The sequence below is a fragment of the Butyrivibrio sp. FCS006 genome, from assembly GCF_000424525.1.
GTDB lineage: Bacteria > Bacillota > Clostridia > Lachnospirales > Lachnospiraceae > Butyrivibrio.
The window spans coordinates 636059-693729 of sequence record NZ_KE384204.1 but is presented as its reverse complement, the minus strand read 5'-3'; the positions used below and the strand labels follow the sequence as shown (position 1 = coordinate 693729).

Here is a 57671-nt window from a genome sequence, read left to right as displayed (position 1 = left end):
CTTATATTATAAATCAATATATCGTGCAAATGCACTATTAATTGACATATTTTCCCTATTCTATTAGACTTATTTTATAAATAATTAATAAGAAGGTAGGGGAAATAGTGAAAGACTTAAAACATCTGATTTTCTTCGAGAATCTGCTCCTTGAGGCAAACAATGAGCTGGTTCAAAAAGCACAGGCAGATGGCAATATTTGTGTTGCCTACGCCTGCGAAAACACTCCCGAGCCGCTACTAAATCTTCCGGGGTGTTTTTCCGCACGTCTCCGTGCACCAAGGACAGGATCCTTGGACATCTCCACTTACTACATGACAAGTTTTCTATGCGAATACAGCCGTGCTCTTTTAGAGCGTGCTATTGAAGGAGGCTATAATTTTGCTGACGCAATAATCACTCCCGACGGCTGCTCTATGATGAACCGCTGCATAGAGAATATGGAACTTTTAAATACTCTTGGCAAGGGTAAGGACAAGTTCTTTTTCGAGTATATGGAGATTCCCATGAAGGCCGACGACAACGGTCTTAATCTCTATGTAGTTCAGTGCAGAAACCATATTTTAAAGCCGCTTAGCGAGAAATACGGCATCGATATTTCCGATGAGGCTATCAGGAAAGCCGTAGCAGATCACAACCGCGTATGCGAGCTGATCCGCGCAATCGGTGATTTCAGGAAGGAAGAAAATCCACGTATCACCGGCTATGAATTTAATGTGATCACTCTGGCAACCTATGTTGCTCCTAAATATCTTTTACTGGATAAGCTCGAAGAGACTTTAGAGGAATTAAAGACCCGCGAGCCTGATGAGAAGAATGCTTTCAGGGCAAGGGTACTTGTTGTAGGCTCTGAAGTTGACGACACAGACTTTGTTAAGCTCATTGAGGACGCCGGCGCCTATGTATGTGCCGACCGCTTCTGCTACGGCTCTCTTCCGGGCAGAAATCCTATCATTTTAAACGATGAGGAAGATCCTCTTACTCAGATCTGCAGAGCTTATATGAACAGAGGTGAATGCCCTCGCTACATGAACACTGACAAAATGGATCACCGCAGGATCTACGTGGATGAGCTTGCCAAAGAATACAAAGCCGACGGCATTATCTACCAGCAGATGAAATTCTGCGACCCATGGGCTTATGAAAAGATGATGGGTTCAACTATCCTCAGAAATAAGTACGGCTATCCTGTTCTTTCGGTTGACAGACCTTACAGCATTGGTGTATCCGGACAGATGACCACCAGAGTACAGGCCTTCGTCGAGAGCATAGAGATTAAAAAGATTCAGCGAGGTGATGCAAATGGCTAAAGAGATTGGCGCCGACAGGCTCGGTGATTTTTATAAAGAGGGGTCCCTGGTCAGGAAAAGACGTGAATGGCGCGGACTTGCGGACACAATGTACGACTATTCAAGATGGCTTAAAATCATGATGACTCTTGGTAAGTTCGTCATGAAGCCAAGAAATGTAAAGGCCATGTTCAGATATCGCTGGATGGCCAACTATCTGGCTGTTCCCATGATGGTAGACAGACATACACAGGGTCTTAGAGGTGAGTACCTGCGTATCTGTCACGAGGAGCAGGACCTTGTTATCGACGACGTAGCCAAGCTCCTTGACTCACTCTTTAGGGGTGATCGCAGGATCGGCAATGACAAGAAGTTTTCAGATAAGGTGGTTCTTGTTGACGAAAACGAGATGACAGCTGTAATGATGGGCTTCCCCACTCTTAAATGTCTCTCAAGAGAAACTCCTTCCACCTATGTATCGGTTCTCCTTAATCAGTACGCTGCCTGCCACTACATTGATGTGGCTCAGGAATACGGTCTTGCCGGAGACGTATGCCCCATGCCCGAGGCTGAGGCAGGTGTTTCCATAGACGATGATGCTCCGATCCTTGGTGCATGCGCTATCCAATGCAACACAACCTGCGACGGTTCACTTCTTGGTAACGGTGTAATCTCCCAGCGTCTTGAGAAGGAGAATGGAATCCCTGTATTCCAGCTTGCTGCTCCTCTTCGTCACAGAGAGGATGACGTTCAGGAATATGCTGCTCAGGAGATCAGAAACGCCATCGCCTTCATCGAGAAGCACACCGGCGTTAAATGGGACTGGAAGGCATACTTTGAGTGTGCAAAGCGTGTTAACTACGCAACCGAGTGCCGTCAGGAGTGGCTTGAAATGAACCGTACTCCTTACCCTCAGGTATTTGGTTCAAACCTTGCTCTCTACACAGAGACCAACTACATGGCCATCTGCGGAAGAGTTGCAGCCTTCGAGAAGGCAGATAAAAAGATAACCAAACTTGCTCGTCAGGCTTATGCAAAAAAGAAAATGGCAGCCAAGGAATACAGACACCGTGCTATCGTTTGGGGCGTTCAGTCCCACTACTACATGGACTTCCTGGTATGGCTCCTTAACTGCTGGGGTATTGTTCCTCTTACAGATATGCTTTCAATGGTATCCACCAAGAAGCTTGTCACCGAGGACACTCCCGAGAACAGAGAACAGGCCATCTACGATATGGCATGGCTTACTGAGAACATGATCATGAGAAACAGAACCCACGGCGGTTACAAGGTTCTTCTTGATGAGCTCTGGGAGTTTGTTGAGATGTTCAACGCAGACATGGTTATCCTCTGGGAGCACATGAGCTGCAAGGCCCTCGATGGAATGCATGGTCTCTTCGAAGAAAAGGCCCGTGAAAAGGGTATCCCTCTTGTCTGGGTATCCCACGACCTCTTCGATCCACGTATCATCTCCCGCCAGGGCGTTCGTGATCAGATCAACTCCTTCATGAGGACAGTATTTAACGAGGAGCCGATTGATCCATCACTTGAAGTTCTTCCGGATGAAAAGAGCTGGTAATGGAATTTCACTTAAATCTATAACACAAGGAGAAAAAGAAATGGCAACATTTTTGCATGTTATAAAAGTAATAGTGATCGTTATCGCTGCTCTCTTCGCCCTGACCTTCACTGTCTATATCTTCAACCTTGATATGAAGCTCACAGCAGCTATCTATCCATGGCTCAACAAGCAGTACGATAAGGTTAAGAGAGATCAGCACCTTTAATATTGATCGTATATGAAAAGAAGCCTGCCACGCAATCTGCATGGCAGGCTTAATTTTTGTTGAATTACTTAATTGTCTGATCTCCGCGAGGCTCAGCATACTTACTTCCTATATTTCCATGAAGTTCTTCTGTTATGTATGCCATAACTGCCTCGTCAAGAGGAATACCTGTGTCAAACTTCTCTGTTGCCTGTGAGAAACCATAATAGGTATCTCCACCATCAGAGATGAAGTTGTTTGTAACTACAGCATATGTATCTGTCTTAGAGAAAGGCTGATCATTAATACTCTCAATTGTTACCCTGTTAATGCTTGCAGGCTTATGATAAGTTGATGCAGGATATGCCGGGCCTGCTGCATATGACTTGCCGGTATTGATGGTAAATTTAATTCCTGTTGTCTGAGGGTAGCCACCAACGGGATCCGGTGTACAGAAGGTTGAAGCCTCAAGAGCCTCAAGAAGCTGCTCACCTGTTACATATACAACAGTAACTGTATTGCCGAAAGGAAGAACCGTGTTGACGTCTTTCTTGGTAACATCTCCGGCCTTAATTGGCGCTCTAAGTCCACCACCGTTTGTAATTGCTACCGCATGGGAAGGGTCAACAGATATTGAGCCTGCATCCTTTGTAACTGTCCAGAGCATTGCCTCTGATACAAGGTCGCCCATGTTGGTCTCCTGAGTTCTGTTTCCGGGTGCTTTCTCACCGTTAAGATTAACCTCGCTCTTAGCAAATACAACATCATACTCAGCGTTTATTCTTTTGATAATGTTTGTTGTGATCGCATCTGCTACTACTTCCTTCTGAAGTCCGTCAAGACTAAGGACATAGCTGTTTTCAATCTTCTTTGTAGCATCATCGATAACAAGAACGCCGATGGTCTCAAGCTTAGTTCCTGTAGATTCCATCTGTTCCTTGCCTTCAGCACTCATAACTGTGTGTGAATGTCCATCAAAAAGAAAATCTATACCCTTTACATGATCATAGAAGATATCGCTGCTGATACCTTCTCTTGCAGCTTCTTTATCAACTCCAAGGTGAGCAAGGCAGATAACAAGATCAGCACCCTGTGCCTTGAGCTCATCTACCTGCTTCTGTCCACAGGCATACAGATCGCCCTTTGAAAGGAATGTAAGTCCCTTAATAAATACAGGATTGGACTTAGTCTGTGTCTCGGGTGTATTTACACCAAAGAATCCAAGCTTAAGACCTGACTTTGTTGTATACATGGTATTGGGATCAAAAATAGGATTGCCATTTGCATCAAGAATGTTAGCGCAGACTGTCTTAAACTTACCCACTGCAATATTTGCGCGCAGCTGAGTCTGGCCGTAGTCAAATTCATGATTACCGATAGTAATTATGTCATATCCCGCTGCATTCATTGAAGTAACAGCATCAGCTCCCTTTGACTGAGCTACATAAGAAGTTCCCTGAGAGAAGTCTCCGGAATCAACCAGAATAACTTCAGCTCCCCTCTTCTGGAAGTTCTGCTTAACAGATGCTATATAAGCATAACGTCCGATAGCTCCGTGAACATCATTGGAATGAAGAATGATTGTCTTGCCGGAAAGATCGGCAGGAACATCGGCAATTGTCTTGACCTCTGCTACAGGATTGTAAGCAAAAGCTGTCAAAGCTGTAGCTCTTGTGGCTAATACCATTGCCAATGCAAGTAGAACTGATAATACACTTTTTAAAACCCTTTGTCTTTTCATACACTTTCCTCCTAAGAAATATTTAGAGTACATCAATCATTATATAATTCACGGGCTACAATTCATACAGTATTCTGACAAATTAAAATTGGTCAAAATTGTGCAGTTTCACCATAAAAAAGAGACATCTCTTTTATGGGGCCCAGAAGGTCCTCCGGCAGGAATAATTTGCCCATTCCCGTCCCCAGATCAATCTTTGGTTTATTGGCTCCATGGAAGTCAGAGCCTCCGCTCACAGCAAGGTTGTACTTAGCTGCCAGTTCTTTTATCTGCCTCTCTTCTGAGGGACTGTAGGTTGAGTAGATGGCCTCTATTCCCTTAAGCCCGGCGTCTTTTAGCCTTGACACCAGAGCATCAAGTTTTCTGTCGCTCATATGATACAGTATGGGGTGTGCCAGAATAGGTACTCCACCGGCTTCAAGCACATAGCCAATGGCTTCCTCCGGTGATATCTTTTCTCTTTCAACGTAGTATGGGCAGTTATCTCCTATGTATTTATCAAATACCTCGTTTCTGTTCCTGGCATATCCCCTGTCCACCATGAATTTGGCATAATGGGCTCTTGTGAGAACAGCACCGGGAAAAGAGCTGACAAGCTCCTCGTAGGATATTGGAATGCCGGCCTCCTCAGATAGCTTTTTGCACATCTTCTTGTTTCTCTCTGTTCTTGAGTCAATGAATTGCTGCAGCTTACCGGTAAATTCAGTGTTGTGATGATCTATATAGAGTCCGACAATATGAACGTCTTTCCCCTCTTCCACAGTAGAAAACTCAATTCCCGGGACAAACTCCATATCAGGATAATTCTCTTTTACATATAAAGCTCCCTCATCAAGGCCATCAACCGTGTCATGGTCGGTAAGGGCAATGGCGGAAAGGTTCTTCTCATGGGCATAGTCCATAAGCTCTTTTACCGAAAAGGTTCCATCTGAACAGTTTGAATGTGTATGTAAGTCTATTCCTCGCATTTTAAACCTCCAACATCCCCTATTTTATCACAAAAAAGAGAACCACCCGTATTGGATGGTTCTCTAAAGATCATTTAATGATCAATTATTTGTTTCTAGCCTCTTTGTAAGCCTTAACTGCAGCATCAACGCCTGCCTTAAGACCCTCAAGACCAGCCTTGGCAACCTCAGCTGACTGCTCAGCGAGCTCCTTAGCGATCTCCTCAGCCTTCTTTGCAGCCTCTTCAAGCTTAGCCTTTGTCTCGTCATCTACGAAAGACTTTGTGTCTGCACCACACTTGTCGCACTTCTTCTCAGCCTTCTCAGCGATAGCAGCCTGAGCAGCAGCAAGTCTTGCAACAGGAACACGGAAAGGTGAGCATGATACATAGTCAAGTCCGATCTTGTGGCAGAACTCAACTGATGAAGGATCTCCACCGTGCTCTCCGCAGATACCTACATGAAGTGAAGGATTTACAGGCTTACCGAGCTTGAGTGACATCTCCATGAGCTTACCAACACCTGTCTGGTCAAGCTTAGCAAATGGATCGTTCTCAAAGATCTTGGTGTCATAGTATGCATTGAGGAACTTACCAGCGTCATCACGTGAGAATCCGAATGTCATCTGTGTAAGGTCGTTTGTACCGAAGCAGAAGAAATCAGCTTCCTTAGCGATCTCATCAGCTGTAAGAGCAGCTCTTGGGATCTCGATCATTGTACCAACTTCGTAGTCAAGCTTAGCACCTGCAGCAGCGATCTCAGCATCAGCTGTCTCTACTACTATCTGCTTAACATACTTAAGCTCCTTAACTTCGCATACAAGAGGGATCATTATCTCAGGCTTAACGTTCCAGTCTGAGTGAGCCTTCTGTACTTCAAGAGCAGCACGGATAACAGCCTTTGTCTGCATCTTAGCGATCTCAGGATATGTAACTGCAAGACGACATCCTCTGTGACCCATCATAGGGTTGAACTCGTGAAGAGAATTGATGATAGCCTTGATTTCGTCTACGCTCTTGCCCTTAGCGTCAGCAAGCTTCTTGATCTCGTCCTCAGTTGTAGGAACGAACTCGTGAAGAGGTGGATCAAGGAATCTGATTGTAACAGGGCATCCCTCAAGAGCCTCATAGAGCTGCTTGAAGTCGTTCTGCTGATAAGGAAGGATCTTCTCAAGAGCAGCTTCTCTCTCTTCTACTGTATCTGAGCAGATCATCTCACGGAATGCAGCAATTCTGTCTTCCTCGAAGAACATGTGCTCTGTACGGCAAAGACCGATACCCTCAGCACCAAGCTCTCTAGCCTTCTTAGCATCAGCAGGTGTATCAGCGTTTGTACGAACCTTAAGTCTTCTGAACTCATCAGCCCATGCCATGATACGTCCGAACTCGCCGGCGATCTTAGCATCAACTGTTGCGATCTGACCATCGTAAATGTTACCTGTTGTACCATCGATTGAGATGTAATCTCCCTCGTGGAACTCTTTTCCTGCAAGAGTGAACTTCTTGTTCTCCTCGTCCATGTTGATGTCGCCACAACCTGATACGCAGCACTCACCCATACCACGAGCAACTACGGCAGCGTGTGATGTCATACCACCACGAACTGTAAGGATACCCTGAGCAGCCTTCATACCTGTGATGTCCTCAGGTGATGTCTCAAGACGAACAAGAACAACCTTCTCGCCTCTCTCAGCCCAAGCTACAGCGTCATCAGCTGTGAATACAACCTTACCGCAAGCAGCTCCGGGTGATGCGCCAAGACCCTTTCCAAGAGGAGTAGCAGCCTTAAGTGCAGCAGCGTCGAACTGAGGGTGAAGAAGTGTATCAAGGTTACGAGGATCGATCATTGCAACTGCCTCTTCAGGAGTCTTGTGTCCCTCGTCAACAAGGTCGCAAGCGATCTTAAGAGCAGCAGGAGCTGTTCTCTTACCGTTACGGCACTGAAGCATGTAGAGCTTCTTGTTCTCTACTGTGAACTCCATATCCTGCATGTCATGGTAGTGATTCTCTAAAGTCTCACAAACCTTGATGAACTCTGCATAAGCCTCAGGGAATTCCTGCTCCATCTGAGCGATTGGCATAGGTGTACGAACACCTGCAACTACGTCCTCACCCTGAGCGTTGATAAGGAACTCACCCATGAGCTTGTTCTCACCAGTAGCAGGGTCACGTGTGAATGCAACACCTGTACCTGACTCATTGTTAAGGTTACCGAATACCATAGGCATTACGTTAACAGCTGTTCCCCATGAGTAAGGGATGTCGTTGTCACGACGATATACGTTAGCACGAGGGTTATCCCATGAACGGAATACAGCCTCGATAGCAAGCTTAAGCTGCTCTACAGGATCTGAAGGGAAGTCCTTACCAAGCTGGTTCTTGTACTCGGCCTTGAACTGCTCAGCAAGCTCTTTAAGATCTGCTGCTGTAAGGTCAACGTCAAACTTAACGCCCTTCTTCTCTTTCATCTGGTCGATAAGCTGCTCGAAGTACTTCTTACCAACCTCCATAACTACATCAGAGAACATCTGAATGAAACGACGATATGAATCATATACGAAACGCTCGAAAGCAGGATCAGGATTGCCCTTGATCATAGCTGCTACAACTTCGTCATTAAGACCAAGGTTAAGGATTGTATCCATCATACCAGGCATAGATGCACGAGCACCTGAACGAACGGAAACAAGGAGAGGATTCTGAAGATCACCAAACTTCTTGCCGTTGATCTCTTCCATCTTCTTAACGCCTTCCATAGCCTGAGCCATGATCTCGTCGTTAATCTTACGACCATCCTCGTAATACTGTGTACAAGCCTCAGTTGTGATTGTGAAGCCCTGTGGTACCGGAAGGCCAATGCTTGTCATCTCAGCAAGGTTAGCACCCTTACCACCGAGGAGGTTACGCATTGTCATGTCACCTTCACTAAACATATAAACCCATTTGTTCGCCATGTTTTTACCTTTCTTACCGGAATACAATCCGGTAACCTTTCATATATACATTTTTTATAACTACTGTGTGATTAATACACAGGAATTACCTTATGATGGTATAAAGCTGTCAAAAATATAAATGTCAAAGTCCTCTTTAGCTGCTTCAAGCTGCTCCTGATCCTTGATAGTCCAGGCAGCGGTAACACATTTGTACAAATGTCTGCAAAGCTGCATTGAAAGACTCTTTGGATATTTGCGGTTAAACGCAATAAAATCCGGTTTTGCCAAAAAATTGAAAAACAGATTGGTGAGTATAAAATACAGTGCTCCTTTAAATTCCTCGGGCTTATCCCTGTGGAACTGATCTGAAAGCTGACCCCTGAAAATCTCGGGGCGATGTCTTCTGTACCAGATTATCCCCAACGGATTAAAAGATTCAATACAGTACACACCTTTGTAGTTTCTAAGAAGCGTATCTACCTTAGGACATACGGACAAATCTCCTCGCTCGATCTTAAGCTCAATGATAAGCGGAACCTTTCCGTCTACAAGCTTAAGAAAATCTTCAAACCTCGGTATCTTTTCTTCAGAATTTAGAATATGAAACTTCTGAAGTTCCTCAAAGGTATAATCGATAACCTTACCGGCTACGCCTATGCTGCCATCTTCGTTTCTGACTGCATCTTCCGGTATCTCACTGCCTGAGTATCTTGCTACTCTTGCCAGTGTGAAATCATGGAAAATTACCGGAACACCATCCCTGGTCAGCTGAACATCGCACTCTATTCCATATCCTGCCATAACAGCCTTGCCAAAAGCAGCCATTGTGTTCTCCGGGGCATCGGTATTGTTATCATGAAGTCCCCTGTGAGCATAAAGGACATTCAGGTATGGTTTTCTGTCAGGTCTCCTTGTCATTCTTGGCATGATAATAAGTAAGTAAAGAACTGCCAAAACTGCCAGAACTATGCATAAAACCTTGATTGTAACCATCAAATCACTTCCTGAAATTGATAAATTTATAACTTGTCCGCCAATTATTTTACATTGTCTTCCTTGATTACGCAAGAAATATAGTGCCTATAATGGAAAAAATTCTGTGAAGTGATTGTAAAAAGTTTATTTTTACACTATTCTTAATTCATATCCTATACAAAAAGGGGGATTTTGGGGGAAATGAAACTAAATTATAGGAGAACCATTCTAATTGGACTTGCATTTTTGTCCATCACAGCTTTCTGGCAGTTCTACGACAACGAGATTCCAAAGATACTCAAATACAACTTTGGCCTGGGCGAGACTCTTACCGGCGTTATAATGGCCCTGGACAATGTCCTTGCGCTGTTTCTTCTTCCGCTTTTCGGAGCTCTCTCCGACAAGACAAACACAAAGCTCGGAAAAAGAACTCCGTACATCTTATTCGGAACCATATCTGCCATGGTACTTTACTTCGTGCTCATCCAGGTAGCAAAGCCTTCCGGCAGCCTTATCTTCTTTATTATAGTGCTTCTGCTTCTTCTCGTAGCCATGGGTACATACAGATCACCTGCCGTATCGCTTATGCCTGACCTTACACCGGCTCCGCTTCGAAGCTCAGCTAATGCCATAATCAATCTCATGGGAGCTCTCGGTGGTGCTTTCACTCTGGTTCTTACCATGGTATTCATTGACAGCAATACTTCAGCTGCTGAAGTCAACTACACTCCTATCATGTGTGGCGTACTTGCGATCATGGGCATAGCAGTCCTGGTACTTCTTCTTACGGTAAAAGAGCCTGTCATAGCCAAAAAGATACAGGAAGAAGGCGGACTTCACTCCCTTGGTGAAGAGCTTGAAAACGAAGAAGGGAACAATGCAAACAAAGGTAAAGCTCTTCCAAAAGACGTATTTAAGAGCCTTGTATTCCTATTATTATCGGTTGCATTCTGGTACATGGCATACAACGCTGTCACCACTGCTTACACCAGATATGTCAGCGAAGTCTGGCACCTTAACGGTGATGGCTACGCAATGACCATGATGATTGCCATGGTTGCAGCCATCATCAGCTATGTTCCCGTAGGTATTGTTTCCAGCAAGATAGGACGAAAGAAAGTAATACTCTTTGGCGTAGTTCTCATGAGTATATGCTATCTTGTAGCAGCGCTGATGCCTGTATATAACGGAATCGTCAATGTCTTTTTCGCAATAATCGGAATCGGCTGGGCAGCCATCAACGTAAACAGCTATCCTATGGTTGTTGAGATGAGTAAATCAGGCGACATCGGCAAGTACACCGGGACCTACTACACCTTCTCAATGGCCGCTCAGGTATTTACACCTATCCTTTCAGGCTTCCTTCTTGAACACGTATCCTATAGGACACTGTTCCCATACGCCTTTATCTTCTCAACCCTGGCATTCTTCACAATGCTCATGGTTAAACACGGCGACTCAAGACCTGAAGCTAAAAAGAATGTCCTTGAACACTTTGATGTAGATGATTAAATAATGGCAAAAATAAACCGCCCGGACCTGTATATGGTCCGAGCGGTATTTTTTATTCATATTCTTAATCAGATCTCAAGTTCTTTTCCTGTGAGGAGTCTGTAAGCCTCAAGGTACTTGTCGATGGTCTTGTCGATGACTTCCTGAGGAAGGTTGTAGTCGCACTCAGGATTAGCCTTTAAGTAGTTACGTACGAACTGCTTGTCGAAGGAAGGCTGGTCATGACCGGGCTCATATCCTTCTACAGGCCAGAAACGTGAGCTGTCGGGTGTGAGCATCTCATCACCGATAACTACCTCTCCGTTCTCATCAAGGCCAAACTCAAACTTGGTGTCTGCAATGATGATTCCCTTTGTGAGGGCGTACTCTGCACATTTCTTGTAAAGAGCTATTGTGTAGTCTCTTATCTTTGTAGCATACTCAAGGCCATGTCCGGGGAAGTCTCTCTCAAGAACTTCTACGCTACGGTCAAAATCGATGTTCTCATCGTGATCACCGATCTCAGCCTTGGTGCTTGGTGTGTAGATGGGTTCAGGGATCTTGTCGCATTCCTTAAGTCCCTCAGGGAGCTTGATTCCGCATACTGTTCCGTCCTGAACGTAGCTCTTCCAGCCTGAACCTGTTATATATCCTCTTACGATGCACTCTATAGGAAGCATTGTCAGCTTTTTACAGAGCATACTGTTACCTGTAAACTTAGGTGATCTGAAAAACTCAGGCATATCTGCCGTATCTGTACTGATCATGTGGTTCTTTACAATGTCTTTTGTCAGATCAAACCAGAACTTAGACATCTGTGTAAGAACTGCACCCTTCTTTGTGACCTTGTTCTTAAGGATCACGTCAAATGCTGAGATCCTGTCGGTAGCAACCATGATAAGGTTCTCACCGATATCGTAGATCTCACGAACTTTTCCCTCTTTTACTGGACTGTACTCCTGCATAACTGCTCCTCCTATATAGATATTGACCTTATTTATATAAAGACGTAATTAGTCGTCTTCTTCCTCATCGGCAACAGTGTTATAAACTGTACGCTTTCTGGCCATCTCATCATTTTCAAGGTACTCATCATATGTGGATCTCTTATCCACAAGTGTTCCGTCCGGAAGGATCTCCATGATCCTGTTGGCTGTTGTCTGTACAACCTGGTGGTCTCTGCAGGCAAAAAGTTCAACGCCCGGGAACTTTATCATTCCGTCATTAAGTGCGGAGATTGACTCCATATCAAGGTGGTTTGTAGGCTCATCGAAGATAAGGCAGTTTGCACCGCTGATCATCATCTTTGAAAGAAGACATCTTACCTTCTCTCCTCCGGAAAGAACCTTAACCTTCTTGATTCCGTCCTCTCCCGCAAAGAGCATACGTCCAAGGAAGCCTCTTACATAAGTGGAATCCTTGATCTCAGAATAACCTGTAAGCCACTCTGTGATGTTGTAATCGTTGTCAAACTCTTTTGTATTATCCTTGGGGAAGTACGCCTGTGAAGTTGTTACGCCCCACTTGTAGGTTCCCTCATCCGGCTCAATCTCTCCCATAAGGATTTGGAAAAGAGTTGTCTTAGCCAGCTCGTTACCGCCTACAAAAGCGATCTTGTCGTCGTGCTGAACCACGAATGAGATATTATCAAGAACCTTCTCTCCGTTAATGGTCTTGGAGATTCCGTCAACAGTGAGGACTTCGTTACCGATCTCACGATCAGGTCTGAAATCAATGTAAGGATATTTTCTGCTTGAAGGCTTGATGGTATCAAGCTCGATCTTCTCAAGAGCTCTTTTTCTTGAAGTAGCCTGCTTGGATTTGGAAGCATTAGCTGAGAATCTTGCAATGAACTCTTTAAGTTCCTTGATCTGCTCTTCCTTCTTCTTGTTGGCTTCTTTCATCTGGCGGATCATGAGCTGTGAAGACTCATACCAGAAGTCATAGTTACCGGCATAGAGCTGGATCTTGCCGTAATCGATATCAGCAATGTATGTACATACCTTATTAAGGAAGTATCTGTCGTGGGATACTACAATAACGATGTTCTCATAATTGATGAGGAACTCCTCAAGCCATGCAATAGCGTCCAAATCCAGGTGGTTGGTAGGCTCGTCGAGAAGCAGGATATCGGGATTTCCGAAAAGAGCTCTCGCAAGAAGAACCTTGACCTTCTGATTACCGTCAAGCTCCTTCATAAGCTTGTAGTGGTTCTCAGTCTCAATACCAAGTCCGTTAAGAAGACTCTCGGCATCTGACTCAGCTTCCCATCCGTTCATCTCGGCAAATTCAGCCTCAAGCTCACTTGCTCTTATTCCGTCCTCATCGGAGAAATCCTCTTTGGCGTAGATTGCATCCTTCTCCTTCATTACCTCAAGAAGACGGGCATTTCCACCCATAACGGTGTCAAGAACAACGTTATCATCGTACTTAAAGTGATCCTGTTCAAGGAAAGAAAGACGCTCACCGGGAGTTATAGCGATATCTCCATTGGTGGTCTCTATCTGTCCTGACAGGATCTTAAGAAATGTAGATTTACCTGCTCCGTTGGCACCGATGATGCCATAGCAGTTACCTTCTGTGAATTTGATGTTTACATCTTCAAAAAGAGCCTTTTTACCGACTCTAAGGGTTACATTGTTTGCACTGATCATTTAATAAATCCTCATATAATAAACTTTAGCTTGCAACAGTTCGTATTATATGGGATTGCCCGGCAAATTGCAACTGCTGTATTTCTTTATAAACTCATCCATGGGAATCGGTTTGGAATAGTAATATCCCTGAAGATAGTCAGCTCCAAGCTCTGTTACTATCTTTCTCATTTTATCATCTTCTATTCCTTCACATGTGGTCTTAAATCCCATGCGTTTAAAAGTCGATATCATGCTGGGAAGAATCTCGTCAGGCTTTTTGCAATAGTCCCATACAACACTCATATCGATCTTAATATCAACAAAGGGATAGCTCTTTATTCTGGAGAGATTTGACGATCCCGTTCCGTAATCATCCAGGGCAAATTCAAATCCCTTCTCTATCATGGCCTGAACCTGTTTGTTCATTATGCTCTCATCTGCCAGGGAAACCTCGGTGATCTCAAGGTGTATCTTCTCTGGATCAACACCATACTTTTCAACTATGGAAGCGTATCTTTCCGCCAGATCTCTTTTTATGAACTGAGCAGGAGAAAGATTGACACTCACCCACTTCATTCCAATATCTGTCATATTGTAATCTGAAGCAAACTTACATGCTTTCTCAAATATCTGTTCTCCGAGAGCATTGATCCTGCCGTTTGCCTCAGCCACAGGGATAAATAAACCGGGAGGAATGATATTGCCCTTTTCATCCCTTATCCTGGCCAGTGCCTCTGCTCCGACGAGCCTTCCGCTTTTTGCTTCTATAAAGGGCTGGAAGAAAACTTCAACCTTATCATGCTCTACAGCATACTCAAGGTTCTTCTTGAGAGCAGCCTTATCTACGTATTCATTTAGTTCCTTCTCGGTTACAACTACAGTCTCTTTCAGGTCGCCCTTATCAGCCTTCTCCATGGCATCCATAAGTGTACTTAAAAGGAAATCGGATGAAGCAACTTTTCCGTTTACGAGAGCTCCGCAAAAAGCAACCTCCAAATAAATCTCCAGGTTCTCAGATACCCATGGATTCTTAAACCTCTCTCTGATAACTTCTACAGCCTTCTCCAGGGGCATTTCCTTATCGCTGACCAAAAAGAATCTTCCGTTTCTGTAATAAAATGCATCATATTCAGGGAATGCAGTTAAAAGATACTGGCTTATCAGAGTAAGTCCCTGATCCAGCTGCCTTCCGCCATAAATGTCTCTCATTTCCATATAATTATGGATAACTATACCCAAAATCTTATGTTTTAACTTTCCGTTGTTCTCTTCGAAATAATCCCTAAAGGCATTACTGTTGAAAATTTTTCCTCTCGTCTCAAGATAAAACTCCGGATTACCGAATGCCAGATATGCAGTAATTATCGCTATTAAACAGAAACTATCCATAAGCAGATATGATGGAAAGATTTTTCTGAAGATAATCCCGGCTAAAAGCACGGCATTATAAAACAGCATCGTTAGAAAATGCCTTTTTCTGATAGTATTTCTATACTTAAGTGTGACATAAACAGAAAATGCTATATAGAAATATGAAACATAATACAGCAGGAAATAATATGGCCCGTTGTGATACTGCCCTCCATCCAGGTTATAGATAAGTCCGGTCCATGGGCTTAATAAGCTGAACATAAAACCCGCGCCAAAGGGCACACAAACAAGGGCTAAAACAGCCCTGTTTGAAGCATAATTGCGTTTAAATACAATTGAAGTAAATTCGAAAAAAGCAAGAGCTCTGCAGAAAAAGAATGCAAAGTAGCAGGCATTCAAAAGATGAGCTACCGATAAGCCCACCTCTGAAATATTACTGTCGGCCCAGCTTGCAATGATATCAAAGAATAAAACTGCACTTTCAACCCACAAAAGATACAAAAATGTCCTGTTGATCTTAACCGAAAGCCTGGGTAACGAGAAATAAAACAGCAAGATTATAAATAGTACGAATAAACTATGGATTGCGTAGCCGTAATTCCACATACGGTTCCTCAATTCTTTCCTTACTGCACGTTAATAGTTAATTTAATTTTAAATAATTATTCACGCTATTACAATTGAAATAGTATTAAGACTTTATAAAACATTTTTTATTGCTGCAAGAAGATCGCTGTATTCCTCAAAAGCCTGAAGATGAGGATAATCCTCTTTTATCTTATCTGTAGTCCTGAATAAAAATCCACTCTTGGAGGCCTCGATCATAGCAAGATCGTTGTAGCTGTCTCCGCTGGCTATAGTATCATAACCGATAGACTGAAGTGCCTTAACGGTTGTGAGTTTGGAATTCTCGATTCTCATCTTAAAGCCTGTGATCTCTCCGCTTTCCGCAACCTCAAGGCTGTTGCAGAAAATAGTGGGCCATCCCAGCTTCTCCATAAGAGGAGTTGCAAACTGAGTGAAGGTATCACTTATGATGATAACCTGGGTAAGGCTTCTGAGCTCGTCCAAAAACTCTTTTGCTCCGGGAAGCGGATCTATAGTTCTTATGGTATCCTGGATCTCTTTAAGTCCAAGGCCATGCTCCTTAAGAATTCCAATACGCCATTTCATGAGCTTGTCATAGTCGGGCTCATCTCTGGTTGTTCTCTTAAGCTCCGGTATTCCGCTGGCCTGTGAAAAGGCGATCCAAATCTCAGGTACCAGTACTCCTTCAAGGTCAAGACAAACTATATTCATGGCAAAATCCTCTTTTCTTCATTTTTTACAAAACCTCGTTTAGTTTAGCACATTAAAGTGATGCAGACAACACTAAATTTATATCGCACCAAGAATAAACTCTGCAAGGCCGTCGTGGTCGTTGTCAAACCTTGTCACCACATCAGCAGACTCTTTTACAAGATCCGTTCCGTTTATCATGGCGATTCCGCATCCGGCCGCCTCGATCATGGAGATATCATTCTGCTCATCACCTGCTGCGTAGGTATTCTTTTCGTCAACCCCGAGGATACCGGCGAGTCTTTTAACTGCACTGCCCTTTCCGGCCTCTGAAGGGAATATCTCCATATAATTTGGATTTGAATACAAAAGAGTAAGCCTATCCCCTACCATTTCCTGAAGTGCCAGCCTAAACCTCTCCTGTTTTTCTCTGTCATGAAGCTCAATTGCTATCATCTTTGAAGGTGGCTGCTTCAAATAGGACATTACATCGTCAGTGACGATAAGCGGAGTCTTGATGACCCTTCTGTAGTACTGCATGCACTCGTTATCGTGCCTTGATACAATGTGATCTTCATTGTAGGTATGACAGTGCATATCATACTCCTCTGCAAGATCAAGGATGCTCTCCACAAGCTCCAGCGGAACTCCGGTCTTATATACGTATTTCTGTTCATCTACGCTGTATATCTCAGTTCCATTTGATCCGCACAGAAAGCTCCCTTTAAAATCAAGTCCCAGTCCATCGTAAACTGCTTTTGCGCTGTCTATCGCCCTTCCTGTATTTATACAAAAATAATGCCCTGAATCAGTGAATCTCTTCAGGGCATCTAAAGTATTCGGAGTAATCTTTTTTTCTGAATTAAGAAGTGTTCCATCCAGATCAAAAAAGAATATCTTTTTGTCCATTTTATCCCTCAACTATTAAGTATCTTCCGTCTCCGATATCAAACACCTCATCAGCATCAAGAACATTACCGCCCTCTGTATCGACGCCGGATTCCTCGAAGTATTCTTCTACCTCTTCAACTCCTTCAACAACTACAGCCATGCAGTCTTCAAGAAAAGCTTCAGCCTCTTCCTCATTAGATGCTACATCCTCAGGAAACAGCTGCCCCTGGTTTTCAAGAAAACATCTGATTACAGCTTCGTCATACTCATGCATAAACTTTTCCTCCATACCTCTCATAATAGTCCATGTTCTTTGAGTTCTTTGTAAAGCCTTGCCACAGGAAGTCCCATAACATTGTAATAATCACCCTTGATACCGGTTATGAATCTTGCAAAAAGCCCCTGTATCCCATAGGCTCCTGCCTTGTCATCGCACTCGCCGCTGTCAACATACCACTGAATTTCATCAGCGGACATTGATGCCACATCCACATCTGTGCACTCCGAAAAGGTAAAGCTCTTTAGCAGTCCTTTTTCATTCCAGAAGACGCTGACTCCGGTATAAACGCTGTGTGCCTTGCCCGAAAGCATTTCAACCATTTTGTAAGCATCGCTTCTGTCTGACGGTTTACCGAGTATCTTATGATTATATGATACAACGGTGTCTGCGCCGATTACAACAAGTGTGTCCTCTTCATTCGTAAAAGTTTTGTTAAATATTTCTTCGGCCTTCTGAAAAGAGAGTTCCTCAACAATCTCAGACGGAAGCTCTTTGGTCATTACCTCTTCTGAAACTGCAGGGATTATCTCAAATTCCGGTATGATTTTCGAAAGAAGTTCCTTTCTTCTTGGCGATCCGGAAGCCAGTATATATCTCATTGTTATAAATTCCCCTATCTGTTTATTATGCTTTTGGATTCATCTCCGGTATAAAGACTCTGCTACTGCCGGGATCATGCCTTTCAACCGCCTCCACAGCTTCTTTTCCAAATACCATCTGAGAGTTGACTCTCTCTGTGCCCTCAAGTTTCCTTTCTGACATCTTCTCATATACACCCTTGCTGTTCATGATGTGAGCCTTCTCTGTGTCCTTAAGTTCAACATCAAGAATATGCCAGAGTTTCTCCTTAAGTCCCGGATCCTCTACAGGGAAAAGAATCTCAACCCTTCGCTCAAGGTTTCTGGGCATCCAGTCAGCACTTGAAGCGTACATCTCAGGACTTCCGCCGTTTTCAAAATAGAATATCCTGCTGTGCTCAAGGAAGTTTCCGACTATGGATCTGACGGTGATATTCTCGCTCACTCCCTCTACGCCTGCTCTAAGACAGCATATACCTCTTACTATGAGATCAACCTTAACACCTACGCTGCTGGCTCTGTAAAGCTCTGCAATGACGTCTTTGTGGCAGATGGCATTCATCTTGGCAACTATCCTTGCCCTCTCGCCCATACGTGCATGCTCTTCTTCTCTCTTAATGAGATCAATGATCCTGTCCTTGAGCCAGAGAGGCGCGATGGCAAGCCTGTTCCATCCAAGTGGCTCGCTATAACCGGAGAGCATGTTAAATACAGCCGTTGCATCCTCACCAAATGCCGGAGCACAGGTAAAGAGACCAACGTCAGTGTACTGCTTGGCTGTCGAGTCGTTGTAGTTACCGGTTCCAAGGTGGACGTATCTCTTTATACCATCCTCTTCACGTCTTACAACAAGAGTTATCTTACAGTGAGTCTTAAGTCCAACAAGACCATATATTACATGGCATCCGGCTTTCTCAAGCATCTTGGCCCAGACGATGTTGTTCTCTTCATCGAACCTTGCCTTTAGCTCAACTAAAACCGTTACCTGCTTGCCGTTATCGGCAGCCTTTGCAAGGGCTGCAATAATGGGAGAATTACCGCTGACTCTGTAAAGCGTCTGCTTGATGGCAAGAACATCCGGATCCACAGCTGCCATCTCAACAAACTTAACCACATTCTCAAAGGTCTGATATGGATGATGCATAAGGATATCGCCCTTTGAGATCACATCAAAGATGTTCTCTCCCGTCTCAAATTCCGGAACGCTCTGAGGAGGATAATAGCTGTGTTCCTTGAGATCATCAAAGCCCTCGAGCTTGTACATCTTCATAAGGAAGGTCAGGTCGATCGGGCCTTCGATGCTGTAAATCTCGTTATCTTCCACTTCAAGTTCTGAAGTTATCTTTTTAAGAAGCTTTTTATCTATACCCTTTTCAACTTCAAGTCTGATGGCCTGACCCCACTGACGACGCTTGATCTGTTTCTCGATCTCTTTTAAAAGATCTTCCGCCTCGTCCTCATCGATAGAAAGGTCGGCATTTCTTCCGACTCTGTAAGCTGAGCAGGTGATAACATCATAGTTTAAAAAGAGCTTGTGCATGTTGCGAAGAATAATCTTCTCAAGAAGAATGACCTTCCTTGGCTTGTCACTGTCATCTCCCTCAGGAATCTCAATGATTCTTGGAAGCACGTCAGGAACCTGAACCGTTGCAAAGTCAATCTCATCGCTTTTCTCCTTCTTTTTAAGAAGAGCTGCGATATTTAAAGACTTGTTCCTGATAAGTGGGAACGGTCTTGAAGAATCCACTGCCATCGGTGTAAGAACCGGGTACACATATTCATCGAAGTATCTGTCGACAAACTCAGTCTCCCTGGAAGTAAGGTCCTTATCTCCCGCTACCTCAAGTCCCTTTTCCAGCAAAAGAGGCTTAAGCTGAGTGTTGTAGATGTCATATTGCTTATCCACAAAGCTGTGAACCTGCTCCAAGACCTTCTCAAGCTGTTCTCTTGCAGTCATGCCGGCGATGTCAGGCTTTTTGTAACCGGCGTTTATCATGTCTTTTAATGAAGCTACCCTGACCATGAAAAACTCATCCAGATTGCTGGCAGAGATAGAGAGGAACTTAAGTCTCTCAAATAGCGGATTGGATGTATCCTCAGCCTCGGAAAGCACTCTTGCGTTGAATTGCAGCCAGCTGAGCTCTCTGTTTATATACAGTTTCGGATCTTCAAAATTGATGGATGACTTGTCTTTTGCCATATGCTATTCCTCACATCATTTTCTTTTGTTTGATGACCGGCATTATGCCAAATACTTCTTCAAAGAAGGCTGCTCTGTTGGTAAACAGGCCCTTCTCCAAGGTGATGTCCGCCCTTGTATCAATGTTGATGATAAGCTGTTTGTCTTTTATGCTGACCTTAATGTCCTTGAACTTCTGCTTGTGTGTCCTGTCAAGGCCGTTGGCAACACGAAGGATTGCCGTGAGCTTGGCAACCACAAGGTATTCCTCCTGTGAAAGGCCCTCGAGATAAGGACTCTTACTGCCGAAGTAGTCGAATTCTTCGTGATTGTACCTTACAACGTTGGCCACAATGGTCCTCTCCTTGTGAGAAAGACCTATGATCTCCGTTGACATGATGATGTTGTAGGAGCAGTCTCCGAGGTTGACCATACTGATGTATTTACCGCAGTCATGGAGCATTGTTGCAACCTGCAAAAGAAGGCGCTCTCTTTTTCCAAGTCCGTGGAACTTCTTGGTGTTGTCAAATATCGCCAGCGCAATCTGCTGCAGAGTCTCTCTTCTTGACTTACTTCCCATATATCTCTTGGAGATGTTCTGAGCGCAGGAAATGATATCATGTTCAAAATCGTGGGGCGACTTGATAAAGTTCTTTTTCTCAGCGTATTCATAGGCGATGCCATCACATAAAGTAACGCCCGGAGCCCATAGGTTCTCGGCATTGGTGATATCCATGATGCACTTTATAAGGATAGCGGAAACATACAGGAGAGATACGTTCTCTTCAGGGATATCGAGTTTCTTGGCTACCTGCCTTGCGTTGATATCCGCTGCATTCTCAAGTACCTGTCTGTACTCCTCATTAGACGCATAACCTATGACCTTGCCTTCACTCTTAAACTTTCTGAGTACAGGTGATACATAGTCGTCGATAATTATCAGGTTTTCAACTCTTCTGTCTTTTAAATACATCTTGGAAAAGACAGCGAGCTGAGAATTTACAAGTTCAGAAATAAGTTCGGGATACTCTCTTCTTGTGGCATGCACTGTCTGCATGACAGCATTAAGTCTTAATACACCGGTCTTAAGGTTCTGGGTTGCGATAAGAGCATCCTTCTCAAACAGCGATATCTGAATACTTCCGCCGCCAATATCGATGATTGCAGTAGGTTTTTTGATAACCTCCTGGAACTGTTCATTCTTAAGAGCGATGGACTTATAATCAAGAAATCTCTGTTCAGAGTTACTCAGTACATCGATATGCAGATGGGTTCTCTGCCTGATGAGCTCCTGAAGGATCACGATATCTCTGGTCTCTCTGATGGCGCTGGTTCCGTAGGCCTTGTAGTGAGTTGCCCCGTACTCCTTCATTTTCTGGCGAAACTCAGAGAGAATCCTTATCAGCTCATCAACATGGCTACTGCTGATACTTCCCTTGGCATAAGTTTCTGTTCCAAGATCCATGCGATGTCTTACGTGATCAAGCTCCCTTACTCCGTTCTTGTCGGAGAGCTCAAAGATCTTCATTGCCATTTCATATGAGCCAACATCAATTGCTGCAAAAACTTCACCGGTCATATTCGCTCCTTAAAATGCTAATTAGTAATTTCCAAGAATCTTCATCATCTTCGCTTCTTCTCTAAGGCCTCTTAGAGCGTTCTTAACAGAACTGTCCTCAAGATTTCCGTCGAAGTCGATAAAGAATCTGTACTCCCAGTTTCTGTCCTCAATGGGCCTTGACTCTATCTTGGTCATGTTAAGGCCGTTGTAGATAAAGTGTGACATGATGTGGTACAAAGATCCTGCCTCATGAGGAATCTCAAGACACAGGCTGATCTTGCCTGCACCCTTAAGGAACACCTTTTGATTGGTAACAACTATAAATCTTGTGGAATTGGACTCCGCCTGATTTATAGCCTCTTTTATAATTTCAAGACCATAAATCTCTCCGGCCCTCTTACTTGCTATGGCCGCCTGGGTCTTGTCTTTATCCTCAGAGACCTTCCTTGCTGCAAAGGCGTTGTTCTTCATGCTTATCTGCTTGATATCACTGTGTTCTGCAAGGAACCTTGATGACTGCATCAGTGACTGGGGATGTGAGTAAACAGTCTGTATGTCCTCAAGCTTTGCTCCTGGAACGCCTAAAAGACAATGCTTTATGTCAATTATCTGCTCTCCCACAATATAATTCTCATACTCAGTAAGAAGGTCGTATACTTCACTGACAATGCCAGCTGTGGAATTTTCTATAGGAAGAACCGCGTAATCAGCGCTTCCATCCTCCAGTGCTCCGAAGGCATCTCTGAAGGTATCCACATGAAAGCTGTTTACACTCTCTCCGAAAAATCTGATGGTAGCTTCTTCAGAATATGCTCCCTCTGCCCCCTGGTAGCAAACTCTCCTGGCAGAATCCAAAAGAGAATCGATCTGAATAAAGGGGAGTCGCAGCGATGCACCTTTTTCAGAGAGCTTCTGATACTGAAGCTTTCTTGACATAGACATTATCTGAGAAAAGAGTTCTTCCACCCCGATACTGTTAAACTCTGAATGGGTAAGGCTCTTGACTGTCTTTATCTTCTCAAGCTCCCTCTCCCTGTCATAGACTTTTTTGCCGTTTTCTATCTTGTAATCCGCAATTGCAGAAGAGACTTCCATCCTCTTTTCATATAGCTCAACTAAAGAAGAATCTATCTCATCAATCTGTTTTCTAAGGTCCTTTAAATCCAAGTGTCTGCTCCTCCACGTACTTTTTCCATTATTTTACATGATTAATGATATAACAAATTACTTCTTGATAGCAAGAAGACACTCGCTATATAATAAAAAGCGGAGGGAAAAGAATGAATAAGAAATTTGCACTGTTTTTCATACTGATGCTTCTGGTCATAACCGGTGCTCTTACTCTCTATTTCATTGATAAACATGTCCCTATGAGTCCCACCGATTCAGGTAATATTCCCGGCAACATGCAAAACGGCGGTCTGTTTTTTGAAATGGACGGCAAAGTATATTTTTCAAATGCATATGACGATGGATGCCTTTATTCCATGAATGTTGATGAGTCCAAGCCCAAGCGCCTTACCAGCATGGGATGTAAATATATCAGCGGTGCTAACGGATATCTTTATTTCTATATGGATTCCACCAGCAAATCCTCCAAGGTCACAGGTCTTGGCGCAGCTTCCAAACAGTACGGTATCTACAGATGCAAGACTTCCGGCCGCGATCAGGTTTGCCTTGTCAGAGATTTCTGTGGCGAGACCCAGCTCTGCGGAGAATACCTCTACTATCAGATCAAGGATGCCAATGGCGGAACTCTTCACAAGATCAAGTGCAACAAGAAAGATAACACCCAGGTGGCGGATGAGCTCATCTCTCCTATGTGTTACGACAACGGCATTATCTATTACACCGGCGTTAGCAATGATCATGATATTCACGCTCTCCATACAAAGGACGGCGATATTACCACTCCTGTTATAAGTGGTTTTGATTTCTTCCCTGTAGTCAAGGACGGATACCTTTATTACCTCAACGGAACCTCCAACTACAGCCTCTGGAGAACCAATCTCACAAACGGCGAGCAGCAGCTGGTTACTTCAGACAGATGCGATTGTTTCACTATTGATAACAATCATATTTACTATTCCTATTCAAATGCCATGAATCCTTCTCTTCGCAGATGCGATCTGGACGGTGGCAATAAAGTTGTTCTCTTCGAAGGCGTTGTCAACAGCATTAATGTGACAAGCCGTTATGTATATTTCAAAGTATTTGGTGACGACAATACTTACTTTCACATTCCTGTAGATCTGTCGGCTCCCGCGTCGGCATTTACAGTCATAGCGAATTAATGAATTAAGCGCGTATTCTATTTCAGGATACGCGCTTACATTAAGTATAAAAAAATAATAGGGAGAGAGTATGAACACATTAAGACACATGATGAATCCTCTGGACTTTTCAGTGGAGGAGCTGGAAGAGCTTTTTGACCTGGCAGGCGATATAGAAAGGAACATGGAGGGCTATGCTCACAAGTGTGACGGCAAGATCCTTGCTACCTGCTTCTATGAGCCGAGTACCAGAACAAGACTGTCCTTTGAGACAGCAATGCTGCGCCTTGGCGGTAAGACACTGGGCTTTGCAGATGCATCAAATTCCTCAGCAGCCAAAGGAGAAAGCGTTGCAGACACAATCAGGGTAATCTCCTGCTTTGCAGACATCTGCGCCATGAGACACCCCAAGGAAGGTGCTCCTATGGTAGCAGCCACCAAATCAGGAATCCCGGTGATCAACGCAGGTGACGGCGGACATCAGCATCCGACCCAGACCCTTACAGACCTTCTCACCATCAGGTCTTTATATGGCAAACTCGGCGACTTTACCATAGGCCTTTGCGGAGACCTTAAATTCGGCAGAACCGTCCACTCACTTATAAATGCCCTCAGCAGATATGAAGGCATCCGCTTTATCTTTATTTCGCCAAAAGAGCTAAGGGTTCCCGATTACATAACAGAGATGCTCACACAAAAGAACATCCCCTATGAAGAAGTAATAAAGCTTGAAGAAGTAATGCCTCAGCTTGATTTCCTCTACATGACAAGAGTTCAGAAGGAACGTTTCTTCAACGAGGAAGACTACATAAGACTCAAAGATTTCTACATCCTCAACAAAGAGAAAATGGCAAAAGCCAAAGAGAGTATGTATATTCTCCACCCTCTCCCAAGGGTAAATGAGATATCCGTTGAAATAGATGATGACCCAAGGGCAGCTTACTTTAAGCAGGTTCAGTACGGACTGTACGTAAGAATGGCTCTGATACTCACACTTCTTAACATCAAATAAATCGGGAGGAACAGATAATGCTTAATATTGGAAAAATAGAGGAAGGCTTTGTTCTTGACCACATCCAGGCAGGAAAAAGCATGCAGATATACAGACACCTTGGACTTGATAAGCTAGATTCCACAGTTGCCATCATCAAGAACGCCAAGAGTAAGGCGATGGGTAAAAAAGATATCCTTAAAGTTGAATGTGACATCGATTCCCTGGACCTTGACGTACTTGCTTTCATCGATCACAACATCACGGTAAACGTAATTAAGGCCGGTGAGATCATCGAAAAGAGGTCTTTGGTTCTTCCTAAAGAGATCACCGGAGTTATCAGATGCCACAACCCAAGATGCATCTCATCAATCGAGCAGGAACTGCCACAGATCTTCTATCTCGCTGATGAGAAAAAAGAGATTTATCGCTGCAAATACTGCGATGAGAAATACTCAGAGAGTACCATAGACAGACTTTAATGCAATATTGCAAAAAAGCGCCTGCTTCAGGTTAAAGAAGCAGGCGCTTTGTTTGTTTTCAATATTTACTTGATGTAACCGTTCTGTCTGTTGTGAATGTCATCGCGGTTTTTCTCACGGCGCTTCTCTTCGCCTCTGAGCATCTCCTGCATGTAAGGATTGTCATTGGCACCTGAAACAGACAGTGGTCTTGTTTCGTTGTTGATGTAGATGTCCTTTGATGATTTTCCAAACATAGTAACACCTCCCCAGGTATTATATAGTCAACTATATTATAACACATTCGGAAGAAGTGAGTCAGTGGGGACGTTTCAGTTTGACTCATTTTGTGTCAATGGGGACGTTTCAGTTTGACTCATTGAGCACAATGAGTACGCCGGTGGAGGCCACTTGAGCATATACATGTCAAAGAGGGCAATTCCCCCTTTTCTGCCATAAATTCAGCCCAGAATTTAGATCGTGTGCAATACATTTACATGTCACATAGGCCAATTTTCCCTCTCCTGCCACAAATTCCACCCAAAATTTAGATCGTACACAACGCATTTACATGTCAAAGAAGTCATTTCCCTCTATTCTGCCACAAATTCTGCCCAAAATTTAGATCGTGTGCAATACATTTACATGTCACAAAGGTAAATTTCCCCTCTCCTGCCACAAAAATGGCGGAGGAATTCTCATAATAACAGCGCCCGCCTTAGTGACCGAATGTTCATATAAATACCGGCGTCAAGGGACAGTACGCTGGGCGCCGCCCTTTGGCGCCCGGGCAGCCCTTGATGCCGGTATTTATATGGACAACAATGTTATGTCGGCGGGCTGATAACCTATAAGTATACAAAATGACCCCTTACCTCCGTCCCTAAGGGTCATAACAAAAAGACCTCTATATCATTTCTGATATAGAGGTCTTTGTTTACTCATTTAATAGCCGAACTCTTGTGCCCAGTACCAGCTGCCGTCGCCTGTCTGGCAAATAGCGATACCAACTGTCTTGTATCCGCCATCCATAATGTTAGCAGCGTGTGTAGGTGAATTCATCCATGCTGTGTAAACAGCATCAGCTGACTGATACAGCTTAGCAAGATTCTCACCATACTGGCAATTTGAATCAACTGTCCAGAATGCTGATCCGTTAGGTCTTGTGTGTGAGAACATTGTTGTGATCTCATTAGCACGAACCTGTGCAGCATCTGTAAGTGGCTGGCTCCAAGTAAGCGCTGAAAGACCTCTTGCTACTCTCTGCTGATTCATGATATTAAATACAGCAGTGCAGGCATCAAGTGCTGCCTGAGATGATGCAGCTGATCCTGCAAGGGCAATTGCTTCATCATCAATCCAGATCTCTCCGGCTCCCTCTTCCAGACCTCTGACAGCAGCCTGATCATCGACAATCGCATCATTCGTTGCACCACATGCAAGAAGTGTGAATGTCATGACAGCAGTCAGTGTCATTGCAAGTATTCTTCTTAATCTTAACTTCTTCATAATCCTTTACTCCTGTACACTTTTTCACAACCTAAACATAATTACCTATGTTCTTAACTAAATACTAACCTACAAAAAGGGTGTTTTCAACACAAAAAAGCATAAAATTTAGCGAAAATAAATATTTATTTCATCAAAAAAGAAGCCAAAATGAAACTTTATTTTACTTCCACAAGCTCAATTTTGAAATTGAGCTCTTTGCCTGCCATCTCGTGATTAGCATCGAATGTGATCTGTGTGTCGTCCTTGGCTGTAACCTTAACAGGAATAGGCCTTCCGTAGATGTCCTGAAGGTAAACCTTCTGGTCAACTGTAAGCTCTTCTGATCCCGGAAGATCTGAAATATTCATTGTAATAAAAGCACTTGGATCAACATCGCCGTATGCTTCCGAAGGCTCAAGATGAATATCAATGATATCTCCGACATTCATTGTTGCAACAGCCTTATCAAAACCATGGATCATCATTCCTGTTCCGCAGATAAACTCTAAGGGTTCTCCTCTGTCATAGGATGAATCAAACTTGGTTCCGTCATTGAATGTTCCTGTGTAATGAGTTCTGCAGGTCTTACCGATATTCTGACCCTCAAAATCAGGCTCGTATGTATGGCATCCGCCGCATCCACCGCAGCCGCCTTCTGATCCGCCACAGCATCCGCCGTCGCCACATCCCTCGTCTGCTCCGCAGCAGCACTCTTCTCTCTCTTCGTAATCGCTCATATTAATAGTCCTCCAAATAAAATACCCGACCATTATACATTTTTAGCAATTACCTGTAAATACATGATCCAGTTCTTTTTTTGCCACATCTCTTAACCTGTAGATAAGTCCTACATCCGTGGCCGGTCTGTCAAGCTTAAACCTCGGGAAATATCTGCTTAAATGAAGGGCGACCTTCTCTTTCCCCCTGCCATCATCCAAAGACGCTATCCACTTCGACAGCTCTTTTATCTCATTCTCTGTATCGTTATAGCCGGGAACCACAAGGGTTGTGACTTCTACATGACAGGTCACCACCGCCATGCTTATAAAGTCCATTACCATCTGCCTGTCGCCTCCAAGCACATCCTTATAATATCCGTCGGTAAAGCCTTTTAGATCAATGTTCATTGCATCTATATTGGGGATCACCTGCTGCGCAACTTCTGCGCTCACGCATCCATTTGACACAAGAACAGTCTTCATGCCCCTCTCATGGACCTCTTTGGCCGCATCCACCACAAACTCATAGCCCATAAGAGGCTCATTGTAGGTAAACGCAACTCCGATATTCCCCTCGTACTTATACTCCAGAGCAATCTCAGCGAGCTCTTTTGGCGACATCTCTCTGTAGCCATATGGATACTCTTTCCCAAAATCGTAGGAAATCTCATGGTTCTGGCAGAATGGACACCTCAAGTTACAGCCATAGCTTCCCACGGATATGATATTAGATCCCGGGTAAAAGAGATTTAGAGGCTTTTTCTCTATCGGATCAAGGGCAATGGAAGTTATATGGCCGTAGTTTCTTGCTACGACCTCTCCTCCTCTGCAGATCCTTGCCTTGCAAAGACCTATCTGCCCTTCTTCCAGGCTGCAATGGTTGTGACAGACATTACATTTTGGCATATCTATCCCTCTTACGAAAATCAGTAGTGGCGAATTACCTCAAAACGCTCCAGACTATAGTCCTCACCCTCATAGATACCGGCCTTCTGACGCGCGATATCGATCTGCTGCTCTATGCTGTCAACACCGTCGAGATTAGGTAAAAGAAGACCTCTTTTTCTTCCGTGTGTCACAATGACTCCGTATCTCTTAACATCAAGCTGGTCGGGACTATCTATCGGCTCAGGCTCATCCAGTACATCTACGCTCATCTCAAGGTATGGAAGCTCATCCTCCTTGATCATGGGAAATCTCGGATCATTTGTGCCGGCACTGATGGCATTTTGCATTATCTCATCAGCGATGCAGGAGGTTGTCGGTAGTATGGTTCCAATGCAGCCTCTTAAGGCTCCGTCCTTGTGTATGGACACAAAGGTTCCGGCTCTTCTTGCAAACATCTCGCCGTCCATATCAGACCACTTATCACCCTTTATGTCCTTTTTGGTGATCCTCTTGCCCATGGTGATATAGCTCTCAAGCGAATATCTGGCAAGCCTTACATAAGGATCTTCATCCTGCTTTCTCTTCTCAAGCTGTGCTTTCTTTTTATCTCTCCACTTCTCAAGGAAATGCCTGTTTTCATCAGTGCCTCCCACCTCGAAGGTGCAGATGCCATAACCAACACCAAAGGTAGCCTCATGAGAGAGCTTATGCGCAGTAACGGCTAATCCGTCCAGCGCGCCTGCCATCATGACAAAAGACCTGTGGCCACACTCGGCAGCTTTGTCGCAGAAGGTTTCATCAAAGTCAAGGAGCCTGTCAAACTCACCGCTACCGCATACTTCCATTATTCTCTCATCATACTCAGGTCCTTCCTTGGCAAAACCATAAGGCCCATCTTCCTTCATCTTGTGCGAGAGATCTCCGCTGGCAACGTAAACTGCCCTTACGCCGGTCCTTGCGACCGCTTCCGCAATTATCTGTCCCATCTCATAGTGCATAGGAAGTGAAAGACCTGACAGACCAATCCTTACAATCTTAAAGTCCTTATATTTCTCTCTTATGTAGTACAGAGGGATCATTGTTCCGTGGTCAAGCTCAGGGTTTCTCTCGCCCATAGTTCCTGCAGGAAAGCCCTGGATTTCCATGCTCTTTATGTCATCCTTCTCCTGTCCGTAGGAGTCGGAAATAGCACAGATTTCGGCGACAAGATCTGTATCATATTCCACATTAAATTTCACCTGGCCTGCTCTGAACTGCCCCATATCTCCTGTAGCTCTTTTACCCGGAGAAACATGGAAGTAATCGGCATACATGACGCTGTGAGGGCTTGAAATAATGATGGTCTCAGGCGCAAGTTCTGCTATCTTTTCAGCCACCTGCCTGTATGCATCAGTTGTTGCCCTGATCTTTTCCTCTTCGCCTCTTCCTACCTCAGGAAGCATGATAGGCGGATGTGGTACCATAAAAGCTCCTACTATTGGCATATCTGGTTCCTCCCTCTTTATTAAAAATCAACAAGCGACTTCATATCCATTGGAAGTTCAGCCTCAAAAGACAGCTCTTTTCCCGTTATAGGCTGCATAAATTCAAGGTGTGCAGCGTGAAGAGCAGCTCTCTTCATTCCGTGGCTGTTCTTAATCTCTTTTCCGTAAAGATTATCTCCCAAAAGCGGATGCCCAATATAAGACATATGAACTCTGATCTGATGAGTCCTTCCGGTATCAAGACATAGCCTGACAAGCGCATAGTCTTCAAACTGTCTGACCAGCTTATAGTGCGTAATAGCTTCTTTCCCGCTCTCCATGACCTTTCGGATCATGCGCGCGCCCTCTTCCTGGCCGATTGGTGCATCGATTGTTCCCTGCTCATTTTCAAGGACTCCGCTGACAATGGCCAGGTACTCTTTTCTCTTGGACATGTTTCCCTTCTGATTTGAGAGTATCGCAGCCGCATGTCTGTTTTTTGCGAATATCAAAAGACCTGACGTCTCCCGATCAAGTCTTCCAATGGTGCGGACTACATGGTTCTGGCCTGTGCGAAGATAATAACCTGCCAGGGCGTTTGACAAAGAGTCCAGGTGGTGGGCATAGGATGGATGCACCACCATATCTCCGGGTTTATTAAGAAGGATCAGATCCTCATCCTCGTAGACTATGTCTATCGGGTCATTTGAGGGGATCACATCACCCGAGTTATCAGTATCTTCATATATCTTGACCTTTAATATGTCACCGGCACTTACAGTCTCCCTAAGCCAGATCAGCTTGTACTGCGCATCCCCGGCCCTCTTTATCATCACTCCGTCTTCAAACTGTTTACACCTTGTTATCTCTCTGGAGGATAGTTTCAGCTTACCGGACATGATCTCCCTGACCTTAAGCCCGGCCTCATTAACCGTTATCTTGATTTCAATTTCTCTTACACTTTCAGACATTAAAATCCGTACCTTAACCTTCATTTCCTTACTACTAATGATACGCTATTTACCCCTGTTTTTACAGTAAAAACGGCATGCATACAAAAAGCTGCCGGCAAAGTTTCCTTTGCCGGCAGCCTCAAAGCTTCCAAATTGCAATTACTTCTTAACCGAAGCACATTTGCTGCAACATGAGCAGTTTCCGCCACTGCATCCGCTACAGCCCTCTCCTCTGAGCTCTTTCTTAAAAGTCTTTATTGTTGCTCTTCCGGAGAAAAATACAATTACCGCAAGTGCGATTACGACAACTGCGTTTCCGATAATAGATGCCATATCGCACCTCCTTTCTAACTAAAAACATTGCAAACTGCGTTTATTCATTAAGCTGTCATTTTAACAGCCATCTCTTTTCCCTCACCCTCAGCTGCCTGATAGCCTTTTCTGAAGATAAGGTAGAGAAGTCCTGCAAGAAGAACTATTCCTGCGATGGTTCCAATTCCGAAGGAAACCTGTCCAAGGATAAGTCCTCCGATATTGTAAACGATAAGAGCAAGAACATAAGCCCATCCTGTCATATATCCGATTGCTGCCCAGGTCCACTTAGCGTTGTTCATCTCACGCTTGATGGCTCCAATTGCTGCAAAGCATGGTGCGCACAGAAGGTTGAAGATCATGAACGCATAAGCTGCAATAGGTGTATAATCAGCTGCAACTCTGTCCCAGATCTGATCACCGTTTTCTTCAAGCTCTTCTTCTTCGTTGTCATAATTATATAGCACGCCAAAGGTTCCAACAACATTTTCCTTGGCAACAAGTCCTGTAACAGTTGCTACTGCAGGCTTCCAATTGCCAAAGCCAAGTGGTTTAAACACAAATGAGAATGTATTACCAACGCCTGCAAGGAGTGATGCATCCATAGGGTTAACTTCATCTTCTGAGATATCCATTTTCTCTGCCAGAGAAGAAACATATTCATCTGTCACAAGGCTTTCATCCTCAAAGAGATTATCAACAAGTCCAAAGCGTCCGTTTACTGAGCCGAAGGATGACAGGCACCAGATAATAACTGAAGAAACTACGATAACGCTGCCGGCTCTCTTAATAAATGACCAGCCTCTCTCCCATGTGGCACGAAGCACACCTGAAACAGAAGGAACATGGTATTTAGGAAGTTCCATAACGAAAGGAGCAGGAATTCCGGCAAATGCCTTAAACTTCTTAAGAATGATTCCGGAAAGGATGATTGAACCGATTCCGATAAAGTAAGCTGAAGCTGCAACAAGTGGTGATCCACCGAAGATCGCACCTGCGATGAGTCCGATGATAGGAAGCTTAGCACCGCATGGCATAAAGGTTGTGGTCATGATGGTCATCTTTCTGTCACGCTCATTCTCAATGGTACGGCTGGCCATAACACCGGGAACACCACATCCTGTTGCTACAAGGCAAGGAATGAAACTCTTTCCTGAAAGACCAAACTGTCTGAATATACGGTCCATAACGAATGCAACACGGGCCATGTATCCAACATCCTCAAGGATTGAAAGGAGCAGGAAAAGAACTAACATCTGCGGTACGAAACCGATAACAGCTCCAACACCTGCAACAATACCGTCCTGGATAAGTCCGTATAAAACTGTACCCTCTTCTACATGGAGAATACCAAGAAGTGTATCAAAGAATCCGGGAACCCACTCACCAAAGATCACATCATTGGTAAAGTCTGTAGCTCTTGTTCCGATTGAAACACTCCAACCACCCATGGCGATGGCATATACGAAGAACATGATAAGAGCGAAAATAGGAAGACCCAAAATTCTGTTGGTAACAATCTTATCGATCTTATCTGATACAGTAAGCTCGCCCTTTGCAAGGCCCTTCTTTACTGCCTTATCTGTAACCTTTGTGATATAGGTGTATCTCTCGTTTGTGATAAGTGATTCAGCATCATCATCAAGAGCGCTCTCACACTGCTTTGTAACAGCCTCGATCTCTTTGAGCTGATCTGATGTAAGATGAAGCTCTTTTACAGCTTTCTCATCTCTCTCGAAGGCCTTTACTGCATTCCAGCGAAGGAATTTCTCATCGCTGCGATCCTTAATGATCTCTTCAATCTTTACTACCGCATCCTTAACTTCGCCAGTAAGGAAATCACTGTTGTGGCTTGCTTTTCCAATCTTGGCTGCTGTAACTGCCTTCTTGACAAGGTCCTGTGTTCCCTCGCTCTTAAGTGCTGAAAGCTCAACAACTTCACAGCCAAGTGCATCTGAGAGTGCCTTGATATCGATCTTGTCGCCGTTCTTGTGAACCAGATCCATCATGTTAAGTGCTACAACTGTTGGAATGTTCAGCTCAAGGAGCTGAGTTGTAAGATAGAGGTTACGCTCGATGTTGGTTCCGTCAACGATATTGATGATGGCATCGGGCTTCTCTGTTACAAGATAGGTTCTTGATACTACTTCCTCAAGTGTGTATGGAGAAAGAGAATAGATACCGGGAAGGTCCTGGATCACAACGTCCTTGTACTCATCTCCCTTAAGCTTACCCTCTTTCTTTTCTACAGTAACGCCGGGCCAGTTTCCAACGTACTGTCTGCTTCCTGTTAAATCATTAAAAAGTGTTGTTTTACCACTGTTTGGGTTACCCGCAAGTGCAATCTTTAATTCCATTTATTGCCTCCTAATGTGTGATAGCTTTAAAATCAGGTTTTTGGTGTTAGCAAAAGCTAACCACCCTTCTAAAAATAATCTGCATAACTTTCATGCAGAATTAAAATGGAAATATCGGTCTTACTCGACCTCTACGAACTCTGCATCAGCTTTACGAACGGTAAGCTCGTATCCTCTTACTGTAAGTTCGATAGGGTCACCCAGTGGTGCAACCTTTCTTACGTAAACTTCTGCTCCCTTGGTCAGTCCCATGTCCATGATCCTGCGCCTTGTAGGGCCTTCACCATGGAGTCTTACAACCTTGGCATTGCCGCCAATCTCCACATCTCTAAGTGTCTTCATTACTTTTCTCCCTCTATTTTGAAATTTTTAGTAACAACATAAAATTATCCGCATCAGATAAAGATGCGGTTTGCAAGTGTCTTATCAAGAGCTATGCGGCTGTCCTTGACATTAACGATAAGGTTTCCGCCGTTCTTGTTTATGATGGAGATCTCTTCTCCTGTGACAAAGCCAAGTGTTGCAAGGTGCTGCCTGGTCTCGTCATTTCCTGTGATCTTCTGAATTTTTAAAAGCTGTCCGCTATCTGCAAAAGCAAGTGGCATCATGAATACCTCCTATAATGTTAGCATACGGTATCTACTGTTACCTTTAGCTAACTCGATTCATTACTAGGATATTCCGAGTTTATCATGTTGTCAATTGCTAACAGATAATTTTTGTCAATTTCATCATTTTTATTGCAATAAAAAGTACTGATGCAGTATTTTTTGTACAATCTGCATCAGTACTGATTTTGTGCAATTATATTTTGTTAGCCTTAACTAATACCCTTGATGTGTTTTATGACAAGGTCACATCATCCTTTTTTATCACGCATCCTCTCGATAGCATCCATAGCAAGCTTACTTCTCTCACACTCAGAAGCTGAAAGAGAAATCTGCCATGCCAGTGGGCTTCCCTTCATATGCTCAGATGCATAGGAAAGACCGTTTGTACGCTCATCAAGGAAGGGCCTGTCGATCTGGTTGGGATCACCAAGGAGAATGATCTTGGTGTCCTTGCCGGCTCTGGTGATAATGCCCTTAGCCTGAGTAGGTGTCATGTTCTGCGCCTCATCGATGATAAGGAAGGTCTTAAGAATGGATCTTCCTCTAATGAAGTTAAGAGCCTCGCACTGAACTATTCCTCTCTCAAAGACTTCATCAGTCTTGCCCTGAAGCTCCTTCTCATCTTTGTATCGCTCCTCTTCATTGGAGTCTATGAGCTGTTCAAGGTTATCAATGATAGGTCTCATAAGAGGCGATATCTTTTCCTGCTCATCACCGGGTAAAAATCCGATGTCATCATCAAACTGCGAATTAGGTCTGCATACCAGGATCCTTCTGTATTCACCGGTAGGACGATTTATCATCTTCTCAAGGCCGACTGCCAGTGAATAGAATGTCTTGGCTGTTCCTGCCATACCCTTTACGATTACCAGCGGCGCTACATCTGCCGGCTGCATAAGCGCTTCCTGAAGGAAGTACTGTCCTGCATTTCTTGGCTTAACACCGTAGGGCTGACTCTTTTCATACTCAAGCTTCTTGATAAATCCCTTGCAGACACGTCCCATCTGGGTCTTACCCACAGACTGATCCGCTCTTACTACAACAAACTCATTTTCATATAAATCAGGTTTGTACTGCTTCCCCTCCTCATCACAACAGTAAACGGCTTCTACAGGGATTCCTTTCTTCTTGAAATCCTTGAAAAGATCCTCCGGAGCATAGACATCAATACGTCCTGAGTACTGCTCGCCGCCTCCTGCAACCTGCTCGGTTGTAAAATCTTCTGATTTGATATTAAGAAGCTGAGCCTTAATACGCATCAGAATGTCCTTAGTTACAAGAATTACCTGTTCCTTGCTGCTCTCCTTAAGTCCCTTGCACACTTTAAGTATGCGGTTGTCAGACTTATACTCTGACATATCCTTCGGAAGCTCAACATCCTTGAAGTTCTTCTCAACTCTAAGAAGTCCTCCATTGTCAAGCTCTACACCCACAACCAGATCTCCCTGGCCTCTGAGCTGTTCGAGAATCCTGATGGCTTCTCTTACATTGGCTCCACGCTCACCTTCATCCCTCTTGTGCGTGTCAAGCTCCTCCAAGACTACCAGCGGAAGAACGACCTCGTTATCATCAAAGCACTTGAGAGCATGGGGTGCTTGAATCAAAACGTTGGTGTCCAGTACGTAGATCTTCTTCATGCGTAGGTCCCCCTCTATTTGTATGACTTTGAAATCATTATACCATATATTGTGGTAAAGCAACATAAAATAAAAAAGAGCCTGTATCAAAATATGATACAGGACTCTTATCGTTGTTATTATGATTAGAACTCGCAGGACTGTGGTGTTCTTGGATAAGGTATTACGTCACGGATATTTTCTACGCCTGTTAAGTACATGATAAGACGCTCAAATCCCATACCGAATCCGCTGTGGATGCATCCGCCGTATCTTCTGGTATCAAGGTACCAGTCGATGCCTTCCTTATCAACGCCCATCTCATCCATTCTTTCTATGAGCTTGTCGAGATTCTCTTCTCTCTGGCTTCCTCCCATAAGTTCTCCTGCCTGAGGAACAAGGAGGTCAACTGCTGCAACTGTCTTGTTGTCAGGATTTACCTTCATGTAGTAAGCCTTGATGTCCTTTGGCCAGTCAGTAACAAATACAGGTCCGCCGAAGTAATCTACGATATATTTCTCATGCTCTTTTGCAAGGTCTTCTTCGTAATCGGGCTTGAAATCCCACTTAACATCAGCTTTTTTAAGAATATCGATAACGTCGTGGTGTTTGATTCTTGTGAAATCAGTATTTACGATGTTGTCGAGCTTGTCTTTAAGTCCCTTTGCAACGAATTTGTCGCAGAAATCAATTTCCTCAGGGCACTTGTCGCAGACATACTTAACAACATACTTAAGCATCTCTTCTTCGATATCCATAAGGCCGTCAAGATCGCAGAAAGCCATCTCAGGCTCGATCATCCAGAACTCATTTGCATGAGTCTGAGTGTTTGAATTCTCTGTTCTGAAGGTTGGTCCGAAGGTGTAGATGTCACCGAAAGCCATTGCAAAGGTCTCACCCTGAAGCTGGCCTGAACCTGTGATAAATGCCTGCTTACCGAACAGATCCTTCTTGAAATCAACCTTGCCGTCCTCAGTCTTTGGAAGATCATTCATGTTAAGAGTTGTGATCTTGAACATCTGATCTGAACCTTCACAGTCAGCGCAGGTGATAAGAGGTGTATGAACATATACATATCCTCTCTCCTGGAAATAGCTGTGAATAGCCATTGCTGCAACGCTTCTTACTCTGAATACCGCACTGAAAAGGTTGGTACGTGGGCGAAGATGTGCAACAGTTCTAAGGAACTCTCTTGTATGTCTCTTGGGCTGGATCGGATAATCCTCCGGGCAATCACCCAAAAGCTCAACGCTTGTAGCTTTTACTTCAAAAGGCTGCTTATTCTCGGGAGTAAGTACCAGTGTTCCGACAACCTTAACACTTGCACCGACACCAATCTTGGAAGCATCAGCGAAATTGGACAGCTCCTTGTCGTATACTACCTGTAAATTCTCGAAAAATGAGCCATCGTTGATATTAAGGAATCCAAAATTTGACTGTGCTCTGTTGGTCCTTACCCATGCGCATACAGTCACTTCCTTTGATGCATACTCAGATGTTTTTGTAAATAACTCCCTGATTTTAGTCCTCATCTTTTTTCTCCTCAAAATAATACTATTAAGAAATATTATCACCTTTCGCGAATATTGCAAAGAGTTTTAATAGCAGTTATCAGCCTTTCGTTTGCATTATGATCTTTGATTGCGATTCTGTAATACCCCTTATCAAGACCTTCAAAAGTTTTGCAGTCCCTGATCAGTATTTTCTGCTGAAGCAGCCTGTTATACAGATTTTCATCGCTCCTGATCAGAATGAAATTGGTATCAGACGGGTAGGTGCTTATTCCGATCTGATCAAGTTCATCTGCCAGATATGCTCTTTCTCTCCGGATCACTTCAAGAGATTCTCCTGTAAAAGAGCTTTCTCCTGTAATTTCAGCGCACCTTATCCCCACTCGATCCGCAAACACCGACATGTTCCATTCAGGCAAAAAGTGCCTCAGTCTCCTTGCATTTTCCGCGGAGGTTATGGCAAATCCAACTCTCACTCCCGGTATGGAAAAGAGCTTTGTATAGGCATCTACCACAAAGAGATTCGAATATTCTCCAATGAAATTCCTCGCACTTTGCGGGATTTCTTCACAATCTCTTTTACCTGATAATCTAAAGAAGCATTCATCTACAATGAGCGCAGCACCGACTGCCCTGCATTTATCCATTGTCTTAACAAGTACGTTTTCGGGTATCAGTCTGCCTGTCGGGTTGTTGGGATTCCCAAGAATAACAAGGTCAATGTCTTCTGTTATTGCGTCTATAAAGTCCTCTTTCAGGGCAAATCCATCTGCCTCTTTAAGCAGATAGCGCTCGATAGCACAGTCTTTTGCAGCACCGAGTGCATGCTCATAGCCATAGAAGCTCGGGATGGGTAAAAGAGCTTTCTTCGGCCTTACCATATTTACTATAGCCATAAGCAGCTCTGATGCTCCATTGCCACCTACTATGTTTTCTGCCGTAAACTTCACATTCTTCTGAGAAAGCCTGTTCTCCGCTTTTGTTACAGCGGCTGCAAATTCGCTCTGCATAATATCAGGGTAATTTGCGACCTGATCTGCTGCAGCTTTGATCTCATCAAGAACCTGCACCGGGCATGGAAGCGGATTTAAGTTCACTGAGAAATCCAGCTCTATTTTCTTGTCATAAATCTCTCCGCCGTGTAACATACAAGCTCCTGAATCTTTTTTCACCAATTATCTATAATACGAAATGCTAAGAACTACTGCAAGAATGACCATCAGGACAATACAAAGAGACTCTGTCCCATACATTAATCTGCAAGCCCTCTTAATGTCTCTTCTCTCAATAGGTCTGTCATCATCCCCTATATATGGCTTTTTGACAACCTTGCCAAAATAGCTGGCATCTCCGGCAAGTCTTACTGAAAGAGCTCCGGCAAGAACGCTCTCGGTCTGAGCTGAATTCGGAGACTTATGATTGTATCGATCTCTTTTAAATATCTTGGCAGCTCCCTTTGCAGAATACTCTTTTCCCAAAAAGAATGATGCACCTATCATAAGAAGTGCACTTATCCTGGCAGGAATGTAATTAAAGACATCATCCATCTTAGCTGCAAACTTCCCGAAATACTCATATCTGTCATTGTGATAGCCAAGCATGGAATCCATGGTGTTCACTGCCTTATACACCAGTCCGAAGACTGCTCCGCCAAGGAAACAGTAAATAAGAGGCGCAATGACTCCGTCGGAAGTATTCTCTGCCACAGTTTCCACCGCTGCTCTCACGACTCCGTCTTCATCCAGCACGTCTGTATCTCTTCCTACGATCATGGACACTGCGGCTCTTCCGGCATCAAGGCCGTCTTTTTCCAGCGCATCATACACTTTCATGCTCTCATCCTTAAGGCTCTTTGCTGCGAGGCAATATGCTGTGAGAATTGCCTCTACCGCGATTCCCAGATAGCTGCTGTAAAGATGCGTAAAGAACCAGATCGCAAAACCGACGACAAAGGTAAGTGTGACAACAATCACCCATAAAAGAGCTCCGAGACAGAACTCCTTTTTGGTGTTCCTTGCCTTATCCTTAGTTTCTTTTCCAAGAAACACCTTTTCCAAAAAGCTTATAACTCTCCCCATAAGCCTTACGGGATGTGGCATCCGGTGCGGATCTCCGACAATCCTGTCTATTAAAAATCCAATAAAAAACGCTATAAAATGTTCTATCATAATCTGACCACAAAGAAGCATACAGCAAGCACAAGAAGGCCGATCAGCTCTCCTCTTGCAACAAACATGCCTGCCGTATCTCCTGTAACTCCGCCGAATTTCTTATTGCAAAGATAAGCATAGTAAAAACAAAAAATGATGAGAGCCAGAAATGCAAAAGCTCCTGCCATCAGATTTATGTATATCATAAAAAGTCCGGAGACAGAAGCTAGAAACGTCAAAAACATAAAGTCGGCGCTTCCCGTCTTTCCCGCTTCTCTGCTGAGCATACCGTCACTCTTTGCCTTTGGAAGAACAAGGCTTAAGACTCCGCAAAGGGCTCTTACAAACACGAACAGAAGCGCAAAAAGATATATTCCCATGTAACCCGTATCGCCTTCACCTGCATAGGCAAGCAGATAAGCTCCCAGGACAAACAAAAGAGAAAACCTGGCAAACCCGATCACTGCAAAAGCTCCGATATGCGGATCCTTCATGATCTCAAGGCTTCTCTCCCTCCCTGAATATGAAGAGAGGGCATCACAGACGTCCATATAGCCGTCTAAGTGAAATCCGCCGGTTATAACAACAGGCACAAGGCACAATAGGAGCGATGTCACAAACACGGGAACATCAAATCGGCAGCATAAAAACCACAGGCCTATTTCAAGTCCTCCGATCACCATCCCAATCAGAGGAAGGAATGTTATGGCATGACTGTACTCCTCCTCTTCCCACTTAAACTGCGGTACAGGAATCCTTGAGTACATGGAAAATGCAATTAGTATACTCTTAATTATTCTCACTCTTATGCCATTCTCCTTCGACAAATTCATAGACTGTATCAGCCAAGCTGCGTAGCTTTCCGTTCACCTCATCAAGGCATGTGATATACTCTTTTGTCTCCTCATCAAATTCATCTCTCTGTGCAAAAGAGTTTGTCACTATCACTACGTTTTTAGCTGCCCGGCAGATTTGTTTCACATCTGAAACAGCGGCCCCTACAGCACTGTCTCTGAGGCTTTGAGCACCTTCAGTTTTCATAAAGTTCTCATCGTGCATCACATTCCCAACCAGGTTAGATATGCACTCAATGAGCACTGTAGAATCCTTAAGATCCGGCTGTCCCGATACAGCTTCCCAGGCCTTCACAGGCGCTTCTATGGTAAAAAAGCCTTTCCCTTCCCGAAGCTTTCTGTGCTTTTTTACTCTTTCGTATCCCGCTTCGTCCAGGATCTCCATGGTGGCAAGATATATTCTTTTGTTTTCTCCCGAAAGCTCAAGTGCCACATTTTCTGCCAGCTCACTCTTTCCGCTATCAGGCACTCCCACGACTAAAACCACCATCAGTCAAACCTCTCATAATCCTCAATATCGTAATCAGCAAACTTCGCTGCGTTGTTGTAAAAATCCATTGCCACATCAAGAAGCGAAAAAGCCATCAAAGCTCCTGTTCCCTCACCAAGCGCAAGATTTCCGTTCATAAGAGGCTTAAGTCGCAGCTCACTAAGTGTAAAGACATTGCCCTTCTCTCTTCCTGCGTGGGATGCGATCATGTACTCAGAAGTTCCGGGGGCAATTGCATTTGCTACCATTGCTGCGCAGGCACTGATCACACCGTCAAGCATAACAGGTATATGGTAGATTCCGGCACCTATGCACACTCCGACAAGGCCTGCAATATCCAACCCTCCTAAAGTTCTCAATATTTCAAAAGCCCTCTCTTTTTCACCAAGACCATCAAATGAATATTTGGCAAGGCCTTTTCTAATAACATCTATTTTCCTGAACAGTCCCTCGTGTGAAAGTCCTGCTCCTCGCCCTGCTACATCAGATGGGTCAAGCTCTAAGATGGCGCAGATCACAGCAGAAGACGTAGTGGTATTGCCGATTCCCATCTCTCCGGTTGCAAGGATATCTGTGCCTTTCTCCGATAGTTCTTTTACCAGGCCTATCCCTGTCTCTATAGCGGAGAGTACTTCGCTCTCACTCATGGCAGGCTCATCAAGAAAACTCTTTGTTCCCCTGCTGACCTTTCTGCTTAGAACACCCTCTATCTCTTCGTTGCAATCAATACCGATATCAACAGTAATAACTTCAGCACCCACTTTCCTTGCCATGGTGCTGGCGCTGCTGATGCCTTTTCCGAGGGCTACTGCCACAGCCCTTGTGATCTCGCTCCCGCTTTGGGATACGCCCTCTTTTACAATTCCGTTGTCTGCGCACATGACAACCAGGGTCTTTTTATCAATCTCAGGGTGTTCGCTGTTTTGGATCGCACCGATCCTGCAGATCACATCCTCAAAATCTCCCAGAGAATCCAGGGGCTTTGAGATCCTATCCCAGTTTCTTTTCACCTGCATAAAGACCTTTTCGTCAGGCTTATCTATATTCAGATCAAACAGTTCTTCCTGTGTCATACCAAAATCCTACATTCCTAAAAATCTCTCTATAACCTTCCTGCATGAAGGATAGTAAAGGTGTGCAAATCCCGCAAAGACATTTCCCTTTGACTGATATCCGCTCCAGGACCTGCCACTGCTTAGCTTAGTAACAGTAGCAGCTTCGCCGTTATCCGTCGTATCGTAGTAATGGAATTCATGGCCTCTTACGCGGTCTTTTTCCGTCAGATAAGGGTTATCTAAAGCTTTGCTCACAGACACATAACCAAAATGCGAGAGCTTACCTGTCATGAATGAACTGCCATTAAGCGCTCCCACCATATCATATTCGCTGCCCTCTTTATCTTTTAGCTTCTCCTGCAGGTAGAGAAAGCCTCCGCACTCTGCAAGGATTGGCATCCCTAAGTCTGCAGCTTTTTTGATGCTATCGCGCATGCTCACATTTTCCGAGAGTTCTTTTGCATAGAGTTCAGGATAGCCTCCGCCTATGATAAGCCTCGATACCTCCGGAATTTTTCTATCATGGATCGGGGAAAAGAACTTTATACGCGCTCCCATTTTCTCAAGGAGTTCAAGGTTCTCCTCATAGTAAAAACAAAATGCTTCATCCCTTGCGACGCCCACAGTCACGTCAAACTGCTGATACGGCTTCTCTTCCGGGACACTTATGGCTCCGGCCTCTTTCGCTATCTGCAAAAGAGCGTCCATATCAAGACTCTTTAAAAGCTCATCAGAAACGCTGTCAACTCTTGAAAGGAGCTGTGGAACCTCCGATGGCATAACCAGCCCAAGGTGTCTGCTCTCAAGAATGCCGTCCTTTAGTACAGGAAGTGCTGCTATTACGGGAATCCCAAGTTCTCTCTTGATTAGGGTAGAAAGCTCGGAAACAAGAGCCGCTGATACCCTGTTAAGAATAACACCCTTTATCACGCGATCGCTGCCGTACTCAAGATATCCCTTTATCATGGCAACCACGGATTTGCTCATGCCCTTTGCATCAACAATAAGTATCGCCGGGGTCTTTGTCCTTACGCACAGGTCATATGAAGATCCAAGCCCTTCCTCTACTCCAAGGCCGTCATAAAAGCCCATGACGCCCTCAATAATGCCGATATCGCACCCCTTTGAGCCTTCGATGAGGCTTCTTTCTACTCCCTCTTCCCCGGCCATTATAAGATCCAGATTTCTTGAAGGAACCGACAATACGCTTTTATGAAACATCGGATCTATAAAGTCTGGTCCGCACTTAAAGGCGCAGGGATCAAAGCCCTTTTTTACAAGAGCTCGCAAAAGTGCACAGGTTATAAGAGTCTTTCCACTGCCGCTTTTTGGCGCGCACAAGAGAACTCTTGGCAGTACTTTTTCTTTTTCCATTACCATCCACCTAAGCTTCAAAAGCTATAACAAACACCGGATTCATTCCATCTGCCATGTGATATTTTCCGACTTCCTTAAACCTTGCTGCGCTAAGCTGAACCACCTCAGTGCTTGCTGCTCCCATGGCACTTATCACTTCCATGGTCTTTCCCAGAGTCTCAAGAGTTACACAGTTGACCACGAACCTTACAGGCCCATTATCCTTTATGCAGCTCCTGATTATTTCCTCAAGATTTCCACTGCTTCCACCTATAAAGACATGGCTTGGCTTTGGAAGCCCGGATAGTGCTTCCGGTGCTACTCCCTCCACTATCTCCATATTCTCAAGGCCGAATTTATCTCTGTTCTTATAAAGTAGCTCTATGGCCTTTTCGTTTTTCTCTATGGAAAAGACCTTTACACCAGGGTCAGTAAGTGCAGCCTCCAGCGATATTGAACCTGTTCCTGCACCAACATCAAAGAGAATGCTGTTTTTTGTAAGGCCAAGCTTTCTTACAGACAGTGCCCTTACTTCCTCCTTGGTCATGGGCACATCGCCCCTTATTATCTCATCATCCGAAAGTGCCGGAATCAGCTTGTTCTTAGAAGCTTCAGGGTTCTCGATATACATTAAGGTCTTGCCTTTAACATCACTTTCCAAAAAACCTTCTGCCCCATACTCGCTTATCTTCTCTGCTTCAGTTCCAAGCTCGCGTCCAAATATCACTCTGCATTCTTTGGGCAATCTCTTTGCTGTTTCAAGTGCCGCTTCTGCACTTTCCGCAAGAAGGATCACTTTCTCATTCTTTCTGACAAAGCCGCTCACATTGCATTCTCTGCCATGGTTTGAGATTACAGCTACATCTTCAAGAGCAGCACCTATCCTGCCTGCAAAGAGTGACACCGAAGATATTCCGGTTATCTTTCTTACTGTAAAGCCCTCTTCTTCAAATATTGCAGAGGCTTTCTTTGCTCCGCTGCAAAGGCTTATATCTCCCGAATACACAACAAGCGGAGCTTTATATTCCTGATGTTCTTTTAAGAATTCCAGGATTTTCTCTCCCTCATACCAGTCTTTTTGAGGAACGGAAATTCCTTTTATTCTCTCAAGAATCGTCTTTGCGCCAAAGACAATATCAGCTCCCTTTAAAGCTTTTGAAAACTCAGCGGTATAGAATCTCTCATCCCCGGGGCCTACACCACCTATAGTAATTCTTCTGCAAGGTTCTTCTAAAGGCTCTTTTCCCAGAATCGTAAAGATTCTCTCAAGTATTTCTCCGGCTTCCAGGCCTTCCTGAGAGGTATCACCCTTCTCGGGATTTCTTATAACGATCGCCTTAGCATTGCAGTTATCAGCAGCCCTTAGCTTTTCCGAAAATCCCCCTGCCTCTCCGCTTTCCTTGGTAAGGATGACCGATGCATTTATCTCTCTTATCAAAGCCTCATTCATGGCCACCGAAAAAGGTCCCTGCATTGCAATTATCTGACGTCCCCGTAGCCCAGCTTCATGGCACTTTTCGATGCTGGCAATATCCGGAATGATCCTGACATATACTCTTGATATATCAGAAATCCCGCTTGTAATCTCTTTTAAATCCCTGCTACCCGTAAGGAGCAAAATATTCCCTGCTCTCTTCTCAAGTTCTTTTGCTGCCTCTGTCACATCTTCAACATATGTCACGTTTCCTGCATTTGCCTCAGAATCCGCAGTTTTTCTCAGTAGCCTTAAATAGGTAAAAGACTCTTTTTCACAGGCGCTCTTTATCTCCTGGGAGGCCTTTATCGCATAGGGGTGCGTCGCATCGACAACTGCAGCAAACTCGCCACTTCTAAGAAGATCTGCAATTGCGTTTCTGTCCATGCGTCCCACAAGGAGAGATGCTTCTCCGCTCTCCTCTTCAACTGTCTTTCCATATTCTGTTGCAACGCTGACCACATGAGGAATCCCAAGTTTCTCTAACTTACTTGCAAACAGTCTTCCTTCAGTGGTTCCGCCGAAAACAAGAATCTTATCTCTCACTTTGATATCCTCTGGCTGTGACCATAAGTCCCATTATATTTCTGGTTGATGAATTGCCGATAAACACCGTCGAGAACATATCTGCGGAAGCTTCTTTCAGCTCCGCCAGGGTAAGGACTTCTGAGTTCTCACCGTCTCTTCCGATGTTCCTTGCAATTCCGCACACCCTCTCCTCTTCAATCTCCTCAAGCAGTATCTCGCAGGCCTTCTTTAAAAATCCGGCTCTTGACTTACTCTCGGGGTTATAGAGCACAATGACCATATCCGTCTGTGCTGCAGCCCGGAGCCTTTTTTCAATAAGCTCAAAGGGTGTTAGTCTGTTGCTTAAGCTGATGCAGCAGAAGTCATGTATAAGCGGAGCTCCCAAAATGGCTCCTCCACTGATGGCCGCTGTGACACCTGTTGTAGCCTTTATGGAAACTTCCGGAAAATCGACGCCCATTTCATAGACAAGTCCCAGAAGTCCGTATATTCCCGCATCTCCGCTGCATATAAGGGCAACCTTCTTGCCTGTATCCGCCTCCTTTAAGGCAAGCCTTACCCTCTCCTCCTCCTTCATCATCGGAGTGCTGATAAACTTTTTATCCTCAAACATGGGACGCACCAGATCGCAGTAGACAGTATATCCCACGATCACGTCGCAACCGTTGAGCACCTTGGCGCTCTTTATAGTCATATCCGAATACTGTCCCGGTCCAAACCCAACCACATACAAACTCTTCTCACTCATCGGTAAAGCTCCTCCCTAAAACTCCAACTGCCAGTGTCATACCGTTTTCTGCTCTCTTTTTCATGATCATTCTCCTGCAGCCATAGGCCATGACTGACCTCTCGCAGACATTGTCAGCCCCTGTTGTTTCTCTCACAAACTGCGAAGCTGAAAACTCCCCTTCCTGCTGCATAAGCAGTTCCTGCGAAAAAGTCTTAAATTCGGCTCCAAGACTTTCTGCGAGCTCTATTATCCCCGCCTCTTTACTCTTTAAATCTATGGAGGCAACAGCTAAAACACTCCTTTTATCAAGAGAAAGCTCATCAAGAATGCGGTCTGCAAATTCTATAAGCTCTCTTCCCTCTTTTCCTTTTCTGCAGCCTACGCCCAGCACAATGCACTTTGGGATCAGCTGTAATTGTTCTTTGCCTCCGGTCTTTGGTGATATGATAAAAGAGCTGTCTCTTTCTTGCAGCTCATCAGAATTCTTAAGTTTTATCAGACTATCTCTATTGAATGAGGTTTCAAAAACATCTTCAAATTCCGGATCCACCATGTAAAACGCTTTGTTATGTTCAAGAAGATATGCAGAAAAAGACTTAGCCTTTTTCATATCGTTAATTACAAGGCCGTTGTTTTTGGCAAACACATCAACAGCAAACTCTCCCCTTACATCGCTGGCTGTTGTAATAACGGCTGTAGCCCCAATAATGCCCGAAAGCTCTTTTGCCGCAGCAACTCCCCCGCCCATATGTCCTGAGAGAATAGGGATCACAAACTTACCCTCTTCATCGATGACGATCACAGCCGGGTCTTCAGTCTTGTCAGTTATATACTGAGCAATCGCCCTCACAGCAATTCCGCAGGCTCCGATAAAAACGAGAACATTTCCTTTTTTGAAATTCTCCTTAGTCCAGTCCGAAAGCCCTCCGGTTTCCAGCTTATCCGGGCCAAAAGCACCTGTTTCTCCGGGAATCTGCAAAAGGATCTTTTCCATCAGCTGCCTTCCGGCCGCGGTAAAGCATATGAACTTGTAGTTATTCTTTGATGCCCTGTCCATACATTTTTTCCTTAAGCTTTTTGATCACCTTCGGGTAGTTGTCCCTAAAGTGAGGAAAAGCACAGTTCTTACAATTCTTGATGCCCTTATCGTTCCACACATAGTTTCCGCCGCAGTCCTCATAATCATATAAAGGACAATAGCAGAACATACAGTTAAACTCCGCCTCAGGCACATCATGGCATGGGAAGGACTTGCAGCTTCTGTTCGTAAAAAAGCTGGTTCCTCCCTCGCTTTTTGTGCCGATAATGCTCTGCATCACCTTATCATACATATCTTCATCAAGATCAAAGAGCTGCTTTAAGAGCCCTTCCTCCATAACTTCATCAGGTCTTTTGACAAGAACATGCCCATCGTCATAGACAAGAAGAAGTCTATCGCAATAGGAAAGTGCAAGCTCAAGTTCGTGGAGCGAAGCTACAATCGTCACGCCTTCGCCCGATAGCTTTTTTAATGTCTCCATGAGCTCGTATCTGTGTCTTATATCCATGTAGGAAGTGGGCTCATCCATCACAAGGAACTTTGGGCCCTGGGCGATTGCTCTGGCAATCAGGGTCCTTTGCTTCTGACCATCGCTGACATCTGAGTAGGCGACATCCGAGAGCTCTTTTATCTTCATAAGCTCCATTGCCCTGTCTATCTGCGCACTATCTTCCTCTCTCAGCCTTCCAAATCCATCAGTAAAAGGGATTCTTCCGGCAGATACCACATCCCTGCAGGTCATAAGGATTGGCTTTACTCTCTCGGTGGTGACAACGGACATGACCTTCGATATCTCTTTTGGCAAAGCTTTGGAAACGTCCAGGTCATCTAAAAGGACACTTCCTCCGATAAGTGAAAGGCTTCCGTTTATGCTCTTTAGGATCGTGGATTTACCACCGCCGTTGGGGCCAATGATGCCTATGATCTCGCCCGGTGCAACTAAAAGGTCCACATCGCGAACCACTATTTTTTTGTGATATCCGGCTACGACCTTATCAAGTTTCATTATTTATATTTCTCCTGATTATCATAAAGATAACGATAGGCGCTCCAAAGAGCGAAGTTACAGCGGAAATGTTCAGCTCAGTCGGTGCAAAAAGGCTCCTGGCCAGAAGGTCACTGAACATACAAAATACTGCGCCTGACATAAATGCCGCCGGTAACAGGACTATTGGTTTTGAGGACTTTAATAGCTCCCTCATAAGAAAGGGAACAGCGATTCCTATAAAGGAAACGGGTCCGACAAAGGCAGTTACACAGGCAGAGAGGACACTTGATAGCAGTATGACTTCACTTCTCGTGACCTTGACATTTACTCCAACGCTTCTTGCATAACCCTCTCCAAGCCTGAAGGCATCCAGGGACTTACCAAGGAGCATCACCAGGAAAAAGGCTACTCCTACGATCACCAGGGCGTATTTTACGCTTCCCATGTCGATTCCGGAAAAGCTTCCCTGTGACCAGCCATGGAGATTTACAATGTCCGAGTCATCGGCAAATGCAATGAGAAAATCCGTAACTGCGCTGCAAATATAGCCCACCATGATTCCAGCAGCCAGAAGAACCATCATGTTCCTTACGGCTTTTGAAATAATGATGATAAATCCCGTTGTGAGGATTGCTCCGGCAAATGCAGCCAGTATCAAAAGAAGTGACGAGGATCTGCCTGTACTTCCGACGACAAATATCAGCACCAGTGCCACCATCATCTTGGCTCCCGATGAAATTCCCAGAATATAGGGGCCTGCGATGGGGTTTGAAAAGTAAGTCTGCAAAAGAAATCCTGAAGTAGCAAGGCCTCCGCCAAGAATAATGGTCATGATCACCCTGGGAAGTCTTATATCCATGATGATGGCTCTTGTCTTCTCATCACACGCTCCTCCTGTGATTGCCCTTAGGACCTCTGTAAATCCGATATGAACATTTCCGATCCCGACACTTAAAAAGAACCCGACAAGTATCAGAACTGCAAGGGATACATATACTATCACCCCTCTTAGAGATCTTTCTCTATTCATTAGTGCTGCTTCCTTCTCTGAATCCGGTAGTAAAAGTAGCATCATAGAGCTTGGACTTATCATAGCCCTTTGGCGCCACTACATCTCCGACAATAATAAGAGCTGTTTTTGTTATATTATGCTGCTCTGCAACTAAAGCAAGGTTTTCCAGTGTTGTTACGTACTTCTCTTCATCCGGCCAGGTAGCCTTATAGACAATGGCGCAGGGAGTATCCATGCTCCTTCCTGCCTCTGTCAGCTCTTTTACAAGTCCATCTATGTTACCAGCGGATAAGAAGAATACCATGGTCGGCTCCTTATCAGGGACCGGAGTCCTGCCCGGCATTCTGGTAAGAAGTACGCTCTGGCTTATCCCCGGAAGCGTATACTCGAGGTTAAGCGCCGAGGCAGCTCCGCAAAAAGAGCTGACTCCCGGAGTGTAATCATACGAGATGCCCAGCTTATCAAGCTCATCCATCTGCTCCCGGATAGCGCCGTAAATGCTTGGATCTCCGGTGTGAAGGCGAACGATCTTTTCGCCACTTCTCTCTGAATCCTTCATAAGATCTATGACTTCTTCAAGACTTAGCCTTGATGAATCGTAGACCTGACAGTCAGGCCTTGCCTTGCTTAAGAGCTCAGGATTAACCAGAGAACCGGCATAGATGATAACATCCGCTTCCTCAATGTATTTCTGTCCTCTGATTGTTATAAGGTCCACAGCTCCGGGACCGGCACCAACAAAATGTACCATCAGCCTTCTCCTTTTATCTCAAGAAGCACGTCTTTTGCGCCGGGGCTCTCTGAGAGAAGTCTGTAACCATCGGCAAATATGATGGTCTCACAGGTGATCTTCCCCTCTGCCCAGCTCTCCATATTTTCCTTAATGCTCTCAGCTATGTGGCAAAAGACCTTTTCCTTATATCCAAATTCATCGATGATTCTTAAGGCTTCATCTGTCATCACGCACTCATCGAGCTGACTTTTAATTTGTGCAAAACGCTCTCCCGGTGCGAATTTTGAAACCGCGTCTGAGAGGATCTCCATCCTGTGATCTCCGTATTTTGAGTGAGTGTTTTTTATGCCTCCGGCCACCTTCACAAGTTTCCCAAGATGCCCCACAAACAAAAGCTTCTCAAACCCTGCATTCAGTGCCATCATCAGGGTGTCATATACAAAGTTAGAGCATAGAACTGCCCTGTCCTCGTCTATCTGGTATTCGTCTGTTATGAATTTCAGACCATAGTTGCCGGGTGCCACAAGCAGTACCTTTTTTCCCAGGGCCTTCTGCATGTTTATCTGCGCCTTAATGGTTCCAAGGATTCCTTCATCACTCATGGGCTCAACGATTCCCGTGGTACCGAGGATTGAGATTCCGCCAACTATACCAAGCTTTGGGTTAAAGGTCTTTTGCGCGATTTCCCTTCCGTCCGGTGCGCTGATGATAACTGTAGCTCCGTGGGATTTTGCTCCATTTGTTGCAAGAACCTCTTCTATGTTCTCTCTTATCATCTTCCTCGGCACAGAGTTAATGGCAGCTGCGCCAATGGGCTGATCAAGCCCCGGCTTAGTGATCCTTCCAATGCCTTCTCCTCCGTCAATCAGGATTTCTCCGTCATCCCTTAGAGACACCTGAGCTCTTATCTTCATACCATGAGTTGCGTCGATGTCATCCCCGCCATCCTTTATGACTGAGCAGGATACGCCAGCTACTGTCCTCTCAATATCTATGATCTCAGCTATATAGGTTATGCCCTTTGGTGTAACAATACTGACCTGACTAATATCCTCGCCTTCAAAGAGCATCATAAGGCAAGCTTTTGCCGCCGCTGCAGCACAGCTTCCCGTTGTATATCCACATCTTAACTTCTTGTCATCCTTGAAGGTATAGAGTTCTTCCATTTATTCAGTCCGAATCATTGTGAGTCACCGGGGACGTTTCAGATTGACTCATTGCACACAATGAGTCAATCTGAAACGTCCCCAGTGACTCACATGTTATATAGAATCGAGTTGCAGATAGCTGCTGCAACTCCGCTTCCGCCTTTTCTTCCCGCATTGATTATATAGGGAACGTCCATGTTTCTGATCAGGTCTTTTCCCTCGACCACGTTTACAAAGCCCACCGGGACTGCGATTATGAGCTCAGGTCTAAAGCCCTTTTCCTGCCATAATCTGTTAAGGCTTGCAAGAGCTGTGGGCGCGTTGCCGATAGCAAAGATCAGCGGAGCATTTATCTCAATTGCCTTCTCCATGCTGATATAAGCTCTGGTCACACCTCTCTCCTTAGCCAGCTTTGCCACTTCTTCATCTGCCATGAAGCAGTGAACTCCTCCCCCATACCCTGCAAGAGTTTTCTTGTTAATGCCTGCAAGTGCCATGTTGGTGTCGGTTACAATATGTGCTCCGCTCCTGATGGCAGCCTTGGCTTTTTGTATCACGCCTTCAGAAAACTCCAGCGTATCAGCATACTCAAAATCAGCCGTGGTGTGAATAACCCTTACCACGGTAGGCTCTACCTCTTCAGGAATGATCTTCCCGGCCTCTGCAAGCTCTTTTCTGATAATGCGAAAGCTTTCTTTTTCAATTTCCGATGGCAGTATTTCCTTAAATCCCATAGTTTCTTCCTATATTCCGATGGCCCTGTAGATTAGGTCTAAATCAAGACTTTCTCTAAGACAATCAGCAAGTTTATCAAGCTCTTTTTCCAAGACCATGGAGTGACTCTCAATCTTTGGAACAGGCTTTTTTATTTTCTTTCTCTCAAAGAGAATTGATAACAGCCCCTCTGCAATCTCAGGCTCATCAAAGAAGCCGTGGATATAAGTTCCAAGAACACTCCCCTCTGTTATAACCCTGTCCGACTTCCAATCAGCCTGTGTCCTTCCCATGTGGATCTCATAGCCTTTATACTTCTTCCCGTTCAGGTTTTCGTAAACGCCGCTTATATTTGAGAGAACACCTTCCACCTGCTTTAGGTCTTTCTCATCAGCAAAGGTCGTATCCGCAGGCAAAAGACAAAGTCCCGCCTCTTTACTCTGATCTGCGCCTTCACCTTCAATACTCCTTCCAAGGATCTGGAAACCACCACAGATTCCAACCACCAGGGATCCTTTCAGAGCCGCTGCCCTTACGGCACTATCAAGCCCTTTTTCCTTCATCCACTTAAGGTCGGATAATGTATTCTTTGTTCCGGGTATAATAACAAGATCGGCTTCGGCAACGGCCTTAGCCTCCTGGGTATAGATTAATTCCACGTCTTCGATATTTTCAAATACTGAATAGTCTGTGTAATTACTGATAAAGGGAAGTCTTATGACAGCGATTTTCACCTTACTGCCACCTTTAAATCCATCCCTTTCCTTTAGTATATCAGAAAGGGAATCCTCCTCATCAAGGGAAAGCTCCATATAAGGAACAACTCCGGCAAAAGGAATGTCGCAGTACTCTTTAAACATCGTAAGCCCCGGATTGAGGAGTGAAACATCACCCCGGAATTTGTTGATGATAAGTCCCTTTATCCTGTCTCTTTCCTCTTTCGGCATAAGACTTACCGTACCAAGGAGCTGTGCAAAAACGCCGCCGGGATCTATATTGCCCACCAGCAGAACAGGCGCATCAACAAGCTCTGCAAGTCCCATGTTCACAATATCTTCGCTTCGAAGATTGATCTCCACAGGACTTCCTGCGCCTTCTATGACAATGATATCCGTATCCTGTGACAGTCTCTCATAAGCTGCCATAATATCAGGCACGTATTTTCTCTTATTCTTAAAATATTCCCTGGCATCCATATCACCTATGGGAAGTCCGTTCACGATAACCTGTGAAGCCCGCTCCCCTGTAGGCTTTAAAAGTATGGGGTTCATATCGGAGGATACTTCTCTGCCGGCAGCCAGAGCCTGCAGAGCCTGAGCCCTTCCGATCTCTCGTCCGTTAGGAGTGACATAGGAATTAAGGGCCATGTTCTGGGACTTAAAAGGCGCGACTCTAAAACCCTCCTGCCTTAAAAGGCGAAGGATTCCGGCCGTCAATATGCTCTTTCCGGCGCCACTCATGGTGCCCTGTATCATCAAATTTTTAGCCAAGTATGTCCTCACTTCAGTTTGTAGAAAAACTCCGTTGTCTCTTCTCCCTCTGCAATAACCTCGAAGAGGTCAGAAATAATTGTTCCTGCTTTATTGGTAAACTGATACAGCGATTTATCACAGGCCCATACATCGCCGCTTGGAACTGCCTTAAAGTCCTTAAAGGTCACGTCCATATCCGCAAGTGCCTTAAGATCCTTTGGCGCATCCTGTATCGTTCCGTTGTAGATCAGAATATCCGCATCCTTAGCATAGTCATAGAAGGCCTCTATGCTGACAGTAACCGATGATGCAGCTTTTTCATCGCTCTCTGTATCCGGTGCAAGGTAAACTCCGCCGGCCTTTTCTATCATTTTAACAAAGTAATCGTTTCTTTTTCTGGTGACTATCTGGTGACTTGAGTTAAGGGAAAAGAATGCAACGCTCTTGCCTTCAACGCCTTCAAGATCAATATCTTCCACCATATTGCGCTGTTTCATAAAAGCTCTATCTGCTTCATCTTCCCTATCGCAAAAGGCACCATAGACCTTGATCCACTCAAGCCTTCCAAGCGGATCTTCCTCATAACTGGACCTGTCAATAAAGGTCGCAATTCCCAGTTTTTCGAGCTTTTCCAAAACTTTTGGAGTGTGCAGTATCATGGTGTTTTCAATCACCAGATCCGTCCCCTTCTCCATCATCATCTCGTAGTCGGGAGCGCTGTATTTTCCGCCATACACCAATTCCCCCGCCTTCATGGCATTTATGGCAGACTCAATGTACCAGTCCTCCTGCTTTGTTCCTGAGAGGCTTATCTTATCAACCGCTCCCAGTTCATCAAACTGACACATAACGGCTGACGCAGCAAGATATATGCTTGTAAGCGGCTTTTTGATGATAAAGGTATCCGGAGCATCGATGGCCGGTGCATCAAGTCCATCCGGCACTACAACGTAATTCCTGCCATCACTTACCGCCACCACCAAAAGGTCTTTTTCATATCTGTGTATCTTATACTCTTTTGCAAAAGAGTTTTCGTCTGTTGAAATATATGTAAAGCCCGCAATATCAATAGGTGACATGTCAGATGTTCTTGCTGCATCTATCACCTCTTCTTCCGGGGCACTACTTTCATCTCCAATATTAAAAACAAGTGTGTAATCAATAAGATGAGGCGTTCCCATGGCAGTGGTATCCGCCTGAACTTTCATCTCTTTTTTCAGTGTAACAGGAATCTGAAACTCTGATCCCTCATCCGTACTGATGGGATAGTAAGTCTTTCCACCCACGATCATATAATCATAGTTTGAGCTGCTCCAGATAATATCTGCAACAGCCTTTCCTCCCGTGACAGTAATATTGCACGGGCTTTGTATGTTTGCCTTCCCCGATCCTCCCGATAAAGTAACGGAAGCGGCATAATTCCCATCGGGAATCCTGCCGCATCCGGACAATAACAAGAGCATTATCAGGATCAGCAAATAATGCTTAATGTTAATAGTCTTATTTAAGTGCACTCTTTACATGCTCCACATAAAGTTTCTGAACATCTTCAATTCTTCCAAGGCCTGATATCTGACACTGAACAGCTTCAAAAGAGCCATCGGCTTCAAATCCGCTCTTCCAGGAATCCTCATCATCTCCGGCCATATCGTTGTTGGCATGATCGCCTGCAACAACCATTAGAGGTCTGAGTACAACCTTCTTGTATCCGGCTTCCTTAACCTTATTTATAACCTCTGAAAGCTCAGTCTCTTCAGGCTCGCCCTCAACGGTTCCGATGAATACGTTCTTGTAGCCAAGCTCATCCATTTGGGTCTGCATCTGAGAGTATGTAATCTTAGCTGTGTGAGATGTTCCGTGTCCCATAAATACAAATGCAACACCGACATTCTCTGCATTTTCAAGAGAATCAAAGCCTGCCTCATATACAGAAGCCTGTGTAACTGCCTTGGCAACAGTTTCCTTATCGGCATTGATGACTGTCGCATCTTTTCCTACTTCTCCGAGAAGAGGCTCTGAAATTACTACCTTTTCAAACTTATCTTCATATTTATCTACAGCTTCTATAAGCTCGTCATACTCTGCGCCATGCATAAGGTGTGTGGGCTGGATCACAAGCTCTTTTACACCGTTTGAAACTGCACGCTCAAGAGCCTGCTCAACGTTGTCAATCTTCTCACCGTCTCTTGCGTAAATATGATTGATAATGATCTGAGCTGTGAATGCTCTTCTTACGCTGTAATCAGGATATGCTTCTGCAAGCGCCTTCTCGATTCCGCCGATATCCTCTGCTCTACTGTCGTTAAAGCTTGTTCCAAAGCTTACAACAAGGAGCTCTTTCTCTCCGATCTCATCTGCGTTTAAAGGATCATCAATAGAAGCATCTCCTGTGTCATTACCGAAGTAATCAGGATCAGCAAACTCGCCTTCAACCAGCTCTTTCTGCTCATCTGTAAGTTCGTCCCATGCCTTCTTGGCAGCTTCACACTCAGCATAGGTGTTATCTGTATAAGTCTGGACATAGATTGCGTCAATAAGCTCAGCTACCTTATCTGCCATAGCCTGATCATCCTCCCCGGCATCTTCCTGAACATCTGATACAACTACTTTGTGGTCATACCACTTCTCTTTAGTTCCGATAAGTGCAAGATCAAATTCCTGATCAAGGTATGGAACGGGAACATCAAAGCCATTTACTTCCTCAGTTGTACCGTCCTCATAAGTAACTGTATCTGTAGTGGGCTCAAGGAGTACTGCTCCATCCTTCTGAGCATCCTCAGCAGTTCCGGGGAAGAGGTTTACAATGTTCTTGGATGGAAGTGTGATGTGGATTGTCATCTGGCCATCCTTGACAGTAAGAGTACCTCTGTCTCCATAAGCTTCATTTATATGGAACATGCTTCCGTCTGTTGTAAACTTTGCGCTGTAAACGCCATCCTCTAAAGCTGCCTCAGCATTTGTTTCTTCTGGCGCTGCTTCAGTTACTTCTTCTGCCGCCTCCTGCGACGTCTCCTCTGCCGAAGCCTCCTGCGCGCTCTGCTCCGCTGCTGTACAACCTGCCAGCATACTGACTGACAAAGCTGCCACCATGAACATTCCTAGAAATTTCTTTTTCATAATAGCCTCCTGTTTTTTTATTCATGGGCATTAAAAAATCCCTTGTTTTCACAAGGGATTGGCTATCTGTTGCACAGCAAAACAAAGCAAGATCCATGCTCCTGCTTTTATTTCTTCGTACCGTCAATTCCTCGTGACTTAGGATTTCTCCCATGTACAGCGACTGGCAGGTCTCCCGACTTATCGAGTAGCCTTACGGCTTTGCTCTTTAAACCTTCCCGGATTTCTCCAGTGGCATACATAAAGAGCTCTCGAAACACGGTGACGAGATCGCGCAGGACTTGCACCTGCTTCCCTTTTCACCTGCACGGCCAAACGGCCCGCAGACACCATCCGCTTTATTTAACTTACTTTGCTATAATACCACACCTGTCAAGAAAGAGAAAACAGTTCCTTAGGTAAGTACATCTGTAAGGACTTCTATCATATTCTTTACATCTATAGGCTTTGCTATATGGGCATTCATTCCCGCATCTTTGGCCTTTTTGACATCTTCCGCAAAAGCATTGGCCGTCATGGCAATTACAGGTATCTTTCTTTTTGCTTCATCATCGAGCTCTCTTATGGCTTTCGTCGCTTCATAGCCACCCATGACAGGCATCTGAACATCCATAAGTACTGCATTGTAATAACCCGGTTCAGCAGCCTTTACTTTGTCCACAGCTTCTTTTCCATTCTCTGCAGTCTCTACAGTAAAGCCCTGCTTCTCCAGCAGCTTAATCGCAATCTGCCTGTTTATGGGCATATCATCTGCAAGAAGAAGTCTCATGGAACTGAAGTCTGCAACTCCTGCCCTATTCTTTGCTTCAATTGCCTCTGTTTCTTTCTGTATATCTTCCTGGCTCTGTCTATCCAGCGATAGCTTTACAATAAACTCAGAGCCCTTGTTTTTCCTGGAATTAACCGTAATGGTTCCGCCCATGAGATCAACTATATTCTTTACAATGCTCATTCCAAGGCCGGTTCCCTGAATGCCACTTACAGTCGTATCTTTTTCTCTCTCAAAGGCTTCAAATACTTTCTTTGTAAACTCCTCGGACATACCGATTCCGTTGTCCTTAACGCTTATCATATAATCTGCGCAGCCGTCAACAACAGCTGTAGTCTGCTTTAAGGTAACCGATATACTGCCGCCCTCAGGAGTGAATTTATAGGCATTGCTGATAAGGTTAAGCAGTACTCTGTTAAGTCTGTTTATATCACAGTAAACATGCGGATCCTTTAGATCTATGCATTCCACTTTAAAC

Annotated in this window: 50 protein-coding genes, 1 pseudogene and 1 riboswitch (1 of these 52 cut by a window edge); of the genes and pseudogenes, 7 read left to right on the top strand and 44 right to left on the bottom strand. The window is 44.5% G+C overall.

Annotation, left to right across the window (positions count from 1 at the left end):
• The first annotated feature begins 107 nt into the window (after nt 1-107).
• From G633_RS0114375 to G633_RS20165, 3 genes are read left to right on the top strand one after another with little or no spacing between them, the layout of a single operon-like run.
• Nucleotides 108-1310 (top strand): 2-hydroxyacyl-CoA dehydratase family protein, encoded by a 1203-nt coding sequence (locus G633_RS0114375; protein ID WP_026520340.1) that lies wholly within the window; start codon nt 108-110, stop codon nt 1308-1310.
• Entirely contained in the window at nt 1303-2868 is a 1566-nt protein-coding gene (locus G633_RS0114370) for a 2-hydroxyacyl-CoA dehydratase family protein (protein WP_026520339.1), read from the top strand. Before G633_RS0114375 ends, G633_RS0114370 begins: the two co-directional genes overlap by 8 nt.
• Before the next feature lie 40 nt (nt 2869-2908).
• Nucleotides 2909-3076, top strand: a complete 168-nt coding sequence (locus tag G633_RS20165; protein WP_022769055.1) for a hypothetical protein — start codon at nt 2909-2911, stop codon at nt 3074-3076.
• 64 nt (nt 3077-3140) lie between these two features.
• Here the strand turns inward: G633_RS20165 and G633_RS0114360 are convergent, their stop codons facing one another.
• From G633_RS0114360 to G633_RS0114345, 4 genes are all read right to left on the bottom strand, one after another.
• On the bottom strand, nt 3141-4796 hold the full coding sequence (locus G633_RS0114360) for a bifunctional metallophosphatase/5'-nucleotidase (RefSeq protein WP_026520338.1): 1656 nt from the start codon (nt 4794-4796) through the stop codon (nt 3141-3143).
• A gap of 92 nt (nt 4797-4888) precedes the next feature.
• Nucleotides 4889-5764 carry a PHP domain-containing protein gene (locus G633_RS0114355; protein WP_026520337.1) on the bottom strand — a complete coding sequence of 292 codons (876 nt, stop codon included), beginning with the start codon at nt 5762-5764 and terminating at the stop codon, nt 4889-4891.
• Nucleotides 5765-5849: 85 nt separating this feature from the next.
• Nucleotides 5850-8696, bottom strand: coding sequence for a pyruvate, phosphate dikinase (gene ppdK, locus G633_RS18630; RefSeq protein ID WP_022769051.1), 2847 nt, complete (start codon nt 8694-8696; stop codon nt 5850-5852).
• Nucleotides 8697-8786: 90 nt separating this feature from the next.
• A complete protein-coding gene (locus G633_RS0114345; RefSeq protein WP_022769049.1) occupies nt 8787-9671 on the bottom strand; it encodes a glycerophosphodiester phosphodiesterase family protein in 885 nt (294 codons plus the stop codon).
• Between the two features lie 183 nt (nt 9672-9854).
• Here G633_RS0114345 and G633_RS0114340 point away from each other — a divergent pair, with 183 nt between their 5' ends.
• Nucleotides 9855-11165: an MFS transporter gene (locus G633_RS0114340; RefSeq protein ID WP_022769048.1), complete on the top strand. Its 1311-nt coding sequence runs from the start codon at nt 9855-9857 to the stop codon at nt 11163-11165.
• 68 nt (nt 11166-11233) lie between these two features.
• Here the strand turns inward: G633_RS0114340 and G633_RS0114335 are convergent, their stop codons facing one another.
• The 10 genes from G633_RS0114335 to pheA all read right to left on the bottom strand — a co-directional run bounded on the left by G633_RS0114335 (nt 11234) and on the right by pheA (nt 23085).
• The gene (locus tag G633_RS0114335; RefSeq protein WP_022769047.1) at nt 11234-12109 is read right to left on the bottom strand and encodes a phosphoribosylaminoimidazolesuccinocarboxamide synthase; all 876 of its coding nucleotides are present in this window, start codon (nt 12107-12109) and stop codon (nt 11234-11236) included.
• Between the two features lie 48 nt (nt 12110-12157).
• The gene (locus G633_RS0114330; RefSeq protein WP_022769046.1) at nt 12158-13798 is read right to left on the bottom strand and encodes an ABC-F family ATP-binding cassette domain-containing protein; all 1641 of its coding nucleotides are present in this window, start codon (nt 13796-13798) and stop codon (nt 12158-12160) included.
• Between the two features lie 45 nt (nt 13799-13843).
• The gene (locus G633_RS0114325) at nt 13844-15757 is read right to left on the bottom strand and encodes an EAL domain-containing protein (protein ID WP_026520336.1); all 1914 of its coding nucleotides are present in this window, start codon (nt 15755-15757) and stop codon (nt 13844-13846) included.
• Nucleotides 15758-15850: 93 nt separating this feature from the next.
• Nucleotides 15851-16450 (bottom strand): bifunctional phosphoserine phosphatase/homoserine phosphotransferase ThrH, encoded by a 600-nt coding sequence (thrH, locus tag G633_RS0114320; protein WP_022769043.1) that lies wholly within the window; start codon nt 16448-16450, stop codon nt 15851-15853.
• A gap of 78 nt (nt 16451-16528) precedes the next feature.
• Nucleotides 16529-17338: a Cof-type HAD-IIB family hydrolase gene (locus G633_RS0114315; RefSeq protein ID WP_022769042.1), complete on the bottom strand. Its 810-nt coding sequence runs from the start codon at nt 17336-17338 to the stop codon at nt 16529-16531.
• Nucleotide 17339: 1 nt separating this feature from the next.
• Complete coding sequence (locus tag G633_RS0114310) at nt 17340-17594, bottom strand: hypothetical protein (protein WP_022769040.1); 255 nt, start codon at nt 17592-17594, stop codon at nt 17340-17342.
• A gap of 20 nt (nt 17595-17614) precedes the next feature.
• A complete protein-coding gene (locus tag G633_RS0114305) occupies nt 17615-18199 on the bottom strand; it encodes a Maf family protein (protein WP_022769039.1) in 585 nt (194 codons plus the stop codon).
• Between the two features lie 25 nt (nt 18200-18224).
• Nucleotides 18225-20378, bottom strand: coding sequence for an RNA degradosome polyphosphate kinase (locus G633_RS0114300; protein ID WP_026520335.1), 2154 nt, complete (start codon nt 20376-20378; stop codon nt 18225-18227).
• A gap of 10 nt (nt 20379-20388) precedes the next feature.
• Complete coding sequence (locus G633_RS0114295; RefSeq protein ID WP_022769036.1) at nt 20389-21936, bottom strand: Ppx/GppA phosphatase family protein; 1548 nt, start codon at nt 21934-21936, stop codon at nt 20389-20391.
• A gap of 21 nt (nt 21937-21957) precedes the next feature.
• Complete coding sequence (gene pheA, locus G633_RS0114290) at nt 21958-23085, bottom strand: prephenate dehydratase (protein ID WP_026520334.1); 1128 nt, start codon at nt 23083-23085, stop codon at nt 21958-21960.
• 113 nt (nt 23086-23198) lie between these two features.
• Here pheA and G633_RS0114285 point away from each other — a divergent pair, with 113 nt between their 5' ends.
• The 3 genes from G633_RS0114285 (at nt 23199) to G633_RS0114275 (ending at nt 25664) form a co-directional block, all read left to right on the top strand.
• The gene (locus tag G633_RS0114285; RefSeq protein WP_026520333.1) at nt 23199-24212 is read left to right on the top strand and encodes a DUF5050 domain-containing protein; all 1014 of its coding nucleotides are present in this window, start codon (nt 23199-23201) and stop codon (nt 24210-24212) included.
• Between the two features lie 70 nt (nt 24213-24282).
• Nucleotides 24283-25203 (top strand): aspartate carbamoyltransferase, encoded by a 921-nt coding sequence (gene pyrB / locus G633_RS0114280; RefSeq protein WP_022769032.1) that lies wholly within the window; start codon nt 24283-24285, stop codon nt 25201-25203.
• Between the two features lie 17 nt (nt 25204-25220).
• On the top strand, nt 25221-25664 hold the full coding sequence (locus G633_RS0114275) for an aspartate carbamoyltransferase regulatory subunit (RefSeq protein WP_026520332.1): 444 nt from the start codon (nt 25221-25223) through the stop codon (nt 25662-25664).
• A 65-nt stretch (nt 25665-25729) separates the two neighbouring features.
• Here the strand turns inward: G633_RS0114275 and G633_RS19995 are convergent, their stop codons facing one another.
• From G633_RS19995 to G633_RS19495, 30 genes and pseudogenes are all read right to left on the bottom strand, one after another.
• Complete coding sequence (locus G633_RS19995; RefSeq protein WP_022769030.1) at nt 25730-25900, bottom strand: hypothetical protein; 171 nt, start codon at nt 25898-25900, stop codon at nt 25730-25732.
• 688 nt (nt 25901-26588) lie between these two features.
• On the bottom strand, nt 26589-27152 hold the full coding sequence (locus G633_RS0114265) for a CAP domain-containing protein (RefSeq protein WP_051200244.1): 564 nt from the start codon (nt 27150-27152) through the stop codon (nt 26589-26591).
• Nucleotides 27153-27310: 158 nt separating this feature from the next.
• Nucleotides 27311-27865 (bottom strand): annotated as a pseudogene (locus G633_RS18625) (FKBP-type peptidyl-prolyl cis-trans isomerase); the annotation flags it as partial.
• Nucleotides 27866-27913: 48 nt separating this feature from the next.
• Nucleotides 27914-28759: an AmmeMemoRadiSam system radical SAM enzyme gene (gene amrS, locus G633_RS0114255; RefSeq protein WP_026520331.1), complete on the bottom strand. Its 846-nt coding sequence runs from the start codon at nt 28757-28759 to the stop codon at nt 27914-27916.
• 20 nt (nt 28760-28779) lie between these two features.
• Nucleotides 28780-30225, bottom strand: a complete 1446-nt coding sequence (gene amrA / locus G633_RS0114250; protein ID WP_026520330.1) for an AmmeMemoRadiSam system protein A — start codon at nt 30223-30225, stop codon at nt 28780-28782.
• Between the two features lie 20 nt (nt 30226-30245).
• Nucleotides 30246-31175, bottom strand: a complete 930-nt coding sequence (locus G633_RS0114245; protein WP_022769023.1) for an RluA family pseudouridine synthase — start codon at nt 31173-31175, stop codon at nt 30246-30248.
• 141 nt (nt 31176-31316) lie between these two features.
• On the bottom strand, nt 31317-31490 hold the full coding sequence (locus G633_RS19990) for a hypothetical protein (protein WP_022769022.1): 174 nt from the start codon (nt 31488-31490) through the stop codon (nt 31317-31319).
• A 47-nt stretch (nt 31491-31537) separates the two neighbouring features.
• Entirely contained in the window at nt 31538-33826 is a 2289-nt protein-coding gene (gene feoB / locus G633_RS0114235) for a ferrous iron transport protein B (protein WP_022769020.1), read from the bottom strand.
• Between the two features lie 120 nt (nt 33827-33946).
• On the bottom strand, nt 33947-34168 hold the full coding sequence (locus tag G633_RS0114230) for a FeoA family protein (protein WP_022769019.1): 222 nt from the start codon (nt 34166-34168) through the stop codon (nt 33947-33949).
• A 53-nt stretch (nt 34169-34221) separates the two neighbouring features.
• A complete protein-coding gene (locus G633_RS0114225; RefSeq protein WP_330363360.1) occupies nt 34222-34434 on the bottom strand; it encodes a FeoA family protein in 213 nt (70 codons plus the stop codon).
• A 251-nt stretch (nt 34435-34685) separates the two neighbouring features.
• Nucleotides 34686-36074, bottom strand: coding sequence for a PhoH family protein (locus G633_RS0114220; RefSeq protein ID WP_022769016.1), 1389 nt, complete (start codon nt 36072-36074; stop codon nt 34686-34688).
• A gap of 125 nt (nt 36075-36199) precedes the next feature.
• Nucleotides 36200-37585 (bottom strand): asparagine--tRNA ligase, encoded by a 1386-nt coding sequence (asnS, locus tag G633_RS0114215; protein WP_022769015.1) that lies wholly within the window; start codon nt 37583-37585, stop codon nt 36200-36202.
• A 38-nt stretch (nt 37586-37623) separates the two neighbouring features.
• Complete coding sequence (locus tag G633_RS18620; RefSeq protein ID WP_035771443.1) at nt 37624-38712, bottom strand: pyridoxal phosphate-dependent aminotransferase; 1089 nt, start codon at nt 38710-38712, stop codon at nt 37624-37626.
• Between the two features lie 27 nt (nt 38713-38739).
• Nucleotides 38740-39732 carry an adenosylcobinamide-phosphate synthase CbiB gene (gene cbiB / locus G633_RS0114205; RefSeq protein WP_026520328.1) on the bottom strand — a complete coding sequence of 331 codons (993 nt, stop codon included), beginning with the start codon at nt 39730-39732 and terminating at the stop codon, nt 38740-38742.
• Nucleotides 39729-40517, bottom strand: coding sequence for an adenosylcobinamide-GDP ribazoletransferase (locus G633_RS18615; RefSeq protein ID WP_051200242.1), 789 nt, complete (start codon nt 40515-40517; stop codon nt 39729-39731). The genes cbiB and G633_RS18615 overlap by 4 nt, the downstream gene beginning before the upstream one ends.
• Nucleotides 40504-41058, bottom strand: coding sequence for a bifunctional adenosylcobinamide kinase/adenosylcobinamide-phosphate guanylyltransferase (locus G633_RS0114195; protein ID WP_026520327.1), 555 nt, complete (start codon nt 41056-41058; stop codon nt 40504-40506). The genes G633_RS18615 and G633_RS0114195 overlap by 14 nt, the downstream gene beginning before the upstream one ends.
• Nucleotides 41058-42131 (bottom strand): nicotinate-nucleotide--dimethylbenzimidazole phosphoribosyltransferase, encoded by a 1074-nt coding sequence (gene cobT / locus G633_RS0114190; protein ID WP_026520326.1) that lies wholly within the window; start codon nt 42129-42131, stop codon nt 41058-41060. Before cobT ends, G633_RS0114195 begins: the two co-directional genes overlap by 1 nt.
• Nucleotides 42132-42140: 9 nt before the next feature.
• Nucleotides 42141-43487 (bottom strand): cobyrinate a,c-diamide synthase, encoded by a 1347-nt coding sequence (locus G633_RS0114185; protein WP_026520325.1) that lies wholly within the window; start codon nt 43485-43487, stop codon nt 42141-42143.
• 10 nt (nt 43488-43497) lie between these two features.
• Nucleotides 43498-45489, bottom strand: a complete 1992-nt coding sequence (cobK, locus tag G633_RS0114180) for a precorrin-6A reductase (protein ID WP_026520324.1) — start codon at nt 45487-45489, stop codon at nt 43498-43500.
• Nucleotides 45479-46219: a precorrin-3B C(17)-methyltransferase gene (cobJ, locus tag G633_RS0114175; RefSeq protein ID WP_026520323.1), complete on the bottom strand. Its 741-nt coding sequence runs from the start codon at nt 46217-46219 to the stop codon at nt 45479-45481. Before cobJ ends, cobK begins: the two co-directional genes overlap by 11 nt.
• A complete protein-coding gene (locus tag G633_RS18610) occupies nt 46212-47258 on the bottom strand; it encodes a cobalt-precorrin 5A hydrolase (protein WP_051200240.1) in 1047 nt (348 codons plus the stop codon). Before G633_RS18610 ends, cobJ begins: the two co-directional genes overlap by 8 nt.
• Nucleotides 47236-48246: an ATP-binding cassette domain-containing protein gene (locus G633_RS18605; RefSeq protein ID WP_051200238.1), complete on the bottom strand. Its 1011-nt coding sequence runs from the start codon at nt 48244-48246 to the stop codon at nt 47236-47238. The genes G633_RS18610 and G633_RS18605 overlap by 23 nt, the downstream gene beginning before the upstream one ends.
• Nucleotides 48236-49258: a FecCD family ABC transporter permease gene (locus G633_RS0114160; protein ID WP_026520322.1), complete on the bottom strand. Its 1023-nt coding sequence runs from the start codon at nt 49256-49258 to the stop codon at nt 48236-48238. The genes G633_RS18605 and G633_RS0114160 overlap by 11 nt, the downstream gene beginning before the upstream one ends.
• Nucleotides 49251-49991, bottom strand: a complete 741-nt coding sequence (gene cobM / locus G633_RS0114155) for a precorrin-4 C(11)-methyltransferase (RefSeq protein ID WP_022768999.1) — start codon at nt 49989-49991, stop codon at nt 49251-49253. The genes G633_RS0114160 and cobM overlap by 8 nt, the downstream gene beginning before the upstream one ends.
• Nucleotides 49991-51139 carry a cobalt-precorrin-5B (C(1))-methyltransferase CbiD gene (cbiD, locus tag G633_RS0114150; protein WP_022768997.1) on the bottom strand — a complete coding sequence of 383 codons (1149 nt, stop codon included), beginning with the start codon at nt 51137-51139 and terminating at the stop codon, nt 49991-49993. The genes cobM and cbiD overlap by 1 nt, the downstream gene beginning before the upstream one ends.
• A gap of 89 nt (nt 51140-51228) precedes the next feature.
• A complete protein-coding gene (locus tag G633_RS0114145) occupies nt 51229-51855 on the bottom strand; it encodes a precorrin-8X methylmutase (protein ID WP_022768996.1) in 627 nt (208 codons plus the stop codon).
• Nucleotides 51856-51864: 9 nt separating this feature from the next.
• The gene (locus G633_RS0114140; RefSeq protein ID WP_026520321.1) at nt 51865-53325 is read right to left on the bottom strand and encodes a cobyric acid synthase; all 1461 of its coding nucleotides are present in this window, start codon (nt 53323-53325) and stop codon (nt 51865-51867) included.
• Nucleotides 53326-53333: 8 nt separating this feature from the next.
• Nucleotides 53334-54821, bottom strand: a complete 1488-nt coding sequence (locus G633_RS18600; RefSeq protein WP_051200237.1) for an ABC transporter substrate-binding protein — start codon at nt 54819-54821, stop codon at nt 53334-53336.
• Complete coding sequence (locus tag G633_RS18595) at nt 54808-56424, bottom strand: sirohydrochlorin cobaltochelatase (RefSeq protein WP_242838879.1); 1617 nt, start codon at nt 56422-56424, stop codon at nt 54808-54810. Before G633_RS18595 ends, G633_RS18600 begins: the two co-directional genes overlap by 14 nt.
• 148 nt (nt 56425-56572) lie before the next feature.
• Nucleotides 56573-56773: riboswitch (cobalamin riboswitch) on the bottom strand.
• Nucleotides 56774-56818: 45 nt separating this feature from the next.
• Nucleotides 56819-57671, bottom strand: the final stretch of a protein-coding gene (locus G633_RS19495; protein WP_196804273.1) for an ATP-binding response regulator. It continues 2030 nt past the right edge of the window; only the last 853 of its 2883 coding nucleotides appear in the window; its start codon lies off the right edge, out of view — the gene reads right to left on this strand; its stop codon occupies nt 56819-56821.

Excerpts from the sequence above, each read along its gene's own strand:
- G633_RS0114370 (WP_026520339.1), top strand. The coding sequence starts at position 1,303 with ATGGCTAAAGAGATTGGCGCCGACAGGCTCGGTGATTTTTATAAAGAG.
- G633_RS20165 (WP_022769055.1), top strand. The coding sequence starts at position 2,909 with ATGGCAACATTTTTGCATGTTATAAAAGTAATAGTGATCGTTATCGCT.
- G633_RS0114360 (WP_026520338.1), bottom strand. The coding sequence starts at position 4,796 with ATGAAAAGACAAAGGGTTTTAAAAAGTGTATTATCAGTTCTACTTGCA.
- G633_RS0114355 (WP_026520337.1), bottom strand. The coding sequence starts at position 5,764 with ATGCGAGGAATAGACTTACATACACATTCAAACTGTTCAGATGGAACC.
- ppdK (WP_022769051.1), bottom strand. The coding sequence starts at position 8,696 with ATGGCGAACAAATGGGTTTATATGTTTAGTGAAGGTGACATGACAATG.
- G633_RS0114345 (WP_022769049.1), bottom strand. The coding sequence starts at position 9,671 with ATGGTTACAATCAAGGTTTTATGCATAGTTCTGGCAGTTTTGGCAGTT.
- G633_RS0114340 (WP_022769048.1), top strand. The coding sequence starts at position 9,855 with ATGAAACTAAATTATAGGAGAACCATTCTAATTGGACTTGCATTTTTG.
- G633_RS0114335 (WP_022769047.1), bottom strand. The coding sequence starts at position 12,109 with ATGCAGGAGTACAGTCCAGTAAAAGAGGGAAAAGTTCGTGAGATCTAC.
- G633_RS0114330 (WP_022769046.1), bottom strand. The coding sequence starts at position 13,798 with ATGATCAGTGCAAACAATGTAACCCTTAGAGTCGGTAAAAAGGCTCTT.
- G633_RS0114325 (WP_026520336.1), bottom strand. The coding sequence starts at position 15,757 with ATGTGGAATTACGGCTACGCAATCCATAGTTTATTCGTACTATTTATA.
- thrH (WP_022769043.1), bottom strand. The coding sequence starts at position 16,450 with ATGAATATAGTTTGTCTTGACCTTGAAGGAGTACTGGTACCTGAGATT.
- G633_RS0114315 (WP_022769042.1), bottom strand. The coding sequence starts at position 17,338 with ATGGACAAAAAGATATTCTTTTTTGATCTGGATGGAACACTTCTTAAT.
- G633_RS0114310 (WP_022769040.1), bottom strand. The coding sequence starts at position 17,594 with ATGCATGAGTATGACGAAGCTGTAATCAGATGTTTTCTTGAAAACCAG.
- G633_RS0114305 (WP_022769039.1), bottom strand. The coding sequence starts at position 18,199 with ATGAGATATATACTGGCTTCCGGATCGCCAAGAAGAAAGGAACTTCTT.
- G633_RS0114300 (WP_026520335.1), bottom strand. The coding sequence starts at position 20,378 with ATGGCAAAAGACAAGTCATCCATCAATTTTGAAGATCCGAAACTGTAT.
- G633_RS0114295 (WP_022769036.1), bottom strand. The coding sequence starts at position 21,936 with ATGACCGGTGAAGTTTTTGCAGCAATTGATGTTGGCTCATATGAAATG.
- G633_RS0114285 (WP_026520333.1), top strand. The coding sequence starts at position 23,199 with ATGAATAAGAAATTTGCACTGTTTTTCATACTGATGCTTCTGGTCATA.
- pyrB (WP_022769032.1), top strand. The coding sequence starts at position 24,283 with ATGAACACATTAAGACACATGATGAATCCTCTGGACTTTTCAGTGGAG.
- G633_RS0114275 (WP_026520332.1), top strand. The coding sequence starts at position 25,221 with ATGCTTAATATTGGAAAAATAGAGGAAGGCTTTGTTCTTGACCACATC.
- G633_RS19995 (WP_022769030.1), bottom strand. The coding sequence starts at position 25,900 with ATGTTTGGAAAATCATCAAAGGACATCTACATCAACAACGAAACAAGA.
- G633_RS0114265 (WP_051200244.1), bottom strand. The coding sequence starts at position 27,152 with ATGAAGAAGTTAAGATTAAGAAGAATACTTGCAATGACACTGACTGCT.
- amrS (WP_026520331.1), bottom strand. The coding sequence starts at position 28,759 with ATGCCAAAATGTAATGTCTGTCACAACCATTGCAGCCTGGAAGAAGGG.
- amrA (WP_026520330.1), bottom strand. The coding sequence starts at position 30,225 with ATGCCAATAGTAGGAGCTTTTATGGTACCACATCCGCCTATCATGCTT.
- G633_RS0114245 (WP_022769023.1), bottom strand. The coding sequence starts at position 31,175 with ATGTCTGAAAGTGTAAGAGAAATTGAAATCAAGATAACGGTTAATGAG.
- G633_RS19990 (WP_022769022.1), bottom strand. The coding sequence starts at position 31,490 with ATGGCATCTATTATCGGAAACGCAGTTGTCGTAATCGCACTTGCGGTA.
- feoB (WP_022769020.1), bottom strand. The coding sequence starts at position 33,826 with ATGGAATTAAAGATTGCACTTGCGGGTAACCCAAACAGTGGTAAAACA.
- G633_RS0114230 (WP_022769019.1), bottom strand. The coding sequence starts at position 34,168 with ATGAAGACACTTAGAGATGTGGAGATTGGCGGCAATGCCAAGGTTGTA.
- G633_RS0114225 (WP_330363360.1), bottom strand. The coding sequence starts at position 34,434 with ATGATGCCACTTGCTTTTGCAGATAGCGGACAGCTTTTAAAAATTCAG.
- G633_RS0114220 (WP_022769016.1), bottom strand. The coding sequence starts at position 36,074 with ATGAAGAAGATCTACGTACTGGACACCAACGTTTTGATTCAAGCACCC.
- asnS (WP_022769015.1), bottom strand. The coding sequence starts at position 37,585 with ATGAGGACTAAAATCAGGGAGTTATTTACAAAAACATCTGAGTATGCA.
- G633_RS18620 (WP_035771443.1), bottom strand. The coding sequence starts at position 38,712 with ATGTTACACGGCGGAGAGATTTATGACAAGAAAATAGAGCTGGATTTC.
- cbiB (WP_026520328.1), bottom strand. The coding sequence starts at position 39,732 with ATGATAGAACATTTTATAGCGTTTTTTATTGGATTTTTAATAGACAGG.
- G633_RS0114195 (WP_026520327.1), bottom strand. The coding sequence starts at position 41,058 with ATGGTGGTTTTAGTCGTGGGAGTGCCTGATAGCGGAAAGAGTGAGCTG.
- cobT (WP_026520326.1), bottom strand. The coding sequence starts at position 42,131 with ATGACACAGGAAGAACTGTTTGATCTGAATATAGATAAGCCTGACGAA.
- G633_RS0114185 (WP_026520325.1), bottom strand. The coding sequence starts at position 43,487 with ATGGAAAAAGAAAAAGTACTGCCAAGAGTTCTCTTGTGCGCGCCAAAA.
- cobJ (WP_026520323.1), bottom strand. The coding sequence starts at position 46,219 with ATGAGTGAGAAGAGTTTGTATGTGGTTGGGTTTGGACCGGGACAGTAT.
- G633_RS18610 (WP_051200240.1), bottom strand. The coding sequence starts at position 47,258 with ATGGACAGGGCATCAAAGAATAACTACAAGTTCATATGCTTTACCGCG.
- G633_RS18605 (WP_051200238.1), bottom strand. The coding sequence starts at position 48,246 with ATGAAACTTGATAAGGTCGTAGCCGGATATCACAAAAAAATAGTGGTT.
- G633_RS0114160 (WP_026520322.1), bottom strand. The coding sequence starts at position 49,258 with ATGAATAGAGAAAGATCTCTAAGAGGGGTGATAGTATATGTATCCCTT.
- cobM (WP_022768999.1), bottom strand. The coding sequence starts at position 49,991 with ATGGTACATTTTGTTGGTGCCGGTCCCGGAGCTGTGGACCTTATAACA.
- cbiD (WP_022768997.1), bottom strand. The coding sequence starts at position 51,139 with ATGGAAGAACTCTATACCTTCAAGGATGACAAGAAGTTAAGATGTGGA.
- G633_RS0114145 (WP_022768996.1), bottom strand. The coding sequence starts at position 51,855 with ATGGGATTTAAGGAAATACTGCCATCGGAAATTGAAAAAGAAAGCTTT.
- G633_RS18595 (WP_242838879.1), bottom strand. The coding sequence starts at position 56,424 with ATGAAAAAGAAATTTCTAGGAATGTTCATGGTGGCAGCTTTGTCAGTC.